General features: G+C 71.8%; 51 protein-coding genes and 4 pseudogenes. 26 read left to right on the top strand and 29 right to left on the bottom strand.

The features are described from left to right. A pseudogene (locus FF36_RS35485) lies at nt 1-477 on the top strand (hypothetical protein); the annotation flags it as partial. A gap of 38 nt (nt 478-515) precedes the next feature. Here FF36_RS35485 and FF36_RS16745 read toward each other — a convergent pair. Further along, a partial coding sequence (locus tag FF36_RS16745) for a winged helix-turn-helix transcriptional regulator (RefSeq protein WP_206778461.1) occupies nt 516-889 on the bottom strand: 374 nt, incomplete at its 3' end. Between the two features lie 95 nt (nt 890-984). Between FF36_RS16745 and FF36_RS16740 the strand changes: the two genes are divergently transcribed. Beyond that, nucleotides 985-1,662, top strand: a complete 678-nt coding sequence (locus tag FF36_RS16740) for an NADPH-dependent F420 reductase (protein WP_044886013.1) — start codon at nt 985-987, stop codon at nt 1,660-1,662. Here the strand turns inward: FF36_RS16740 and FF36_RS38215 are convergent. Both FF36_RS38215 and FF36_RS38210 read right to left on the bottom strand, forming a co-directional pair. Beyond that, nucleotides 1,633-2,635: pseudogene (locus FF36_RS38215) on the bottom strand (MFS transporter); the annotation flags it as partial. The gene FF36_RS16740 and the pseudogene FF36_RS38215 sit on opposite strands and share 30 nt — an antisense overlap. Before the next feature lies 1 nt (nt 2,636). Next, nucleotides 2,637-3,000 (bottom strand): MFS transporter (locus FF36_RS38210; RefSeq protein WP_242422565.1); only part of this gene is annotated, 364 nt, incomplete at its 3' end. Between the two features lie 37 nt (nt 3,001-3,037). Between FF36_RS38210 and FF36_RS38205 the strand changes: the two genes are divergently transcribed. Further along, nucleotides 3,038-3,205 carry a hypothetical protein gene (locus FF36_RS38205; RefSeq protein WP_242418779.1) on the top strand — a complete coding sequence of 56 codons (168 nt, stop codon included), beginning with the start codon at nt 3,038-3,040 and terminating at the stop codon, nt 3,203-3,205. A gap of 15 nt (nt 3,206-3,220) precedes the next feature. On the opposite strand, the gene FF36_RS16730 is transcribed toward FF36_RS38205, so the two are convergent. Both FF36_RS16730 and FF36_RS16725 read right to left on the bottom strand, forming a co-directional pair. Next, complete coding sequence (locus FF36_RS16730; RefSeq protein ID WP_044886012.1) at nt 3,221-4,045, bottom strand: alpha/beta fold hydrolase; 825 nt, start codon at nt 4,043-4,045, stop codon at nt 3,221-3,223. Nucleotides 4,046-4,150: 105 nt separating this feature from the next. Beyond that, nucleotides 4,151-4,615, bottom strand: a complete 465-nt coding sequence (locus tag FF36_RS16725; RefSeq protein ID WP_044886011.1) for a cupin domain-containing protein — start codon at nt 4,613-4,615, stop codon at nt 4,151-4,153. Nucleotides 4,616-4,736: 121 nt separating this feature from the next. Here FF36_RS16725 and FF36_RS16720 point away from each other — a divergent pair, with 121 nt between their 5' ends. Both FF36_RS16720 and FF36_RS16715 read left to right on the top strand, forming a co-directional pair. After that, nucleotides 4,737-5,351 carry a TetR/AcrR family transcriptional regulator gene (locus tag FF36_RS16720; RefSeq protein WP_044886010.1) on the top strand — a complete coding sequence of 205 codons (615 nt, stop codon included), beginning with the start codon at nt 4,737-4,739 and terminating at the stop codon, nt 5,349-5,351. 101 nt (nt 5,352-5,452) lie between these two features. Beyond that, the gene (locus FF36_RS16715; protein ID WP_206778460.1) at nt 5,453-5,899 is read left to right on the top strand and encodes a GNAT family N-acetyltransferase; all 447 of its coding nucleotides are present in this window, start codon (nt 5,453-5,455) and stop codon (nt 5,897-5,899) included. Nucleotides 5,900-6,057: 158 nt separating this feature from the next. On the opposite strand, the gene FF36_RS16710 is transcribed toward FF36_RS16715, so the two are convergent. Together FF36_RS16710 and FF36_RS16705 are read right to left on the bottom strand one after the other, a co-directional pair. After that, nucleotides 6,058-6,834, bottom strand: coding sequence for an SDR family NAD(P)-dependent oxidoreductase (locus FF36_RS16710; RefSeq protein WP_044886008.1), 777 nt, complete (start codon nt 6,832-6,834; stop codon nt 6,058-6,060). Between the two features lie 177 nt (nt 6,835-7,011). Continuing rightward, nucleotides 7,012-7,932, bottom strand: coding sequence for an LLM class F420-dependent oxidoreductase (locus FF36_RS16705; RefSeq protein ID WP_044886007.1), 921 nt, complete (start codon nt 7,930-7,932; stop codon nt 7,012-7,014). A 90-nt stretch (nt 7,933-8,022) separates the two neighbouring features. Here FF36_RS16705 and FF36_RS40415 point away from each other — a divergent pair, with 90 nt between their 5' ends. From FF36_RS40415 to FF36_RS16690, 4 genes are all read left to right on the top strand, one after another. Then, on the top strand, nt 8,023-8,277 hold the full coding sequence (locus tag FF36_RS40415; RefSeq protein ID WP_339325609.1) for a toll/interleukin-1 receptor domain-containing protein: 255 nt from the start codon (nt 8,023-8,025) through the stop codon (nt 8,275-8,277). A 1,272-nt stretch (nt 8,278-9,549) separates the two neighbouring features. Then, complete coding sequence (locus FF36_RS16700; protein ID WP_052681173.1) at nt 9,550-10,737, top strand: hypothetical protein; 1,188 nt, start codon at nt 9,550-9,552, stop codon at nt 10,735-10,737. 427 nt (nt 10,738-11,164) lie between these two features. Continuing rightward, nucleotides 11,165-11,413, top strand: a complete 249-nt coding sequence (locus FF36_RS16695) for a type II toxin-antitoxin system Phd/YefM family antitoxin (RefSeq protein ID WP_044886005.1) — start codon at nt 11,165-11,167, stop codon at nt 11,411-11,413. Further along, nucleotides 11,410-11,793, top strand: a complete 384-nt coding sequence (locus FF36_RS16690; RefSeq protein WP_044886004.1) for a type II toxin-antitoxin system VapC family toxin — start codon at nt 11,410-11,412, stop codon at nt 11,791-11,793. The genes FF36_RS16695 and FF36_RS16690 overlap by 4 nt, the downstream gene beginning before the upstream one ends. Nucleotides 11,794-11,867: 74 nt before the next feature. Here the strand turns inward: FF36_RS16690 and FF36_RS16685 are convergent, their stop codons facing one another. The 14 genes and pseudogenes from FF36_RS16685 to FF36_RS40880 form a co-directional block, all read right to left on the bottom strand. After that, the gene (locus FF36_RS16685; protein ID WP_044886003.1) at nt 11,868-12,434 is read right to left on the bottom strand and encodes an HhH-GPD-type base excision DNA repair protein; all 567 of its coding nucleotides are present in this window, start codon (nt 12,432-12,434) and stop codon (nt 11,868-11,870) included. A 480-nt stretch (nt 12,435-12,914) separates the two neighbouring features. After that, nucleotides 12,915-13,111, bottom strand: a pseudogene (locus FF36_RS40030) (AAA family ATPase); the annotation flags it as partial. Nucleotide 13,112: 1 nt separating this feature from the next. Beyond that, nucleotides 13,113-14,183, bottom strand: a 1,071-nt coding sequence (locus FF36_RS16680; protein WP_277912946.1) for an ATP-binding protein, incomplete at its 3' end; no start/stop codon positions are given. A gap of 512 nt (nt 14,184-14,695) precedes the next feature. After that, entirely contained in the window at nt 14,696-15,172 is a 477-nt protein-coding gene (locus tag FF36_RS32905; protein ID WP_236705885.1) for a nuclear transport factor 2 family protein, read from the bottom strand. Nucleotides 15,173-15,362: 190 nt separating this feature from the next. Further along, on the bottom strand, nt 15,363-16,904 hold the full coding sequence (locus FF36_RS16670) for a carboxylesterase/lipase family protein (protein ID WP_044886001.1): 1,542 nt from the start codon (nt 16,902-16,904) through the stop codon (nt 15,363-15,365). A gap of 209 nt (nt 16,905-17,113) precedes the next feature. Further along, nucleotides 17,114-18,019 (bottom strand): J domain-containing protein, encoded by a 906-nt coding sequence (locus tag FF36_RS40885; protein ID WP_082121973.1) that lies wholly within the window; start codon nt 18,017-18,019, stop codon nt 17,114-17,116. Further along, nucleotides 18,016-18,729 carry a hypothetical protein gene (locus FF36_RS16660; RefSeq protein ID WP_128423325.1) on the bottom strand — a complete coding sequence of 238 codons (714 nt, stop codon included), beginning with the start codon at nt 18,727-18,729 and terminating at the stop codon, nt 18,016-18,018. Before FF36_RS16660 ends, FF36_RS40885 begins: the two co-directional genes overlap by 4 nt. 716 nt (nt 18,730-19,445) lie before the next feature. Continuing rightward, the gene (locus tag FF36_RS16655) at nt 19,446-19,829 is read right to left on the bottom strand and encodes a hypothetical protein (RefSeq protein ID WP_044885998.1); all 384 of its coding nucleotides are present in this window, start codon (nt 19,827-19,829) and stop codon (nt 19,446-19,448) included. Further along, nucleotides 19,826-20,056: a hypothetical protein gene (locus FF36_RS16650; protein WP_128423324.1), complete on the bottom strand. Its 231-nt coding sequence runs from the start codon at nt 20,054-20,056 to the stop codon at nt 19,826-19,828. Before FF36_RS16650 ends, FF36_RS16655 begins: the two co-directional genes overlap by 4 nt. Before the next feature lie 186 nt (nt 20,057-20,242). After that, nucleotides 20,243-20,587, bottom strand: coding sequence for a hypothetical protein (locus tag FF36_RS38200; RefSeq protein ID WP_044885996.1), 345 nt, complete (start codon nt 20,585-20,587; stop codon nt 20,243-20,245). A gap of 306 nt (nt 20,588-20,893) precedes the next feature. Next, the gene (locus FF36_RS16640; protein WP_199865418.1) at nt 20,894-21,616 is read right to left on the bottom strand and encodes a hypothetical protein; all 723 of its coding nucleotides are present in this window, start codon (nt 21,614-21,616) and stop codon (nt 20,894-20,896) included. Between the two features lie 182 nt (nt 21,617-21,798). Then, nucleotides 21,799-22,203 (bottom strand): type II toxin-antitoxin system VapC family toxin, encoded by a 405-nt coding sequence (locus FF36_RS16635; protein WP_044885995.1) that lies wholly within the window; start codon nt 22,201-22,203, stop codon nt 21,799-21,801. Then, entirely contained in the window at nt 22,200-22,451 is a 252-nt protein-coding gene (locus FF36_RS16630; RefSeq protein WP_044885994.1) for a type II toxin-antitoxin system VapB family antitoxin, read from the bottom strand. The genes FF36_RS16635 and FF36_RS16630 overlap by 4 nt, the downstream gene beginning before the upstream one ends. Continuing rightward, nucleotides 22,348-22,980 (bottom strand): AMIN-like domain-containing (lipo)protein, encoded by a 633-nt coding sequence (locus FF36_RS40880; RefSeq protein ID WP_422615096.1) that lies wholly within the window; start codon nt 22,978-22,980, stop codon nt 22,348-22,350. Before FF36_RS40880 ends, FF36_RS16630 begins: the two co-directional genes overlap by 104 nt. Before the next feature lie 447 nt (nt 22,981-23,427). On the opposite strand from FF36_RS40880, the gene FF36_RS16625 reads away from it, so the two are divergent. From FF36_RS16625 to FF36_RS16595, 7 genes are all read left to right on the top strand, one after another. After that, nucleotides 23,428-23,811 carry a cupin domain-containing protein gene (locus FF36_RS16625; RefSeq protein WP_044885993.1) on the top strand — a complete coding sequence of 128 codons (384 nt, stop codon included), beginning with the start codon at nt 23,428-23,430 and terminating at the stop codon, nt 23,809-23,811. A 3-nt stretch (nt 23,812-23,814) separates the two neighbouring features. Continuing rightward, nucleotides 23,815-24,225, top strand: coding sequence for a hypothetical protein (locus tag FF36_RS16620; protein WP_044885992.1), 411 nt, complete (start codon nt 23,815-23,817; stop codon nt 24,223-24,225). A gap of 87 nt (nt 24,226-24,312) precedes the next feature. Continuing rightward, complete coding sequence (locus FF36_RS35480; RefSeq protein WP_206778459.1) at nt 24,313-26,352, top strand: hypothetical protein; 2,040 nt, start codon at nt 24,313-24,315, stop codon at nt 26,350-26,352. A 419-nt stretch (nt 26,353-26,771) separates the two neighbouring features. After that, a complete protein-coding gene (locus FF36_RS38195) occupies nt 26,772-27,113 on the top strand; it encodes a hypothetical protein (RefSeq protein WP_236705883.1) in 342 nt (113 codons plus the stop codon). Between the two features lie 405 nt (nt 27,114-27,518). Next, entirely contained in the window at nt 27,519-27,815 is a 297-nt protein-coding gene (locus FF36_RS16605) for a PadR family transcriptional regulator (RefSeq protein ID WP_242418773.1), read from the top strand. After that, nucleotides 27,812-28,171 carry a hypothetical protein gene (locus FF36_RS16600; RefSeq protein ID WP_044885988.1) on the top strand — a complete coding sequence of 120 codons (360 nt, stop codon included), beginning with the start codon at nt 27,812-27,814 and terminating at the stop codon, nt 28,169-28,171. The genes FF36_RS16605 and FF36_RS16600 overlap by 4 nt, the downstream gene beginning before the upstream one ends. After that, nucleotides 28,168-28,515 carry a hypothetical protein gene (locus FF36_RS16595; RefSeq protein WP_044885987.1) on the top strand — a complete coding sequence of 116 codons (348 nt, stop codon included), beginning with the start codon at nt 28,168-28,170 and terminating at the stop codon, nt 28,513-28,515. The genes FF36_RS16600 and FF36_RS16595 overlap by 4 nt, the downstream gene beginning before the upstream one ends. 50 nt (nt 28,516-28,565) lie before the next feature. Here FF36_RS16595 and FF36_RS16590 read toward each other — a convergent pair whose 3' ends face one another. Beyond that, entirely contained in the window at nt 28,566-29,654 is a 1,089-nt protein-coding gene (locus tag FF36_RS16590) for an epoxide hydrolase family protein (protein ID WP_044885986.1), read from the bottom strand. Between the two features lie 66 nt (nt 29,655-29,720). On the opposite strand from FF36_RS16590, the gene FF36_RS16585 reads away from it, so the two are divergent. The 3 genes from FF36_RS16585 (at nt 29,721) to FF36_RS16575 (ending at nt 30,981) form a co-directional block, all read left to right on the top strand. Next, the gene (locus tag FF36_RS16585; RefSeq protein WP_082121972.1) at nt 29,721-30,203 is read left to right on the top strand and encodes a MarR family winged helix-turn-helix transcriptional regulator; all 483 of its coding nucleotides are present in this window, start codon (nt 29,721-29,723) and stop codon (nt 30,201-30,203) included. A 65-nt stretch (nt 30,204-30,268) separates the two neighbouring features. Then, complete coding sequence (locus FF36_RS16580; RefSeq protein ID WP_052681171.1) at nt 30,269-30,565, top strand: type II toxin-antitoxin system Phd/YefM family antitoxin; 297 nt, start codon at nt 30,269-30,271, stop codon at nt 30,563-30,565. Next, complete coding sequence (locus tag FF36_RS16575) at nt 30,565-30,981, top strand: type II toxin-antitoxin system VapC family toxin (protein WP_044885984.1); 417 nt, start codon at nt 30,565-30,567, stop codon at nt 30,979-30,981. Before FF36_RS16580 ends, FF36_RS16575 begins: the two co-directional genes overlap by 1 nt. A gap of 246 nt (nt 30,982-31,227) precedes the next feature. Here the strand turns inward: FF36_RS16575 and FF36_RS16570 are convergent, their stop codons facing one another. The 3 genes from FF36_RS16570 to FF36_RS16560 are packed head-to-tail and all read right to left on the bottom strand — an operon-like array spanning nt 31,228 to nt 34,143. Next, nucleotides 31,228-32,034: an FAD:protein FMN transferase gene (locus FF36_RS16570; RefSeq protein ID WP_044885983.1), complete on the bottom strand. Its 807-nt coding sequence runs from the start codon at nt 32,032-32,034 to the stop codon at nt 31,228-31,230. A gap of 58 nt (nt 32,035-32,092) precedes the next feature. Next, the gene (locus FF36_RS35985; protein ID WP_173667275.1) at nt 32,093-32,722 is read right to left on the bottom strand and encodes an FMN-binding protein; all 630 of its coding nucleotides are present in this window, start codon (nt 32,720-32,722) and stop codon (nt 32,093-32,095) included. After that, nucleotides 32,719-34,143, bottom strand: coding sequence for a ferredoxin reductase family protein (locus tag FF36_RS16560; protein WP_236705882.1), 1,425 nt, complete (start codon nt 34,141-34,143; stop codon nt 32,719-32,721). The genes FF36_RS35985 and FF36_RS16560 overlap by 4 nt, the downstream gene beginning before the upstream one ends. Before the next feature lie 319 nt (nt 34,144-34,462). Between FF36_RS16560 and FF36_RS38190 the strand changes: the two are divergent. The 5 genes and pseudogenes from FF36_RS38190 to FF36_RS16540 form a co-directional block, all read left to right on the top strand. Then, a pseudogene (locus FF36_RS38190) lies at nt 34,463-35,234 on the top strand (SWIM zinc finger family protein); the annotation flags it as partial. 38 nt (nt 35,235-35,272) lie between these two features. Next, nucleotides 35,273-37,699 carry a DUF5691 domain-containing protein gene (locus FF36_RS40410; RefSeq protein WP_339325610.1) on the top strand — a complete coding sequence of 809 codons (2,427 nt, stop codon included), beginning with the start codon at nt 35,273-35,275 and terminating at the stop codon, nt 37,697-37,699. Continuing rightward, entirely contained in the window at nt 37,696-38,862 is a 1,167-nt protein-coding gene (locus FF36_RS16550; protein ID WP_044885981.1) for an ATP-binding protein, read from the top strand. Before FF36_RS40410 ends, FF36_RS16550 begins: the two co-directional genes overlap by 4 nt. Further along, nucleotides 38,862-41,465, top strand: a complete 2,604-nt coding sequence (locus FF36_RS16545) for a DUF5682 family protein (RefSeq protein WP_220386604.1) — start codon at nt 38,862-38,864, stop codon at nt 41,463-41,465. The genes FF36_RS16550 and FF36_RS16545 overlap by 1 nt, the downstream gene beginning before the upstream one ends. After that, complete coding sequence (locus tag FF36_RS16540) at nt 41,458-42,723, top strand: VWA domain-containing protein (RefSeq protein WP_044885980.1); 1,266 nt, start codon at nt 41,458-41,460, stop codon at nt 42,721-42,723. The genes FF36_RS16545 and FF36_RS16540 overlap by 8 nt, the downstream gene beginning before the upstream one ends. A gap of 96 nt (nt 42,724-42,819) precedes the next feature. Here FF36_RS16540 and FF36_RS16535 read toward each other — a convergent pair whose 3' ends face one another. After that, nucleotides 42,820-43,737, bottom strand: coding sequence for a helix-turn-helix transcriptional regulator (locus FF36_RS16535; RefSeq protein WP_313954338.1), 918 nt, complete (start codon nt 43,735-43,737; stop codon nt 42,820-42,822). Nucleotides 43,738-43,873: 136 nt separating this feature from the next. Here FF36_RS16535 and FF36_RS16530 point away from each other — a divergent pair, with 136 nt between their 5' ends. Next, the gene (locus tag FF36_RS16530; protein ID WP_044885979.1) at nt 43,874-44,632 is read left to right on the top strand and encodes an SDR family NAD(P)-dependent oxidoreductase; all 759 of its coding nucleotides are present in this window, start codon (nt 43,874-43,876) and stop codon (nt 44,630-44,632) included. A 34-nt stretch (nt 44,633-44,666) separates the two neighbouring features. On the opposite strand, the gene FF36_RS16525 is transcribed toward FF36_RS16530, so the two are convergent. Then, nucleotides 44,667-44,957: a helix-turn-helix transcriptional regulator gene (locus FF36_RS16525; RefSeq protein WP_236705879.1), complete on the bottom strand. Its 291-nt coding sequence runs from the start codon at nt 44,955-44,957 to the stop codon at nt 44,667-44,669. Between the two features lie 25 nt (nt 44,958-44,982). Between FF36_RS16525 and pip the strand changes: the two genes are divergently transcribed. Then, complete coding sequence (gene pip, locus FF36_RS16520; protein ID WP_044885977.1) at nt 44,983-45,984, top strand: prolyl aminopeptidase; 1,002 nt, start codon at nt 44,983-44,985, stop codon at nt 45,982-45,984. On the opposite strand, the gene FF36_RS16515 is transcribed toward pip, so the two are convergent. Both FF36_RS16515 and FF36_RS16510 read right to left on the bottom strand, forming a co-directional pair. Further along, nucleotides 45,954-46,751 (bottom strand): 2-phosphosulfolactate phosphatase, encoded by a 798-nt coding sequence (locus tag FF36_RS16515; RefSeq protein ID WP_044885976.1) that lies wholly within the window; start codon nt 46,749-46,751, stop codon nt 45,954-45,956. The two genes, pip and FF36_RS16515, sit on opposite strands and share 31 nt — an antisense overlap. Beyond that, nucleotides 46,748-47,131 carry a DUF427 domain-containing protein gene (locus FF36_RS16510; RefSeq protein WP_044885975.1) on the bottom strand — a complete coding sequence of 128 codons (384 nt, stop codon included), beginning with the start codon at nt 47,129-47,131 and terminating at the stop codon, nt 46,748-46,750. The genes FF36_RS16515 and FF36_RS16510 overlap by 4 nt, the downstream gene beginning before the upstream one ends. Nucleotides 47,132-47,139 lie beyond the last annotated feature (8 nt).

The following is a 47,139-nucleotide window of genomic DNA, read 5'->3' as shown; positions in this document are numbered from 1 at the left end:
GCGGCATCGGGGGCGGGGGCGGGGGCGGGGGCGGTCGGCGGCGAACGGCTCACCGGGACGAACCCGTCGACGAGCCCGGCCGTGACCGCGGGCGCGGCGGTGCCGGCCGGATACGTTGGCACCTGGCGTGGCGAGATCGCCACCCCGTCGGGCCTGGCGCAGAACGCCGTCGTCACGGTGCACCCGGGGCGGACCGGGCAGGCCGTGGCGCATTCCGAGATCACCGTCGACGGGCTGACCCAGCCCGACGGGCAGCTCATCCGCTGCACCGCCGATCTGCGGCTCGTGAGCGTCTCCGGCGGCCTGACCCTGCAGGACATCCCCGGTACGGGCTCGGACCCGAAGATCCTTGGCATCTCCGCGTGCTCCCACGGCGGCCGGATCTCGCTGCTCCTGCAGGCGGACGGCACGGTCCGCTTCGCCGCCGAGGCCCCCGGCACCGGCAACCCGACCGGCACCCTGACCCGAGACCGCTGACGGCTCCCGGCCGCCGTCAGCGACGGCGCAGCGCCGANGGCGGCGGCCCGGCCGCGTGTTCCTGGGCGTCGAGGAGTTCGTCGCCATGCTCACGCGTCCAGTCACCGAGCGCCTGCATCGGGCCCTCGACCAGGCTGTGCCCCAGCGAGGTCAGCGCGTACTCGACCCGGGGCGGGGCCTGCGCGAAGGCCCGGCGATCCACCAGACCGTGGGCGCACAGCCGGCGCAGCGCCTCGGTGAGGACCTTGTCGCTCAGGCCACCGATCGCTGCCCGCAGCTCGCGGCGCCGCCGAGGGCCAGGGCGAAGCGCCATCAGGACGACGGGATCCCAGGTATGGGCGAACAGGTCGGTCGTCGCCCGCAGGCGGCAGTCCGCGACCAGTTCGACGCAGGAGTCCTCGGCCTTGCTCATTCCCGCCATCGTCGCAGGTTCCCCACGCACCGATCGGTGCGTAACGAAATCTCTACCGTGGGCACCGAAGCGGTCGGCGACATGGGGAGGTACCAATGCGGATCGGGATTCTGGGCACCGGAGCCCTGGCCGAGGCACTGGGCACGGGCTGGGTCCGCGCCGGGCACGAGCTGGTGATCGGCGGTCGGTCGCGGGCGAAGGCGGAGGCGCTCGCCGGACGCCTGGGCGGCGGGACACGCGCCGACACTCCGCGGGAGGCGGTCACCGGGCAGGACGCCGTGCTGCTCGCGGTGCTGTGGAGCGGCGTCGCGGACGTGCTGCGCGACGTCGATGCGGCCGCCGGCACCCTGGCCGGGACCACCCTGATCGATCCGACGAACGCCGTGGAACATGGCGTCGGAGTGCTGCTCGCCGGGGCCGGGACATCCGCCGCCGGCCAGATCGCCGCCTGGGCACCCGGCTCCCACGTGGTGAAGGCGTTCCATCTGTTCCCCGCCGAGCAGTGGACGGCGCCGCCGCCCGGCGACGCTGCCGGCCCGGCACACGCGACGGTGGTGATCTGCGGCGACGACGCCGGCGCATTGCGGATCACCGGGGAGCTCATTCGCGCCGTCGGCGGGACGCCGGCCGTGCTGGGTCCGCTGGATCGCGCTCGTCAGCTTGAGGAGGCCGCAGGCTTCGTCATCGGCCTCGCCTTCGCTGGCGTCGACCCCAGCTCCGCCATCCCCCGCGTCCCGACCCAGTCACCGTCCCCGGACGGCTCGGTGGTCTGACCGCCGCGATGCGGCCGGACGGCCGGGAAGCAGGAGCGAGGCAACGGCCGCGGTGGCGGTGACGACTGCTGCGCCGAGCAGTGCGTGAGCATAGCCGTCGGCGAGGGCGGCGGCTACGGAGTGGGTTTGCAGGCGCGCGGCGGTGGTGGGGACGGCAACGGCGTGGGCAGCAGCGGTGGTGTGGGCGGCGAGGGTGGCCAGCGCGGCGAGGCCGAGCGCGCCGCCGACCTGCCGTGAGGTGTTGACCAGGCCGGCGGCCAGGCCGGAGTGCGCCCGGTCGATCCCCTGGGTGGCGGTGACGGTGACCGGGGTGATCGCCAGGCCCAGGCCGAGAGCGGTCAGCAGGAACGGTGCCAGCACGTCGGTGCTGTAGTCGCCGCTGACGCCGACCCGCGACAGCCACGCGAAGCCGGCCGTGCTCAGCACCATGCCGGTCGCGAGGAGGCGACGGGGGCCGAGCGTCGCGAGCAGGCGCACGGAGATCCGGGCCCCGACGATGAGGGCCAGGGTGCCGGGAAGGAGGCACAGCCCGGTGTGCACGGCGCCGAGGTGCAGGACCTGCTGCAGGTACAGCGACAGCAGGAACCACATCGGGAACAGCGCCCCGCCGATGAAGATCATGATGAGGTTCCCGCCGGCGAGGGTGCGGCGGCGCAGCATCGCCAGGGGGACCAGGGGTTGCGCGGCAGTGGACTCGATCACGACGAACCCGGCGAGCAGCAGCACCGCGGCGGCGAGGGGAACGGCGACCCGGGGGTCGGCCAGGCCGTGAGTCTCGGTGTTGACCACCCCGTAGACCAGCGCCGTCAACGCGGCGAAGACGGCTGCGGCCCCCGGCAGGTCCAGGCGGCGCAGGGCGTCCGCCGCGCGCCCGTCGGCGGCGGGGATGCGGCCGCCGGCCACGGCGAGGACGGCCGCGCCGGCCGGGACGTTGACGAACAGGACCCAGCGCCAGCCCAGGTACTGGGTGAGCNCCCCGCCCAGGACCGCGCCGGCGGCCCCGCCGGTGGTCGTCACGGTGCTCCAGGCGCCCACGGCCCGGGTGCGGGCCGTGGGCTCGGTGAACGTCGTGGTGATCAGAGTGAGGGTGGCCGGGGCGAGGAACGCGGCGCAGACTCCCTGGCCCGCCCGGGCGGCGATGAGCACGGCGCCGCTGGTCGCCAGACCGCCGGCCAGCGACGCCAGGGTGAACCCCGCCAGACCCGCCAGGAAGACACGCCGGACGCCGACGAGGTCCGCGACCCGACCGCCGAGCAGCAGCAGCCCGGCGAACCCGAGGGTGTAGGCGGTGACGATCCACTGCTGGCCCGCGGCGCTCAGGCCCAGGCCGTGCCGCATCGCGGGCAGCGCCACGTTCACGATGGACACGTCGAGAATGACCATGAACTGGGCCACGCAGGCGAGCGTCAGGATCGCGGCCTTCGAGAAGGTCGTCGAGGAGCTCGTCGAGGAGGTCGCCGCCGATGGGGCGGGGCGGGCGATCTCCTGTGGTCGAGCGGACATCGGCATGGACACGGCGCTGACCTCCCGGTCGGTCGGATGATCAGGACTTCGCCGGCTACTGTCCGTCCGTCGGCGTGCCGTCGACGAACTGCGCGAACTGCACGAGCAGGGTCAGCAGCGCCTCGGGGGCCTCGAGATGCGGCAGGTGTCCGGCTGCGGGCAGCAGGTGGAAGGCGGCGCCGGGGATGGCTGCGGCGTACTGCCGGCCGTAGGCCGGCACGGCCATCCGGTCCGCCTCGCCCCAGACCACGAGCGTGGGAACGGCGAGTCCGCCCAGCCGTCCGGCCAGGCTCGGGTCGGCCATCGTCGGGCCGCCGTAGGCCTGCAGGGCCGCCCGGTTGCCCGCGGCGACGGACTTCTGCGCGTCGGTCAGCGCGGCCAGGTTGATCCGGAACCTGTCCGGGTCGGCGTAGCTGAGGTTCACGACCTCGTCCAGCGTCAGGGCGAAGAAGTCGGCGACGGGGTGCTCGGCGCTGGTCGGGCCGACCGCGTTGAGCAGGACGAGGCGTCCGACCCGCCCGGGCGCGGCGAGGGCGAGTTCCGCGGCGGTCCAGCCGCCGATCGAGTTCCCCACGACGGTCACGTCGGTGAGGTCGAGCAGGTCCAGCAGGCCGCGGTAGACCTCGGCGAGCCGGCGGACGGAGTCGATGCCGTCGGGCCGGGGAGTACCGCCGAACCCGGGGTGCTTCGGGGTCAGGACCCGGGCCGGCCCGCGGGCGGCGAGCAGGTCGGCGAAGCCGGCGACCGAGTCAGGACCGGCGCCGCCGTGCAGCAGCAGGACGACCCGGCCCTGCCCGCGCTCGGTGACGGTGACGGGAACGGGGCCGGATGACGTGGGCACCTGGTGGACGGTCGTCGAGAGGTCCGTGGTGGTGGGCATGCGATCTCCTCGTGACAGAACGGGTGCCGCGCGGCGCCGCGCGAAGGGGCGGCGCACCGCGCGGGTTCGGCTGGGGGCGGCCGGGGCGGCCGGGTGCGGGGCCGATCAGTCGGCGTAGTCGGTGGCCACCTCGGTGGCGTACCGACTCATGACCTGTGCGGTCGCCTCGGGCGTCGCGGGGCCGGTCTGGGCGATCATCTCCCGCAGGTCGCGGAAGTACTGCACATACAGGTCCGGGGTGAAGGTGTTGAGCAGCACCAGTGGTTCGTCGCCGGGGTTGGCGAAGGTGTGCGGCGCGCCGGGCGGGATCATCGCGAGGGTGCCGGCCGGCGCGTCGTAGGTGGTGGTGCCGACGGTGAACCGGGCGGTCCCGGAGACGACGTAGAAGCCCTCGTCGTGCCGGCCGTGCCGATGTTGGGGCGGGCCGTCGGTGTGCGGGGCGAGGGTGATCTCGCCGATGCCGATGCGATGGCCGGTGGTGCTGCCGTCCTCCAGGATGCGCATCGTCGCCGGGCCGAGGTGCACGGCCTCTCCACCCCCGGGTCCGACGATCGAAGCCTTGGTGCCCATGGGATCTCCTCCACACTTCTTCGTGAGAGCTGACACGCATGAAGATAGCGAGCTCGCTTCACTGATGCAAGCGTACTCTCGCGAAGAGACATCGCCATCATGATGAGGAGGGGGACGTGAGATGGCCGTATCAGGCGCCACCGGCCGGACGAATCAGAAGGCCAGGACCCGCAAGGCCATCGTGGAGGCATGCCGTGAGCTGATCCGCTCGGGAGCCGAGGTCACGATGCCGCAGGTCGCGCAGCTCGCCCTGGTCTCCGAGGCCACCGCCTACCGCTACTTCCCCGACCTGGTCTCGCTGATCCAGGAGGCCCTGGGCGGACTGTGGCCGGAGCCGGCGCAGGCTCTCGCCCCGATCATCGGGTCGACCGATCCCGGGGAGCGCGTCGCCTTCGCCTGCGAGCACCTCCTGCGCCATGTGCTCGCCTACCAGGGCGCGGTGCGGGCGACGATCTCCCACACGATCACCGCACCGCTCCGGGCGCGGGACCGCCCCGGCCTTCGTTTCGGCCTGATCGACCACGCCCTCGCGCCGTTCCAGGACCCGGCCGGTCCGGCCTACCTCAGCCCCGCCGCGCTGGACCGCCTGAAGCTCGACCTGGCAATCACCGTCAGCGCCGAAGCCCTGTTCGTCCTGACCGACCTGTGCCGGCTGCCACCGGAGGAAGCGATCGCCAGCGCGGTATGTACGGCCACCACCCTCACCCGAGCCGCCTTCACCGACCCGCCCGCCTGACAGCGCAGGACAGGGTCAGCGCCGATAAATCGATGTACTTCCGTGGGCGCGAGATCCACAATGACCCGGTGACTGGGACTCGCACAATTCGGTCCGCGACGATGGCGGATGTGACCGCTCTCGGCGAGTTGAACGCCGACGTTCAGGAGTTGCATGTCCGTATGCAGCCAACCGATTTCCGTGCGCCTGACACAACCGCCGCCGCCGCCTACTTCCGGGAGCGGCTGACCGCACCGAACGTGCTGGTGCTGCTTGCCGACGAGGATGGCCAGGCACTTGGCTACCTGTACGCCGAGGAGCAACGCCTGGAAGCAGACGCCTTCCGGCAGTCATCCAACGTCCTGCATATCCATCACCTCTGCACTCACCCCGCCAGGCGGAGATCTGGCATCGGCCGCGCCCTGATGACCACGGCGGAACAGCACGCAGCCAGCCGATCCCTGGATACGCTGCGACTCAACACGGGAAGTTTCAACACGGACGCACAGCGGTTCTTCGGGCGACTCGGTTACGAGCCGTACAGGATTCGACTCATGCGACGTCCCTGAACTTTCGCCGGCTACCCTACTTGCAACCGTGCCGGGGCGGGCAGCTTGGAGTGCCTGGACACCTGTCGTGGACCGACTCCGTCAGCGAGCGTCGATCCCTCAACCTCGAGTGCACGCGGCGTTCCACTGAAATGCGCGAACTCTCACGCCAGGCCAGCTCAGGGCTGTGGGTGAGACGGCAGCGGCGCCGCGCCGTGGTGGGCGGTGAGCCCTCCGTCGGCGACCAGCGTCGTACCGGTGATGTAGGACGCCTCGGGCGAGGCCAGGAACCAGATGGCCGCCGCGTGCTCACGCGCCTGTCCCCAGCGCTGCATCGGGATCCGCCGGCCTACCGCCGCCGTGGACTCCGGCTCGGTCCGGTGCCGCGCCGTCAAGGGGGTCTCGCTGAGGCCCGGCGCCACCGCGTTGATCCGGATGCGCTGGGCCGCGTGATCGAGTGCCGCGGCGCGCACCATGTTGATCACCGCCGCCTTGGACGCGTTGTACGCCCAGTTCCCCGGCTCCCCCTGCAGCCCGGCACTGGACGCGGTCACGACGATCGCGCCGCCGCCGCCGGCGCGCATGGCCGGAACGACAGAACGTATCCCGATCGCGACGCCTCGCACATTGACGGCAAGGATCCGGTCAAGCCGATCGATCGCATCGGCGTCCTCCCACGGCAGGGTCCCGCCGATCCCTGCATTAAGGACCGCGACGTCCAGCCGCCCGAACCGATCGAGCGCGAGCTGCGCCATGGCCGTACCGGTCTCCTCGCGGGAGACGTCCCCGACGAGCGGCACGACCTGCTCCGATGCCGGCCGGCCGATCAGGGCGGACAGCCCGGCCTCGTCCAGGTCGACCGCGACGACCCCGAACCCCCGGGCGGCGAACAACTCCACGCACGCTCGCCCGATGCCGGACGCCGCTCCCGTGATGACGACCGACGAGGCGACCACGCTTCCTCCAGGGAGCTCGGGGAGACCACCGCGGCGGCGAATCCGGCTGGCGATGCCGACGTAAGCCTCACCCGTCGGAGTGAACGGGAATGTTCCACGTCATGACGCACAGGAGTCGAATCCCGGCCGGGCGCCCAAGCCCGATAGACGAGTCGGCCCGAAGGACGACCACCGGGCTCACCCGGCCAGGCCGCCGAGGGCTTGGAGGGTGCGATCGCGCTCGGCGGGAGTGGTGATCCCGGTGGTGTTGGCGATGAAGTTGGTGGCGCCGGCGTCGGCGAGGCGATGGAGCTGCGCTTCGAGGTGCCGCTCGTCGCCGATGATCGCGACGTCGGCGGGGTTGGTCGCGCCTTCGTGGTCGAGCATGGCCCGGTAGGAGGGCAGCTCGGCATAGCAGGCGAGGTGAGCGGCGGCGCGTCGGCGGGCCTCCTCGGGGTGGTCGGTGACGCAGACCGGCAGGCTGACCGCGACCTGCGGCGCCCCGGCGGCAGCGGCGGTGATGGCGGGCACGATGTGGTGCTCGATCGTCCGGGGCCCGGCCATCCAGGTCATGGCTCCGTCGGCGAGTTCGCCGGCGACGCGGAGCATGGCCGTGCCGAGCGCGGCGACAAGGACGACGGGCGGGGTGCTCCCGGCGACGTGACCGGCGAAACCGCTGGTGTCGGCGGTGATCATGTCTCCCTCGAAGACGACCGTGCCGTCGCGCAGCAGCGGCCGCAGGGCGCAGAGGTATTCGCGCATATACGTAGCGGGGCCGTCGAGATCGATGCCGAAGCGCCGCGCGACCGGCCGCCGGTGCAGCACGCCGAGGCCGAGAGTGAGCCGACCACCACTGGCCGCCTGAACGGTCTGCGCCTGGCTGGACATGGTGATCGGATGTCGGCTGTGGGTGACGGTGACGGCGGTGCCGAGCCCGATCCCGGGCACGTGGACGGCCAGCACGGCGAGGGCGGTGAGCGCGTCGAGGTCGTACTGCTGGCCCAGCCAGACCGAGCCGATGCCGGCCGCCGCGGCGTCTCTGACCTGGCCGACCAGCACATCGATGGCGTTCGACGCCTCGGGTCCGGGTGGCACGAGCGCGAGCCCGATCGGGATCATGCCGCCCACGCTAACCACGTCACCCCGAACTATCGAAACCACTTCAGTGGAATCCAGTGCCGGCGCCGAACCAGGGGCTACCGAAGAAGGTTGGGTCTCGCGGGCGAGGACGCCGCCAGTCCCACCTTGGTCAACCGGCTAGGTGATCCGTGGCGCGGCGGACGGACGCTTCCCCCGGACGCACTCGAGTCGCTGGTCGAACGATCCGCTCACACACTCGCCATACTCTCCGAATCGTTTCTCTCGACTGTACACGGAAAGGTAGAATGGCAGGCCGTCTACCGTGCCGACCCCCAGGGTTTCAGACGCCGCCTGGTGCCAGTCCGGATCGAGGACTGTCGTTGACCAAACCCGATTTCCCCGGCGGCAGACCGCTCGGACCGCATATTCCCAGGAACGCCGCCGATGCCGCCGCACTGTTTGGTGGCGTGCACCCAACCGGGCGGCGGCCTTCTACGGAACCACCCGATTTTCCGCGGACCCTGCGGCACCAACCACCGCGGACACGGGCAGCCGCGAGGCACATGACCGTGGCCGGAAACCCCGACCCCCGGTCGGTCGCCGTTGTAATCGGATGCGTGTTCTGGCCTGCAGATCGTTACAGGTGGATCGACCGCCAATGCCCGTCCGCGCGCGAATCTCGCGATTGTAAACCCGATTCACGAACCGCCCCACAAGAACAAGGATAAATCGGGCGAATATTCTTGCCGGTCGCACCGCGTTGCTCTAACTATCGGCGCCGCGATCACTCTGGTCGCTCCGGTAATCCTGGTCATGAACTCTCCTAGGTCGCCGTCAGGGCCGACAGCAACGGTTCCCGGTACGCCGACACCAACTTCACCCTAGATCCTAGAAGTGGAGTCCGTGGGAAACCTGGAGTCCGCGGGAAACCCGGCAAGGCCGGCGTCGAATATTCCCCGACGGGAACCCGTACCCTCGCCAGTGGAGCCGGTGAGTCCGCGGACGAATACCAGATTTTTTCCAGGGACGAGGAAGCCAGTCGAAGCGACAGGACTACATACCGTATATATGCCAGCGATCCCGGCGAGCAAAGAGACGTGACATTTTGGTTCAAAAATAACGAACTCTGTCCGCCAGACAGAGCGAATGGCGGCTTAATTTACCACATACTTCACGAGGGATAAGGGGCCGTCCTCGCCGAAGGGGGCACACGCCTCGTGCCAGCCGGGCAGCGCCACGCCGGCCGCCGGGAGAAACTCGCGCCCAGCTCGTCCGGGTCGAACGCCCCGAGCTCCGCCCGATCCCCGTCCTACTCCTCGGATCGGGGTCACGAACGAGGCGCCTTGGATCTCCGGCGACCTCCGAGGTCCACTCAGGCAAGTGCCAACCAGCGAAGGCTGGGAAGGGGTCCGAGCCGGCCGTAGAGCGATCATGCCGGACTTCGCCCGGCATGGCGACCGTCGTCGGCGAGGTCGACGCGCAGTGAACGGACTGATACATCCCCCTCCCCGGACGTGGTCCGGTCAGCCCGCGGCACGTGGCGGTTGTGTTGCTGTACAGGCGAGCGACACATAAAGGCCAGGTCGTAGTGCTGTGCAGCAGCTACGGTCCCCTGCTAGGTCCGACGGGGGTCGGACAGAGGGGACCTACCTGTAGATGCGTAGATCGCTGTTCGCCATGGGGGCCGCCGCCGTGCTCGTGGCGTTGACCGCACTTCCTGCCGCGGCCAGTCCGCCGGCCGATCCGGGTGCGCTCACGCTCGCTGTGTACGGCGACGAGCCGTATGGCACCACGCCGACGGACAACTCCGAGTTCCTCGCCACTCCGGCGTTCATCAACTCGATCAACTCGGACCCGGCCGTCGGCCTGGCCATGCACATCGGGGACATCCACTCGGGCAAGCAGTACTGCACCGCCCAGTACGACCAGTCGATCGCACAGCTCTGGCAGCAGTACCAGGTGCCGCTGGTCTACACCCCGGGCGACAACGAATGGACCGACTGCCACAAGGCGGGTGAGGGCGGCGGCACGTACGACCCGACCACAGGGAAGATCAAGTATGTGACCGACCCGGCCACCGGCCAGCCGGTCGACTACGCCGGCGGCGACCCGGTCGCGAACCTCGCGCTCCTGCGCTCGCTGTTCTTCCCCACGGCCGGGAAGACCCTCGGCAGCGGCAAGCTGCCCGTCCAGTCGCAGGCGAAGGAGTACGACCCGGCGTTCCCGTCGGACGCGCAGTACGTCGAGAACGTCATCTTCGAGCGGAAGGGCACGCTGTTCGTCACGCTGAATGTGCCGGGTGGCTCGAACAACGACGCCGACATCTGGTACGGCGCGCCGACGATGAGCACCGCGCAGGCGCGGGAGGCCGCGGAACGCACCGGTGCCGACCTGCGTTGGCTCGACCACGCGTTCGCCCAGGCCCGCCAGAACGGCGACACCTCGGTCGTCATCTCCACGCAGGCCGACATGTGGGACCTCGACGGCAAGACCGCGGCGCACCTGACCAACTACGAGCCGCTGGTCTCCAGCATCGCGTCACACACGACCGCGTTCGGCAAGCCCGTTCTGCTGATCAACGGTGACTCGCACGTCTACAGATCGGACAACCCGCTCTCGCCGACCGCTCCGTGCGTCACCGACTCCGCTGCCGGCGAGGTCAGCTGCGCAAACGAGTCCGCTGCGCACCCCGGGTACGACGTGGAGAACTTCCACCGGATCGTCGTGCACGGCAGTACGTTCCCGCTCGAATGGCTCAAGCTGACCGTGAAGCCCAGCGCGAACTACCCGGCGGGCGCCAACGCGTTCGGCCCGTTCGCCTGGCAGCGCCAGCCGCAGGCCTGACACGCCCCGCGGCGGGGCCGGTGGCTACCCGCCACCGGCCCCGCCTTCCTGAGACGCCGGCGAGGGGCAGCACACAACGGCCCCCGGCAACGTGTCCCGCGCACGCCACTATGCCTCCGAGGGGTTCGCGGCCGTCGCGATCGGCGCGCCCAACGGGGTGCTCTCGATCCGCGGCAGTCAACCCACCACCAGTCGCGTACCTCATACACACGACCTATCCGCAGAAGCATGCATCATGCACCTCTCGACCCCGCGGGTAAAAGCTCGTCAGCTCATACGGCGCCGCAAACGCCCGCTCCAACGGGATCTGCTAATCCCAGCAAGTTCGGTAAACAAGGAACGGACGGCCCCGACATCTAATGATCTTCATTGCCTCCCGGCGGTCCCCGCCGGCGGCAGCGGGTAGCACAAGTGCTATCATGAGGTCATGGACGAGATAGGGCTGCGTGAGGTGCGGCAGAACGCGAGCGAGCTGGTGCGGCGGGCCCAGGCCGGCGAGCGACTGACGATCACCGTCTCCGGTCGGCCGGCAGCCGTTCTCGGTCCAGTGACCCCGCGTGCATGGCGGCGTTGGGACGATTTCGCGGAGGTCTTCGCCCTGCCGGCCGTCGCCGACTGGTCCGGGGATCGCGACCTCGTCGACAACACCCTGACGGACCCCTGGGAAGATCGATGAATCGTGGCGTCCTCGACACCAGCGTGCTGGTCGCCACCGATGTCCTCCCGATCCCCGGCGAACTGGCGGTCAGCGTCATCAGCATCGCCGAACTCCAGTTCGGCATTCTCGTCGCTAAGACCCCCGAGGCCCGCGCGAACCGACTCGCCCGGCTCAGTGCGCTCCAACGACGATTCGACCCGCTACCGGTAGACGACGCCGTCGCCGACAGCTACGGACGACTGGCCGCCCGAGTGGTCGAAATCGGCCGCCAGCCACGGGCACGGACGATGGACCTGCTGATCGCGGCGACGGCGCACGCCCACGGGGCCAGCATCTACACCCGCAACGCCGCCGACCTTGCCGGCCTCGAAGATCTCATCACGATTGTGGCGATCTAGAAAAAGGCTGCCCCTCCGGACGTGACGTCGAAGACCAGTGACTCGGGATAGCGCGATATCGACGATCAGGGCGGCTACGCCTTGGCCGCCACCTTCATCGCCTTCTTGTAGTCCCGGACCTTGCTGCGGGACTCGGGGCTGCTGATGTCTGCGACGGAGCGGTAGCTGCCGTCCTCGCCGAACGGCGCACACGCCTCGCGCCAGCCGGGCGGGGTCACGCCGAGCTGCTTGCCGAGCAGGGCGACGAAAATCTTCGCCTTCTGCTCGCCGAAGCCGGGCAGCGCCGCGACCTGCCTGAGGAGCTGACGGCCATCGTCCGCCGTCGTCCACACCGCCGCCGCGTCACCACCGTAGGAGTCGAGCAGCAGCCGGCACAGCGACTGCACCCGCTTCGCCATCGAGCCCGGGAAACGATGCAACGCCGGCTGCCGGGAGAAGATCGCCCCCAGCTCGTCCGGATCGAACTCCGCGAGCTCCGCCGGATCCAGCGGCCGTCCCAGCCGCACTACCAGCTCGTACGGCGCGGCGAACGCCCGCTCCAACGGGATCTGCTGATCCAGCACCATCCCGATCAGCAGCGCCAACGGGTCGTTCGTCAGCAGCTCGTCCGCCTCGTCGATCTGGCTCAGGTGCAGTCCCACGGCATTACGGTAGCCGACCGCCTGACGCGGACCGCTACGGCGCCCGCCACCTGGAAGGGACCGGGACGGACAAATACGGACTGAGGCACGGGACGGATGAGCATCGAGCCTGGACGCGGGACGGCTGACACCGTTCCGGATCACCACACCGGACGACACACTGGAGCAGATCCGACGTAGTTCACCGCGATCGTCGACGGGGTCGAGGCGCGCCTTCTCCGCGAGCCCGTTCCGGAACCACGCCTCCGACGCTGCTGCTGCACGGATGGCCGACCTCGTTCGCGACGTTCCGCACGGTCATCACAGGCTCGCGCACCCGGAGACCGTCGGCGGCGATCCTCTGCTCGCAAGCCGTGGCTGGTTGGGCACCGGAACACCTCGATCGGACATCCGCATCTACCGCGGACAACGCGCGTCCCGCCGCTGCGGCTCGTCACCTTATGTGATCGCGACGCTCGCGGCCGTCGACGGTGCCGACGGTCACGGACCGAACAGCGCCAGCGGGACTACGCCGACATCATCACGTCGACGATAGGCGTGCTCCCCCGCGTAGATGACGAGGGCGTCGATCAGATCTGTCCCGATTCGGTCGCGTAGCCAGGTCAGGTGCCTGACGTCGGAATCCTCAACCCGGTCGGCCAACTTCACCTCGACCGCCAGCACGCGGCCGTCCGAGCNCTCGACTATCAGATCGACCTCATGGTCGTTGTTCTGGGTACGTAGGTGACCTACCCGGGCCTCGGCGGCCTCGGCGTAGGTATGGATGCTGAGCGCGGCGAGATGCTCGAACAGGGCCCCGAGTATCGTCCCCGCCGACAGGACGGTATTGCCCTGCTCGGCCCGCAGCAGCGCGGAGTTGTCGAGTCCGAGCAGCCGCGCGGCCAGCGCTGGATCCGCCAGATGATGCTTGGCGGACCGGCCGAGCCGGTCGAGATGGTTCCGGCTGGGAATCCACGGCGGGACCGCGTCGAGCAGCCACAGTGACGACAGAGCATCACGATAGGCAAGAGTGGTCTCCTTCGCTGGCTTGTTACCCAGGCCGGGAGTCGCCGCATCCAGAATTTTCGAGTAGGCCGTCGTCGTCGACGTGGCGGCAGCATAGGCGGCGAGCCAGGCGCGCAGTACCGTCGGGCGCCGGATCGGGTAACCCTGCTCGGGAAACTCCCGTTGAACGACATTGTCCAGGTACGCATCGAGTTCGGCTCGACGCACCCGCGGCGGCAGGCTGCGGATAGCGGGAAAGCCCGATGCCGTGATCTCCTCGACGTAGTCCGTCAACCGCACGGCGGTCGCACCCCCGACGTCGCCGTTTCCTTCGAGGAGCGCGGCGAGGCTCACAGTCGGCTCGTCGACGTCCCGCTCGGCCATGCTCAGCGGGCGCATTCGCAACGGCACGATACGCCCTGCGCCCGAGTGGACCACTGCCCCTCTGGGTACGGAACTGCCCGCCATGATGAAGTGACCGGCCGGCGAGCCAGCGTCGACCGCGCGCCGCACGTGGTCCCACACCTCGGGAAGGCGCTGCCACTCGTCGACCAGGACCGGCCCCGGCAGCCGGGTCAGGACGGTCGGATCGGCGGCCACGATCTCACGCTGGCCGGGAAGGCTGAGATCGATGATCGACTCTGCGCGCCGCATCGCGGTCGCGGTCTTGCCCACCGCCTTCGGCCCGTGGATCGACAGAGCGCGAAGATGCGGCTGAAGTGGGTCCAGTGTGTCGTCGAGGACACGACGCCGATAGTGGACCACATCCCTACTCTACCAACAGCAGATACTCTAGTCTTCCGATAGCAGGCCCGCAGGTCTGCCGATCCGACCTCGCAGGCAGCCCCGCCGCGGAGGGCAGCGGGGGTTACAAACGCGGTGCGGCGGACCAGAACCTGGCGCTACGTGTCAGGCGCTACGTGTCAGATGGGTGCGGACCGTCCCGTCCTGTTCCAGCCTGCCGATACTGGCTGGTCCAGCACCATCCCGATCAGCAGCGCCAACGGGCGTTGGTCAGCAGCTCGTCCGCCTCGGCGATCTGGCTCAGATGCAGTCCCGCGCCATCACCGTAGCTCCCGCCAACCCGGCCTCGACAGGCAACCGGCCGCGGGATGAGTTCGCCGGTGTTGCCGGTCAGCCCAGACCGGCAACACCGCACGGTCGTCGTCGGCGCTCAGGTCGATGACCTGCGTGCGCGAATCTGGTGCGGCCGCGTGCATCGAGCCATCGCTGTTTGACCGAGCCGGGTCCGCCGGTCCGTAGCGAGTGGCTGTTGCTCAGCAGGCGCTCCCCGAATCCTCGGGTGCGCGACCGGCTTCGTCGGCGAGCGCGCCCGCCAACAGTCCAAGCTGACCGAACGCCCGGGCCCGGCCTATGTGGTCGCCGTAGTCGCGGGACTCGACGATGTGCCCGTCGTGGACACGGACGACAAAGACGCACGGCAGTGTGAACTCGCCGCGGTCGCCCGTCCCGACGTACGTGAACTCGACGACGATCAGCTCGGGGTCCGCCGTCCGATGCACGACGATGTTCGTCGGCTCGAACCGTCGGATGCCGGCTGCCCCACCGGCCCCCGCCGCGAAGTGCTCCCGTAGCTCGGCACGGGTTCGCAACGGATGATCGCCGAGCGGTGCGAGCGGATGCCGCACATCCGTCCGTTCCGCATACAGACCGGCGAGTACGTCGAGCTGACGTTCTCGCTCGTCCGACGCTAGATCGTCGGCCATCAGCCGGCCCACGCCAGCGACAACCATGCGAATGACGTCACCTGGATCAGGTGCCGGCAGCATCGAACCGCCAAAACAAAGTCGCGACTCCGCAACGGTATCGAAGTCTGGACTCCACTTGCAAGCTTGGCTGGTCCGACCGGGAGGAGGTGGGCCATCCGGAGGAACGCCAGCCAGGGCGGTCCGCTCACGGCCAACCACGCCCGCCGGACGGTCGTCACATCGCACGGAGGAGGGGCGGAAAGGAGTGGTCCTGCCAGATCAGCCGGGATCGCTCCTCCGGGTAGGCGGTGACGAGCGAGGTGGAGTCGAAGACCTGGGTGAGGCGTCGGTCGCGATCGTAGGGCGGCCAGCCGGGGTCGCCCCGGGTGGCGAACGTGGTCCAGGCGGCCCGCATCCGCGCCGACAGCGCCATCGCCTCGGAGGTGGGGCGCTCGCCGATCAGCAGGGCAGGCTGGCCGCTGGTGAGGGTGCCGAACACAAGCGGAACGTCGAGGCCGTGGCAGGCGCCGAGGGCGCCGCCCAGGCCCGGGGCCGGCCAGGTCAACTCGTAGAGGTGCACCTGGCCGCCGCCCGCGACCTGCGCCTGCGCGAGGTGCAGGGTGGGCATCCGGAACAGCCAGTCCGAGTGCACCAGTTCGTACAACTCGTCGGGGCCCGCGTCCGGGTAGGCGTCACGGTAACGGCGGGCGCCGTCCGGGCCGGGGGCGAAGACCTGGAGCGCGGTCGCCGCCTGATCGGATGTCACCTGGCCGAGCAGGCCGGTGAGGGCGGTGAACAACCGCTGTTCGTCGCGGGTGTGGCCGGCGAGAAGGTCTACCTCCCGGCTGGAGCCGGCCGCCACAGCCTGCCACGGCGTGGCCGGCAGGACCTCGCCGTCGACGACGGGCGCGAACAGGATCGACCGGTGTGCGGCCTGGCCCCAGCGCTGCGCCCGGGCGGCCATCGTGGCGGCCACGGTGTCACCGGCGAGGGCCAGCAGAGCCGGGTCCACGCCTGCCAGGTCCGCGACGCAGGGACGCAGTCCCAGTTCGTCGGCGCAGGTGCTGGCGATGTCGGCGGCGAGCTGCGGCGAGAAGAAGGTGCCCGGCACGCTCTGGGCGACGGCTCGGCGGAACAGCCCGGCCGCCCGGGGCATGGCCAGCAGGGCGGCGACCGATCCGCCGCCGGCGGACTCGCCGAACACCGTGATCTCGTTCGGGTCGCCACCGAAGGCGGCGATGTTGTCGCGTACCCATTCCAGGGCGGCGACCTGGTCGAGCAGGCCGCGGTTGGGGGGCGCTCCGGCGATCTGGGCGAAGCCCTCCATCCCGAGGCGGTAGTTGAAGGTCACCACGACCACGCCGCCGTCCCGGGCCAGGTGACCGCCGTCGAACTCGGGCCGGCTGGACGCGCCGATCGCGTACGCACCGCCGTAGATCCAGACCATCACCGGAAGCGTCGCGGCCGGGCCGGGCTCAGGCGACCAGACGTTGACCGTCAGCCAGTCGTCGCCCGCCGCGCCCTGGGATGACGGGTCCCGGCCGAGCACCTCGGACTGCGGCGGTGGGGGGCCGTAGGACCGGGCCGCCCGCACTCCGTCCCAGCTCGCGGCCGGCCGCGGCGCGGCGAAGCGGAGCCCGCCGACCGGCGGCTCGGCGTAGGGGATGCCACGAAAGACCGCCACGCCCGACTCCAGGCTGCCGCGCAGCGCCCCGCCCGCCGCGCGGACCTCGGGCTGGGACGCGGCAGACGCCGGTCCGGCGACGGCGGTCGTCATGGTTCCTCCTGCGCGGACGCCGGGCACTCGATCGTGACCGCGGGCGGCAGCATCATCACGCAGGACCGGAAGCCTCGCCAACCATTTATCGGCGATCAATACGCGGGGAGGTGGCCAGAGGTGCACGCGTGCGAGCTGACCGGAGCGGGCGGTTGACGGTAGGGATCAATCCCCCGTCGAGGCGGAGGTTGACGCCCGTCCCGAGTCGCCTATGACGACGAGGGGTCGGAAAGTGCCCCAACTATGATCATCGCGCAGAGCAGGCCGACCACGACTCCGATCACGACCCAGATCCGGCTCCATTGCCATGCTCGGCGAGCAGCCTGGAGATCGTTCCGCGCGAGATCCCTCCTCCATCTTCTGCCATACCAGACGGCGAGCAGTCCGGCCGGCGGCATCAGGATTACCGCAAAGAAGACCATGATCTCGTAAATTTCGGTTGCCAGCAGCGATGGCGGCGACATCGCGGAATTGGGAAACACTCGCGGCTGGCCGGGAAAAGGCGAAGGGCGCCCCCGGGGCGGATAATTCCGCCACTCGTAGTGACCGGTTGGATAGTACCGGTTCGTCGGCCACTGGTAGGCACCCGGGTAAGACCCTCCGGTCGGCCACGAAGGTGGCGGAGGTGGCGGCGGAGGCGGAGGCGGTGGTGGAGGAGGTGGCGGCGGAGGCGGAGGCGGTGGTGGAGGAGGTGGCGGCGGAGGCGGAGGCGGTGGTGGAGGAGGTGGCGGAGGTGGCGGAGGTGGCGGACCTTGCGGTGAGGGCTGATCCCACAGGCTGGTCCGGCGTGGGTTCCTGGCGTTCTGGCTGGTCGATGCCGCGCGAGATTTTCGGGGGCCGCCGGCCGACCCGGCCACCGAGGCGGCCGAAACCGACCGCAGGTGGGCGTCATAGCCGTCCCGCCATCTTTTCAGGATCTCGTAGGCGAGGGTGATGAGCCGCATCCGGCGATCCGAATCCCGGTCTCTGCTGTCCGGATTATCGGGATGGTTTTCCCGGGCGCGGGCCCGGTACTGCCGGTGGATTTCCGCCTGACTGGCGGTGCTGGTCACCCCGAGTATGTCGTAGGCATTGTTGTCACCGAGATCGCGAATCAGTCGTCCGAGCGGGGTCATCGTCCGATCCGCTGGACGACGTCGCCGCGGTAGCAGGCCAGTGACCAGTGCGCCGTCGCGGCCGTGTGACCCGCCGGCACGATCATGCTTCCGGCCGCGACGGTCACCTGGGCTGGACCGGCCAGGACGAAGGTGTAGTTGGCGAGCTCGGAAGGCCAGCCGTTGTTGTCGTATCCCTCGTAGTGCCACTCGGTCCGCAGAATCTCCTGCCCGTCCAGGAAGGGCTCCTGCAGCAGGTGTTGCGCATACGCGGGAAGGTAGCCGAAGGCCCGCCGCGCCGGCGCACCGATCTTGATCGGCAGCGCCGCGCGGGAATCCGGCGGTGGCAGGTAGCGATTCTCCAACCCCGGCGTGGTGCCGACAGTCGGGCGGCTGCGGCCGGGGCCGGGCGGTGGCCGGTGCTCGATCGCCTTGCGCCGCAGAGACCCCTCGCGCAGCAGGTACGAGCTGAGCCGGTAGGTCGGCGAATGATCCGTACGGATCGCCGGTTCGGCGAGGCAGAGTCCCCTGGGCCCGAAGGCGACGCCCTTGACCCGCTGGTCGTCGCCCTGCACGATCGCCCACCAGGCGTAGATCGGTCCGGTCCGGGCCTCCATGCGGGCCTTCACCGCGCCATCGAGCTCACTCCAGCACTCGTCGCGCAGCTTCGCGCCCGACGAGAAGGGCAGCTCCTCCGCACGGAAAGTGGTCGACGTCCGCGCCTGGCCCACGACGGCCGGGGAACGTCCGGCCGGGGAACGTCCGGCCGGGGAACGCAGCACCACGTCACGACCGGGATGGGCGTTCCCCGGTGAGCCGACTGGTGACCACGGCTGCACGGGTCCGTGGCCTGAATCGGAAGGGGCATTTTCCCACTCGGAAGGCATCATCGAACCCATCCATCGTGTTGTCAGCCGACCACCTTTGGTGCGAATTCTACGTGATGGCCGGCCGTCTCCCGCGTTTCTCTCATCGCCCGGCTTCGCTTGGAGATATGGTTGCCGCCGAAGTGATCAGCACACCTGATCAAAGACGAGCGCTGCGGTCGTCACTGCCGGTCGTACGGAACCGCAGCTCATGCGGCTCCGGCCTCACCGGCGGCCTTCCTCTGCTTTTTGTCGCCGCGGACCTTGTCGCGATAGTGCTGATCGACGATGTCGGCCACCGAGAGGTAGCTCCCAGCCTCATCGAACGCAGTGGCGGCCTCCCCCAGCCCGGAGGATCGACACCGAGTTGCCGGCCAGCAGTGCAACGAAGATCTTCGCCTTCTGCGCGCCGGAACCCGGCAGTGCCGCGACCTATTTCAACAAGCACACGGCCGTCCGCCGCGCTCGTCCGGACCGCCGCCACGTCGCCGTCGTAGGAGTCCAGGATCAACCGGCAGAGCGACTGCACCCGCATCGTTCGTCAGCGGATCGTCCGCCGCGGGAAGCCGGCTGGTGGGTTGTCAGCAGCGCACCACCACGGCTGGTACGCCGCCCGCCTGAACGAGCCGGGTAATGTCCTTGGGGTCGCTGGTCAGGATGCGGTCGCCTGGGCGGACGAGCAGGGCGACCATCGCGTCAACCACATCGGAGGTACCGGTGCGGCCAAGTAGCACACCGGCATCGCGGCCGGTCCGGTCGTCAACGGTGCACACCTCCACCGCGCGTAGCAGGCGGGTCAGCGCGGCCTGCCGCCCGGCGTGATCCCGCCAGACCTGGGCAACGACGACGGCGTTGCTCCGTAGCCCGATGCCCCGCTGCTGCGCAACCCGGAGTCGGGCGACCATCTCCCGATCGCCGCGCTCGACAGCCAGAAGCGCGCCCGCGTCGAGAACGAGCGCGCTCACGCCGCCGACTGATCCGCGCGCAGGCCCAGCTCGCGCTCAGCCCGCGCCAGTTCCTCCGGCGTCAACGCCGGGTTTGCCGTCTCCCACGAGTCAAGGAACTCGGCGAGGGCATCGGCTCGAAGCTTCGCGGCAGCGGCGCCCGCGAGCCAGGCCGACAGCCCGACGCCAGCGCGCCGGGCGGCGTCCCGAACCGCGTCGCCCAGTTCGCCGTCGAACGAGACGCTCATCTTGTCGACCTTCACCGCTCCAGAATACCGGGGTAGCAACTACCGCGGTATGTCATCTCGGTGTGGCTCGTCCACGATGTCTGCCGGGCAGGAGGGATCAGGGGCGGCGGTGGGTAATCGGCGGCTCTGCCATCGCCGTGGGCGAGCCCGATCGCGGTCAGGACTGTCGCGCCCGCCGGACAGTCCTCACATCACGCGCAGGAGGAGGGGCGGAAAGGAGTGGTCCTGCCAGATCAGCCGGGATCGCTCCTCCGGGTAGGCGGTGACGAGCGAGGCGGTGTCGAAGACCTTGGTGAGGCGTCGGGCGGAATCGTGGGCCGGCCAGCCAGGGTCGCCCCGGGTGGCGAACGTGGTCCAGGCGGTCCGGCGACGGCGGCTCGGCCACCGATGGTCGGTGGCCAGCAGGTCATTCGCCAGCAGCTCGTCCGCGTCGTCGTCCCTCGCCCCTCGTCTCGCGATCGCCGGCGTCCGAGCAGTGACATCGCGGTCGCCGCGAGTCCGAGAGTTCAGGGCAGCTTCTCCTGCTGTCACTGAGCAACGGCACCAAACACGGTTACGCGATCGCCACGAATGTGTTGGAACAGACCGCGGCCGGTCTGACTGCGGCCCGCCGGTCCCCGCGCCCGCGCCGACGCCCTGACTCGCTCGGCCAGGGTGAGGAGGGCCCGGGCTGGAGGCGTGGGCGGTTAACGCCCGGCACGGCATTCGGCCGGTGCGTGGGTGGGTAGGCACGTCCATCGCTGCCGGTGAGCCGTCAGGCGGCCGGGCCTCCCACTGGCAGGCGCCGCCGCGAGTACAACCCACAGCGGCGCCGTGGCGGGCCGGTGCGCACGGCGATCAACTGATTACCAGTGCCGGGCACGCCCGGACCACCGCGATACCCCGGCTCGGGCTGCCCAGCCGGAAGCGGACCCGGTTGTACAGGACGGTCCCCGACACGGCGCGGCCCTTGACCATCGGCTCGCCGGGCAGAAGCGTGAAGGTCCAGTGTCCTGCCTGTTCGCAGTCGGGCAGCTGGGCGCCGCTCTGCAACACCCGGGCCCCCCAGATCTGCCGGACCATGAGACGGCGGGTGTCGACGCCCGCCACGGTGTACGCCGCCTCCGGGCCGTTCACGATGTCGTTGTAGCTGCCGAGGTGGATGCCTGCGGCGCCGGTGATCGTGGCGACCATCGTCCACGGGACCCCGGGTTCGACGGCCACCTCGCCCGCCGGCAGAGCACGGTCCACGACATCGCCGGCGTCCGAGCCGGTCTGATCCCGGCGGACAGCCGGGTCGAGCCCGCCGCGGGTGTCGAGCCGGCCGGGATCGGGCACCAGCAGGATGCCGTAGACGGCCGCGTCGGCGAACCGGGCGTCGGCAAAATGAGTGGACAGCGCGACCGTCGCGCGGCGTGCCCGATCCCACTGGTCCGGGGTGAAAGCGTCCCGCAGGTATTCCGCCGAGGGCACCGGAAGACCGGCTCTTTCGGTGCCCTCGCGTACGGACTCGCAGGTGTTCCAGCCGGAGCGGGCCAGTATCTCGATCTGCGCGCGCGCGAAAGCGGTGGTATCCGACACCGGGAACCTGTCCATGCTCAGATGCAGTCCCACCACGTCACCGTAGCCCGGACCGAGCGAATGTCCCACGACGGGGCGGTGCCGGCTCCCGCGGTGGCACGGCACCGAGGCCAGCCGGCTCCCGCCGGCATGCCGGAGCACAGTCGATCTGGTTCAGGGGAAGCCTCACCGCACAACCGCTGCTATCGGTTGGGAAGGTCGGCCGCCACCAGGTCGGTGTGGATGAAGTCCAGGCCCTTGAACAGCAGCGGCTCCCGCCGCGCGGCCGTGAGCGCATACGCAAAGCAGTCACCGAAGTTCAGCCGGGCAGGGCTACCGCTCCCCCGGCCAAAGTCCCGGTACGCCTGCCTGGCCAGAGCCGCGTGCTCCGCGGTGACCGCGACCACCTCTATGTCAGCCACCCTGACGAGTTCGTCAAACCGCCGACTGGCGACCGGGTCACGGACCGAATCGACGACGACCGCGGCCTCCACGTAATTCACGGCTGACATCGCCGGGCTGGCCGCGTTGGCCAGGGCAGCGGCATAACGAGGCGCCTCGGGCTCCGCTCGGATGATGGCGACGAGTGCGGAAGAGTCCACGATCATGCCGGCAAACCATAATCATCATAGAGGTCGTCGATGCTCATAGTAGAGGCGGAAACCGCCGACGCTATCTGGCGGCCAAGGTCCACGATGCGGGCGGCTCGCCGTTCACCCGACTCGCGATCAGCACGAATCCGGTCCAGACGTTCACGGATGGCCACGGTCACGGCCGTTGTGATGGTCTCCCCTGTCAACTCGGCCAACTCGCGGCTGAGCCGCTGCGCCTCCTCGTTCTTGATGTTCAGCGCCATCTCCGACCCCGTCCACCATGGAAGCTCCAAGTTCCACCATGCTACACCGACTGGCCGGATCGCCGCCCGCCGCGCGGACTTCGGGCCGGGAGCGGCTTCTCAGTTCGGGCCCACGTCGAAGGCGACGACCCACTGCTCCTGGCCGCGGACCATCGCGTGGATCTCCGTCACCCGCACGCCGGTCTGCGGATTCGACTCGTAGATCTCCCGAGATCTCCCGATGCACGCCGACCCCCACCGAGAAGTTGGGCGTCTCGGTGTCGGCCACCGCGTACTCGACGACATCGGCCAGGCCGGCGACGGAAGCACGCCGCGGCGCGGTGAGGTCGATGCTCGCGCGCAGGAACAGGATTCGCAGGACGTCGTCACCGGCTATCGGCACCACCCGACCGTCCGCCTGGGTGAGCTCGCTCCTGGCCACCCAGCGGAACTCGTAGGTGGGGAACGACGCCCCGCGGAAGGTGAAGGCGATCCGGTCGTAGCCGGCGGGCCGACCGTTCTGACGATGACCGATCGCGGCGATTCCCACCAGGTTCGGCGTCGGGCCGTCGTACGGGTGGGCGACCGACCCACCGTTCCCGGAAGCGTTGGGCCACTGCCACTGGTACGCGACCCGCGAGGAGATCACCCGGATCGTGGCCGGCGCGGTAGGCGTCGGACGCGGGCTGAGCCGTGCGCTCGGTGTTGCCCGCGGCGGGGTTTGCAGCGGGGTTTCTCCGGTCCCGGGAGCGCTGTTCGACGGCCTGGTCGCCGTGATGCCGGGGGACGCGCCGGTTCCGCCGGCCGACCCGCGCGGCCTGTACCGACCAGCCCGGGTTCCGGTTGCGGCCCGTCGACCAGTTGCGGGCACGGCGGGCCGCGCTGCGGGCCGCACGGTGGGCCGGGTGCGGCCGGGTCGTGCGGTCGCGGGTCACGATGTGACGCCGGGTTTCACGCCGGAGCAGGTGACGGCGTCGACGAACATGGGAGGTAGGTCATGCCGCGCACCTGTAAGGACGAAGCCCCGCTGCTGGTGGACTCGCCCGTCATCAAGGGTCGATACGTCGACCTTGACGGTTTCACGGTTGGATTCGAGACGTTCGAGGCGGATGCGGACGGGGCGCCGGTGTTCCGGGGCCTGCCCGACGACCGCTGCCAGTGCCAGCACTGGGGACTCGTGCTGTCCGGCCGGTTCGTGCTGCGTTACGCCGACCGGGAGGAGACCTACGTGGCGGGCGACGCCTACTATGCCCCGCCCGGTCACACCCCGGAGGTGACGGCCGGCACGCAGGTGGTCGAGTTCAGCCCGTCGGCCGAGATGCGGGCGACGATGGCCGTCGTGTCCGCGAACATGCAGGCACAGTCCGAGAGCGGTGAGTAGGCGATGACTCTCGACGAGGCGACGGCCCGGGAGCTGGCGGAGAAGCTCGTGGTCTTCCTGGAGACGAACACCCCGCCGGACGGCCTGTTCACGCCGGACGTGTTCTGTGATCTGAACGTGCCGCTGTGGCGGCTGCAGGCCGTCGGCCTTGAGGAGTCGGTCGCGCTGCGCAAGGCCGGGCATCCGGTGTCCGGCCGGGTGCCGCGATCCCGGTTCGACGTGACCGGCGGCGGCTTCCTCCTCGAGGTCGAGGAGGAATGGGAGCAGGGCGCGGAGACGTGGTACTGCCGTGAACTGATCCGAGCCGACGTCACCGACGGCGCGGTCTGCGCCCTCACGGTCTACTGCACCGGGGACTGGGACAGCGCGCTGGTGGCCCGGCATGCGGCCCAGGTGCGCCTGGCCCGGCCCTGACGGCATGCCTCGATCCTCACCCGGCGGCGGACGAGGTCCCGGCGGCGGATCAGCCGCCATACACTCTCAGCCGTGAACAGCCCGGCCGTGGACGGGGCGCGGACGGAGTCTGCCGCCGCGTCCACGGCCGAGGTGCCGTCCCCGGCGGACGCCGCCGCTGCCCGCAGCGAGGATCACGTCGACGCGAGGCGGGCGTCCTACGTCGAGGCGTTCGCGGCGGCGCGCGCGGCGGGTGACGTCGAGGCCATGGCCGCGGCGGCGCGCGCGGCGGGTGACGTCGAGGCCATGGCCGCGGCGGCGCTGGGGCTGCCGTCCACGCAGCGGTTCGGCAGTCATCCGGGGCAGGTGCCGGCGCTGCTGCACGAGGCGTATGCGGTGGCCGTCGCGCCCTCGACCCGCTGCCGGCTGGCCGCGGCGCTCGCCCGTGCCTGGGTCTACGGCGGCGATGCCGGCCGGGCCGGCGGCTTCGCCCGACAGGCCGAACGGCTCGCCACCGACATCGGGGACCCGGCCCTGCTCGCCGATGCGCTCGACGCGGCGCTGTCGGCGCGGTGGGGGCCCGACGACTACCGGGAGCGGACCAGGCTCGCGGCCAGGCTGGAGGACGCCGCCGCGCACCAGGCGGACCCGGGGGTGCGGCTCTCGGCGCACCTGTGGCGGCTGACCGCGGCCTGGGAGGCGCTGGACGTAATCGCGGTCCAGCGGCAGCTGCGGGCCCTGGAGCTCCTGGCGGCGGACTCAGCCTCGCCGCGCGATGCGTTCTTCGCCGTGTCCCGCCGAGCCATGCACGCCCTGGCCACCGCCGACCTGGCCCGCGCCGACGATCTCATCGCCCGGACTCGCGAGCTCGGCGCCGCGCTCGCCGAGCCGGACCGGGAGGCGGTGCTGCACAGCCTCGCCGCCGACCGTGCCCTGCAGGCCGGCGACCGGGAGGCGTTGCGGCAGGAGGCCGCGGGATTCGAGGCGTTCGGGACCGCCGAGGGCATCCCGTCGGTGACCGCCGAGGCGGCCGTGTTCTGGCTGGAAGCCGGCGAGCCCGATCGCGCCGAGCGGCTGGCCCTACAGCTGGCCGGACCCGGCCTGCACACGGTCGCCCGTGACGTCGACTTCCTGCTCACCGTCGGGTGCCTGGTGCAGGTCGCCGCGGCACTGCGACTGGACGATCTTTGCGATGAGGGTGTCGCGCTGCTGGAGCCGTACGCCGGCCGGGGTGTCCTCAACGCCGGGGCGGTGACTTTCCACGGCGTCGTCGACGACTATCTCCACCAGGCCTGTCGCCGGCTGGGCCGAGCCGACGCCGCCCGTTGGCGGCACAGCGCCCTGACGGCCTACCGGCGCGTCGGCGCCGCCTGGTGGGCCGGCCGCCTGGTGGAGTCCGGTCCCGCTGCCGGCGACAGGGACGTCGGCAGCCCGCGCGAGCCCGGTACCACGACATCCGGCCCCACGACGCCCGGCCCCACGACGCCCAGCCCCCCAACGCCCAGCACCACGACGCCCAGCACCACGACGCCCAGCACCACGACGCCCAGCACCACGACGCCCGCCGCCCCGGTTCTGGTGATCCATCTCCAGCCGGGCCCCGCGGACGTCTGGACCGTCGGCCCGCGCGACACGGCCGTCGCGATTCCGGGCGTCAAGGGGTTGCACTACCTGCGCCATCTCGTCGAGCGGCCCGGCCAGGACATCAGCGCGCTCGTCCTCTCCGACGCGGTCGCGGGTCATGCCGGCGCCGGCGTCGGGGATTCGGACGCCGGCGAGCTTCTCGACGCCCAGGCTCTCGCGGCGTACCGGCGCCGGTTGTCCGAGATCGACGCCGACCTGGCCGAGGCGGATGCCTGGGCCGACCCCGTACGGCTGGAGCGGGCGCGCCTCGAACGGCAGGCCCTGCTCGACGAACTGGCCGCCGCGACCGGGCTCGGCGGACGCCGCCGCCGTGCCGGCTCCACCCGGGAACGCGCCCGCGTCGCCGTTCGCAAGGCCATCGTCGCGGCCGTCGACCGGATCGACCGGATCGACCCCGCGGTCGCCAGGCTGCTGCGCGACACCGTGCGCACCGGCACCACCTGCCGCTACGACCCCGACCCGAGCCGCCCGGTCCGCTGGGTCACCGGCCGATCCTCGACCTGACGCCGACGCGGGAGGAGGTTCGTGCGGGGCCGGACCGCGCTCCCACAGCCGGGCCACCCTGGCCCGGCTACCGGGCCTGTGCTGGTCGTCCTCGCCACGGACAGGCCAGGAGTAAGTTCACCGTGTCTGTCCGGCGTGGGGGTGCGTCGGCGGGCGCCGACAAGTGGGGGATTCGGATGGCTCGTCCTGTGATGAATCGGATTCACGTCGCCGCCCGCGGAACACTGCCAGCGCTCGCGGTCCTCGTGGCGCTCGGCTTGTCCGGATGCGGCCCCTCGAATGGGGCTGCTGCGCCCTCGAGTGGGGACACTGCGCCTTCGCCCGCAGCCGGACACCAGGGCGCGGCGGCCACCGGGGCATCGAAGAGTGGGACACCAGCGACGCCGGCGGCCAGCGCGGCAGTGAACCCCTGCGCGATCGTGTCCAGACAGGAGGCCGAGCACCTTGCCGGCACGTCGCTCAACAGCCCCGTGTCGGTAGCGGAGAAGTGCACCTATTCAGCGCCACCCAGCGGTCCGACTACCCAGGTGGAAGTCTTCGTCGGGGAAACGGCAAAGGACTATCTCACCGCCGAGCGCGGCATCGGCCACGAGCTCCGACCGTTGTCGGGCATCGGCGACGAGGCTTATATCGAGGACTACGCGGTCTTCGTCAAGAAGGCCGACTTCTGGGTATCCATCGACCTGGTGCGTAGCAATGACCCGGCGGAAAACCGCGGGCCACTCGAGGGCCTGGCGCGCACGGTGGCCGACCGGATCTGACCGCCAGGCCACGTGGGTCAGGCCGCGAGTTGACGTGTTGGGCAACTCCGAACCCTGACCAGTCCGCTTCACTACCTTGACGGGTTCCGCGTGGCCGGTGACGGTCAGTGGTCCACTCCCGCCGCCTCGGCCACGCCCCGAATGGGAGCCCATCCGGGGTGCCAGCGTGGCCTGGAGCGCGGGCACGGGTCCGTCCCCGACGGGGAGACCAGCGCAACCGTTGCATCGCCGGTCGGGCCACCGCACGGTGGGCGTCGTCGCCCCTCGTCTCGCGATCGCCGGCGTCCGAGCAGTGACATCGCGGTCGCCGCGAGTCCGAGAGTTCAGGGCCGCTTCGCGCTTTGCCGCCCCCCACTACTANGCCATACGATGCATCGCATGGCGAGATTCCAACGAGATGAGGGCTTGGCACGCTTCGGCGAGCCGGGAGTTCTGGTCCTGCTGTCACTGAGCGACGGCGCCAAACACGGTTACGCGATCACCGCGGATGTGTTGGAGCAGACCGGGGTCCGGCTCGGTCCCGGCACCCTGTACGGCTCACTGACCAAGCTGGTGGAGCGCGGCCTGATCGCCGCACTGCCCAGCGACGATCGCCGCCGCCCCTACGAGATCACGGCGGCGGGGAGAGCGGCACTGGCCGCCCAGTTGGCGACCTGGTCCCGGGTCATCCAGACCGGGCAGTCACGGCTGGCCCAGGCATGAGGCGTCTCCTTCTCGCCCTGTATCCCAAGCCGTGGCGGGCGCGCTACGGCGACGAGTTCGCCGCGCTCCTCCAGGAGACTCCACTTACCTTGGCCGCCATCGTCGACGTCCTGCGCCACGCCGTCGGGCTCCGCCTCCGGGCCAGGCCACGCGTCGCCCAGATCGCGGGATCGGTACTCGCGACGGCCGCCGTCGAAGCCATGGCTTCGCGGGCAGGGCTGACCGACAACATCCTCTGGGCTCCGACCACCCCGCTCCGGGCGTTGGCGCTGGTGGCGGTTCTGGCACCGACAGCGCTGGTGACCGGCTCCGCGACCAGGCGGCGTCTCCGGCGCCGCGATCACGAACCGGCGTGACGGGCCTGCTCGTAGCGGCGCTGGTCGCGGCGGGCCTGATCACGCTGGGCCTGATCGTGGCACGCCGGCCCGCGCCACCGCCGGCCGGTGGCTGGGGCGCCCGACTACGGCGCGCGGCGGCTCGCCTTCTCCTCCTGGCGGCCGGTGCCTTCCTCGTCGCACGGGCCGGATACATCCTCGCCACCGAGCACCCCGGCCGTCCCGAGACCTACCGACGAGCCTGGGGCGGCCCTCACTACATTGGGTTCATCACCGTGCACGTCGGTCCCGCCGTCCTCGTCCTGTTCCTGACGGGCCTGTCGCTGTTCCGCTGGTTGAAGCGGAGACCCGACCAGCGAGCATGAGGCAGCCCTCGCGTCGTCAGACGGGCAATCGCACGCCGGGGCTGTCGGCCTCACAGGCTCTGGAAAAAGGCACGGATGTCGGCGGCGAGCAGCTCGGGTACCTCAAGCCCCGGGAAGTGCCCGCCACGGTCGGCCTCCGTCCACCGGGCGATCGGCATCCGCCGCTCGGCGTACGGACGGATCGGGCGGGTGATGTCCTCGGGCAGGACGAGGACGCCCACCGGTTGGACGGTCCGCCACGATGGCGGCCCGCCGGTCTCCCGGTGCAGGCGCGGTGCCGAGCCGGCGGTGCCAGTCAGCCAGAAGAGCGTCACGTTCGTGAGCACCCGGTCGGGGCTGATCGAGAAGTCCGGGGCCGCCCACATCGTCATCGGGTCGAGCAGCCAGGCGAGCAGCCCGACCGGCGAGTCGTTGAGGGCGTACGCCGGGGTCTGCGGCCGGGTGCCGTTGATCTTCCGAACCGCCGGCTGGTCGCGCAGGTAGGCCTCGGTCTGGGCGAGCCGCTCCTGGTCTCCCTGGGCCAGCCGGGCGCGGTCCGGGTCGCCGGGCAACGGTGGGGTCGGGAGATAGTTGAGGTGGATCCCGACGACGTGTTCGGCGTCGTGCTGCGACAGCGCCCGGGACACCGATGTCCCCCAGTCACCACCATGGGCGCCGTACCGCCGGTAGCCCAGGCCGCGCATCAGCTCCGCCCAGGCACGTGCCACGCGGTCGACATCCCAGCCGCGCTCGCGCGTCGGGCCGGAGAAGCCCCAGCCCGGGATCGACGGGACGACCAGGTGGAACTCGGCCGAGAGCGGCCCGATCACGTCAAGAAACTCCACCACCGATCCCGGCCAGCCGTGGGTCAGCACCAGCGGGAGCGCGTCCGGCCGCGGGCAGCGCACGTGGAGGAAGTGGATCCGCTGGCCGTCGATCTCGGTGATGAACTGCGGATGGCTGTTCAGCTCGGCCTCCGCCGCCCGCCAGTCGTAACGGCGGCGCCAGTGGTCGGCCAGCTCCCTGACCCTGGCCAGCGGCACGCCGAACTCGTCTCCGGCGCCGGGCAACTCGTCGGGCCAGCGGGTGCGGTCGAGGCGTGCGTGCAGGTCGTCGAGGTCGGCCTGCGGCACGTCGACGCGGAAGGGTTCGATCCTCATCGTTAGTCCTCCTAACGTTCGGAACACTAACGTAAATCGTTGGTGCGACAAACGCAAGGCGCTACGATGCGGTCCATGCCGGAACGCGGCCACCACGGGCCGACCGACCCCTCTGCCGTCCCCGCGCGCCTACGGTCGCTGGCTACCCGGCTCCTCGGCCGCGGCGCGGTGCACGCGGACCGGATCTCGCACGCCCGCCTCACCGCGGCGGGGGCGACGCGGTGGCAGTACGCGACGCTTGTCACGCTCCGCGACGGCGGTCCGGCGAGTCAGTCCGCACTCAGCGAGCGCACCGGCATCCACCGCAGCGACATGGTGGCCGTGCTGGGCGGCCTGACCGAGGCCGCGTACGTGGAACGCGCCCCCGACCCCACCGACCAGCGCCGCAACATCGTCACGCTGACCCCGGCCGGACGCTCCCGGCTGCGCACCCTGGACCGGCTCGTCGACCAGACCCAGGACGAACTGCTCGCCCCGCTGACCCCGACCGAACGTGCGGAACTGATCCGTCTCCTGCAACGCATAGACGATCATCACTCGGCACGCTGACACGGCTGGCGGGCAGACATGAGATCGCAGAGATACAACGCTGCTCATGTAGTAACGTGGAGCGCATGACAGCGTCGGCAGACGACGGTCAGCCTCGGGTGGGGATGCGCGAGCTCTCCCAGCGGACCGCCAGGGTCCTCGCGCTGGTCCGCGCGGGTGCGACGGTCGAGGTGACCGACCGAGGCAGAATCGTCGCGAGGATCGTTCCGGCGGAGGACGACCGCTACGAGCAGCTTGTCGCCGCCGGCCTGATCCGCCAGGCCACCGGTCCTTTCAACCTTGCGCATCTACCGGAGCCGGCGGCCAATCCGACCGGTCGTTCCACCGACGAATGGCTCGCCGACCTGCGCGGCGAAGGTTGATGCCGACGCGGATCTATCTCGACACCTCCGCCCTGGCGAAGATGTTCATCGCCGAGAAGGAGTCAGGTGACCTTCGTCAGTGGCTCGTCGAGCAGGAGCCGCCACTGCGCCTCGTCTCCTCGGCCCTGCTGGCAGTCGAACTGACCCGGCTCCTCAGACTGGTGAACCCAGCCATGCTCGACCTGGCGGAGTCCTTCCTTTCCAGCGATGTGGATCTCATGCAGATCACGCCACCGCTGCTCGCCGACGCGGCCCGCATACCTCCAGCCCGGTTGCGGACCCTCGACGCGATCCACCTGGCGACAGCACTCGAGCTCAGAGACTCCCTGGACGTCGTGCTCAGCTACGACAAGCTGTTCATCGAAGCCGTGAGCGCGTCCGGCCTGACGCTGGCGTCGCCCGGCTCGGGGACTTAGATCCCGTCGCCGCAGAGGACGACCACCTTTCCGCGGGTGTGCTCGCGCAGGAGATCGACACATGCCTGGGTACCGTCCGCAAGCCGGTACTGCCTACTGATCGTGGCAGGCAGCGCTCCCTTCAGCGCTTGTTCGGCCAGCGCATCCAGGTGTCCCGGACGCGCCGCCCGGGTCGGCCGCGGCCAGGCCGTACATCGGACGCCTCGGGACCGAGCGGGGCACGCCCGTCCCGAGGGAATCCACCCGCTACAGTGCCGGCGTTCCCGGCTCCTGTCTCAGGGCGGCCAGTTGGCCGGGAAAGGCCTTGCAGGCGCGGATCCGGCCGGTTGTCGTGACGGTAAGCCACGCCCAACCCGCCCGAGTGAGCTCGGCGAGCAGGCCGCCCGCCTCCGACCCGGCGGCGAGCGCCGCGGTCGCGTAGGCGTCCGCCAAGGTCAGGTCGGGCCCGACGACCGTCGCGGAGGCCAGACCGCTCGCGGGTGCGCCGGTCGACGGGTCGACGACGTGGCTGCCGCGCTCCGCGATACCGGACGTGGCCACGGCGAGATCGGTGCCTTCGACGATTGCGACCAGCCCGCCCCGATCGAACGGGTCGACGATGCCGATCCGCCAGGGCTTACCGGACCCCGATCCCTCAGCTGACGATCCCTCGGCTGACGATCCGGCCGCGCCGCGGATCCGCAGGTCGCCGGCCGCGTTGACGCAGTGGTCCGGGGCGCCGGCCTCGAGCAGAGCGGCGGAGGCCGCATCGGCGGCCCAGCCTTTCACCAGCCCGGTGGGGTCGAGAGTGCCGTCCTGCCGCCAGGCCGGGTCGAACCAGCCGCCGGTGGCGTCCCGGCAGCGCCCGGCCAGCCGATACACCTCGCGCACGTGCTGCGGGCAGTCGACGAGGTCGACCTCGCCCCGCCGCAGCCGCGACACCCAGGACTCCCGCCGGAACGTACTGAAGTCCTCGTCCGCCTGATGCAGGACGGCGACGGCCGTCTCGATCGCCGCGTCGAGAGCCGACGGCGGCAACGGGGTTCGCACGTCGATGCTGACGACCGTGCCCATCACCGGCTCGGGGTGAACCCGGCCGGTCCGGCCGGCTGGCCTCGGCGCGCTCGTCGGGCTAGGCACCGAGCTTGTCCAGTACCGACTGGACGGACCACGCATACCCGTAGCTGGTGAACGACGCGCCGGAGACAGAATCGATCTTCGCGCTCTGCGCATCGAGGACCTCCTGCCGCAGGAGCGGCACGGCGTACTCGTTGATCTGGCGGTCACGTGGATCCTGATCCGGCACCACCACCGGCACCACGTCGACGATCGTGCTGCCGGCCAGGACGACGTCGACCTGTACCGGCCCGAACCTGGTGTCGATCGCATCCCCTCGCACGGTCTGTCGGGCGCTGGAGCCGCCGGAGCCGGCCGCAGGCGATGGGCTTGTCGAACCGTCGGAGCCGGACGACCCCCCGGAACCGGATGCACCACCGGAACCAGACACACCACCGGAGCTGGACGAGACGGATGGGTCGGGCGCGGCGGATGGGTCGGACGCGGCGGACGGGGCGGCATCGGGTGAGGTCGAGGGGGCCGCGTCGGCTGCCGTGGCCCGGCCCGGCGGCGCGGACGCCAGCGCGGAGCTCGGTGCGGACCCGTCGCCGGAAATCGTCTTGACGCCGACGACGAGGACGACCGCGCTCGCCAGGGCGGCGAAGCCGAGTGGACCCCGGTAGCGGCGACTGCCGATGTCGTTCATCGCAGGCTGTACTCCTCCGTGTGGATCTGACCCGTCGGGACGCCGAGATCACGCAACCCGCGTGCGACAACCGCCGTCATCCCGGGGGGTCCACAGACAAAGACGTCACGCTGCGCGACGTCCGGTACGGAGACGGCGATGACGCCGGCTGCGAGCGGGTCGTAGCCGAGTTCCCGCCGGCTGCCGACGACCTGGTGGAACACGAGGCGCCCGTGCGCGGCGAGAAGCGACAGCTCGCCGCCGAGCGGCAGATCGTCCGGCCGGCTCGCCCGCTGCAGGACGATGACGTCCCGGCCCCGGTTGACGAGGTCCTCGGCCACCGCCCGGACGGGCCCGATGCCGCTGCCGCCGCCGATCAGCAGCGCCTTGCGGGCGTGGGCGTGGGCGGCGGTGAAGTGCCCGAACGGCCCTTCCGCGAGCACGCGGGTTCCGGGCCGGAGCCGGGCGAGGTCCCTGGACTGGTCGCCGAGATCCTTCACGGTGATCCGCAGCAGGTCCGGATGCGGGGGCATCGACAACGAGTAGGCGTGGGCGGACGCCCACTGCCCGCGGGCGAGGAACCGCCACAGCAGGAACTGCCCGGGAAGGGCGCCGAGCTGGTCCAGCCGCCGCCCCCGAATCCAGACGGACACGACCCCGGCTGCCTCCACCACCACCCGGTCGACGGTCATCCGGTGTCGCAGGACGGCCCGCACCGGCAGGACGATCCGCCAGACCACGAGGCAGGCCGCCACGGCCAGGTAGAGGGCCGTCCACAGCAGCCTGTTCCGGGGATGGCCGACGAAGTCCTCGCCGCTGGCGATCTGATGGAAGAAGGTGAGCGCGACTGCCGCGTAGACCGTCAGGTGGACCGCGTACCACGCCTCATACGAGATCCGGGCGCGCAACGACCGGGCGCTGCTGATCCCCACGGCGACGAACAGCAGTGCGCCGATGGTCGCCTCCCACTCGTCCGGGTACCGCGTGATCACCGTGACGAGTTCGGACAGCGGCTGCTCGTGCGCGCTCAGCCCGTAGCCCCACACCGTCAGCAGGACGTGCCCACCGATGAGGAGCACGATGTTCGTGCCCAGACCTCGATGCCAGGACGCGAGCCGGTCGAAGCCGATCGCCCGCTCGAGCGCCGGCACCCTGGCCATCAACATCAGCTCCACCAACACGAGATAGGCGGCCAGCAGGCCGGCCACCCGGCCGAGCGCGGTCATTGTGGCCGCCGCCGTCTGCACCCGGGACGAAGGCGTGTCCACCCACCACAGGGCGATGACGGCGACGCCGACCGCGGTGAGCCCGAGGCGCACCGCCAGCTCGGGGAGCCGATCCTCGGACAGCAGATCGCGCGACCACGCCGTGACGCGCGGCCGCCTGGGTTTCAGCCCGAGGCGAGCGCGCGGCTCGGGCGCCGGAGGAGGCATCCACGTCATGTGGCAACGTTGGGCGAAAAGGCTGAAAAGTGGCTGACCTCGGTCGATGTTGAACCTGAAAAACACCTGTGGACCAACTGGAGAATCCTCTGCGGTCCCCACCCGCCGCCCCTCGACGTCCCACCAGGTGACGTCCCACCAGGTGGAGTGGCTCGGGTGCAGTGTGAGAATTCGAACCCGCCTCCGGTTGAACCATGTGCCGTAGTCCCCGAAGGATGCAGGTCACCGCCGCCGGCCAGCGCCCCGGGCCGATCGAGGCCCCTCGTCCGCGAGTCCGTGCCAAAGGAAACTGTCGGAGGCTGGGGCCACACTCCATGGCATGTCGCTGACAGCCGTCTCGGCCCTGACCCGCGGAACCATCCACGCGCTGGCACCCGATCATGCTTCCGGCCGGTCGGGTGAACGGCTCGGCACCCCAGGAAGCTGGTCGGACCTGGGCATGACCGGCGAGACGCTGTGGGGGGCGTGCCGCGGAAGTGGGGCCACGCCGTACCGGGTGGTGGTGCTGGCCGGGGCCGAGTTCGCCTCCTCCTGCACCTGCCCGAGTCGCAAGTTCCCCTGCAAACACGCTCTCGGCCTGCTGTTCCTCGCCTGCGACACGCCGGCTGCGCTCACGACCGGTGACGACCCGCCGGACTGGGTGGCGCAATGGCTCGCGCGGCGGGCGGCCCGCGCCGCGCGAGCGGCCTCCCCTGACGCGGCCCCAGAACAGGTTGCGGGAACAGGCGAGGCTGGAGGCGCAGGGAAGGCGGGGGTGTCTCGAGCCGCCTCGTCGGCGCGCGCGCAGGCCCGCCGCGACGCCCGGGTCGACGCCGGAGTCGCGGAGCTGAGCCGCTGGCTGGTCGATCTCGCCCACGGCGGGCTCGGCGCCGCCCAGGTCCAGCCGGCCTCCTGGTGGGAGGCGACCGCGGCGCGGATGGTCGACGCGCAGGCGCCAGGGCTGGCCGAGGTCGTCCGCGACATGGCGCGCATCGCCGCGGTGGGCGGTCCCGACTGGCCCGCTCGGCTCACCGACCGGCTCGGCCGGCTGTACCTGCTCTGCCAGGGCTGGTCGAGGCGGGCTGAGATCTCACCGGCGCTCGTCGAGGTGGNGCGCGACCGGATCGGTTTCCCCCGGAGCACGGCGGACGTGCTCGGCGGTGAGCGGCTCACCGGGCCGATCGACGTCCTGGGCGAGCGCCTGTTCGCCACCGGAAAGCTGAAGGGGCGCCGGCAGTGGCTGCGAGTGCCCGGGTCCGAGCGGCTCGCGCTGCTCGTCACCTACGGCACCGGCAAGCAGCCGCCACCGCCGAGTCTCCCCGTCCTCACCCGCATCGACGCCGACGTCGCTCCGTACCCCGGGCGTCACCCGACCAGACTGGCGCTCGCCGCCACGCGCGCCGGCCCGGTGCCCCTCACCGAGTTGGCCGCCGCCGGTTCCGGCGACGCGGCGGGGAGCTGGCAGGAGGCGCTGGCTGCGCTCACCCCGGCCCTGACCGCGGATCCGTGGGCTGATCCCGTCGGGTTCGTCGTCCGGCAGATCACCGTGCTGCCACCCGCCATCGGCGCTGCGCGCGAGGCTCCAGCGGGCGCGGCGAGGAAAGGTCGGCGGGACGGCCCTTCCTCGGGTGACGGTGCGGGTTGGCTGCTGCGGGACCGGCTCGGGCAGGCCCTGCCGCTGGCGGCCGACACGGCCGCCGTGTGGGGCTGGCACCTGCTGGCCGTCGGCGGCGGCCACCCCCTCGACCTGGTCGTGGAGTGGGATGGGTTCGATGTGGTGCCGTTGGCGGCAGCTCCGTCCCGGCCGCAGCCCGGCACGGAGCTTCCCGCACCGATCAGCCCGCCGGTTCCTCACAGCGAGCCCCCCCAGCCGGCCGCCTGCCCGCGACCGACGCCAGGATGGTCCGGCCTGGTCGACGCGGCCGTCGTCGGGGCGACGCGGGCCACCGTGCCTGCCGTCCCGCATCTTGACGACATCCTGGCCGGCAGGGCGAACGGCGGGGCCTCGGCGGGCGGCGGCGGCGCCGAGGACGGGCCCTCGCGCGCCGTTGCCCTGCTGCGCGCCGCGGCCCTCGCGGCCTGCGCGCGGCGCGCCGGCCTGCTCGCCGCCGACGCCGGCGCGTTGCCGGCCCCCAGCCCCGCCTCGCCCGAGCGGGCGGCGGCGCTGGTGCCGCCGGCGGCGCGCATCGTCGAGGGCGCGCTGGCCGGCTCCGAACCGGAAGGGACTCGCGAGTACCTGGAGCTGGTGGCCGAAGCGGGATGGCGCGTCCCGGAGCTGCTCATTGCGGAGCTGCTCTCGCTGGGCCGACGGAATGTCGAGGTGCGGGCTCCGATCGTCGAGGTCCTCGGCGAGCGCGGGCGGTGGCTGGCCGGCCTGCACCCGGACGGCCGGTGGGTAGCGGGCACGGATCTGGCCGACTGGCCGACCGCGAGCGCCCTGGAACGGCGCACGCTGCTGCAGGAACTGCGGCAACGCGACCCGGCCGCCGCAATCACACTGTTGCGCGGCTCGGCGGACGGTCCCGCCTTCGCCGCCTTCGACGCGGCCAGCGCCGCGCAACGCCTCGCCTTCTGCGAGGCACTGCGCGTCGGTCTCGGTCCCTGGGACGTCGACCTGCTCGAACACGCCCTGGACGACCGGCGCCCCGACGTCCGGCAGGCTGCGATCGAGATCGCTCTGCTGCTGCCCGGCGCCGGCTTGCAGGCACGCGCCGAGGCGCGCACCGAAGGAATGATCACAGCACGGCGCGACGGCCTGAGCCGGCGCCACCATCTTGAGATCGTCCTGCCCGCAGAGTGCACCGACGAGATGCGGCGCGACGGCATCAGCGACACGGTTCCGGCCCACTCGCACCTCAGCACGGCGACGGCCGGCGAGATCATGTTCGTGGCCGAACTCGCCCGCGTCGATCCGACCGTGTGGACGCGCCGCACCGGGCTGACCCCCGAGGAGTTCCTCGACGCCGTGGCCGACCTGCCGGGCACGACCCGTCCAGTGAGCGAGCTGCTGAGCGACGGGCTGCTTCCCGCCGTCCTGCGCCATGGCGATCCCGGCTGGGTCGCGGCGTTCCTCCCCCGCGTCGGGCGGGTGGGTCAGGGGCAGCTCATCGCGTGCCTGGCCGAGCCCGCCCGCACGCAGGCCCTCACGCACACGCTGCGCGAGCTGAGGCTCGACTCCTACCACCCAGACGGGTCAGCCGCCCGAGACCGGGACGGGCGGTGGCGGGACACGCCGGTCGAGCGGATCACGACGCTGTTGACCGCGGTGCCCGGCCCGTGGTCCGAGCCGTTCTCCCGGGCGGTGTGGACCGCGCTCACCGCCCTGTCCGCCAGGGGCTACTCCGACGACTACCGCCTGCGTGAGCTCATCGGACCCATGGCCTGGGCGCTGCATCCCGACACCGATCTCGGCGATCCCGACCCGGATCGGCCGAAGTACCTGGATCTCGACGGACGCACCCGGCTGAGCACGATCCTCGGCGCCCGACGGCGGCTGCGCGCCGCGCTGACCAACCCACCCCCCGCCGGCACCGGGCCGGCCGGCCCGGTCCCTCTCCCCCAGGAAGGCCCCTCGTGACCCTGGCGCCCCCGTCCACCAGCCCCGCCGCGCCCGACACCGTTCCCCCGGCGGGCGGCGCGCCGCTGCTGCGTCCACACGCAGAGCAGGCGTACGCCGGCGAACTCGCCGCGCTCGCCGCTGCCGACACCAGGACGCGCCCGCCGTCCTGGCGGCTGTCGCCGTGGGCGGTCGTCACCTACCTACTCGGCGGCGTGCTCGACGACGGGACGGTCATTTCCCCGAAGTACATCGGCTCCCGGCGCCTCGTCGAGGTCGCGGTCGCCACCCTCGCCACCGACCGGGCGCTGCTGCTGCTCGGCAGCCCCGGCACCGCCAAGACCTGGCTGTCCGAACACCTCGCCGCGGCGGTCAGCGGCGATTCGACCCTCGTCGTGCAGGGCACCGCCGGCACCTCCGAGGACGCCGTCCGCTATGGCTGGAACTACGCCCGCCTGATCGCCGAGGGGCCCTCCCCCGACGCGCTGGTGCCCTCACCGGTGATGCGTGCGATGACCCGCGGATCGATCGCCCGGGTCGAGGAGCTCACCCGGATGGGCGCCGAGGTACAGGACGCACTCATCACCGTGCTGTCGGAGAAGACCCTGCCCGTTCCCGAGCTGGCCAGCGAGGTGCAGGCCGTCGCCGGGTTCGCCGTGATCGCCACCGCCAACGACCGTGACCGCGGCGTCAACGAGATGTCCTCGGCGCTGCGCCGCCGGTTCAACACCGTCGTGCTGCCGCTGCCCGCCAGCGAGGACGCCGAGGTGGAGATCGTCACCAAGCGGGTCGCCGACCTCGGCCGAGCGCTGGCGCTGCCGGACGAACCGCCGGCCGCGAGCGAGGTGCGCCGCGTCGTGAAGATCTTCCGGGAGCTGCGCGCCGGCGTCACCAGCGACGGGCGCACCACGCTGAAGATCCCGACCGCCACCCTGTCCACCGCCGAGGCGATCAGCGTGATCACCGGGGGAATGACGCTGGCCACCCACTTCGGCGACGGCCGGCTGCGGGCCGAGGACGTCGCCGCCGGGCTCATCGGCGCGGTGATCAAGGATCCCTCGGCGGACCCCGTGGCCTGGCGCGAGTACCTCGAAGGTGTGGTCCGGGACCGGAAGGGCTGGTCGGACCTGTACCGGGCCTGCCGTGACCTGGACGACGACACGAGCGTCTTCGGCGGCGCCTGATGCCCGTCACCGTTCTGGGAGTACGCCACCACGGCCCCGGTTCGGCGCGGGCGGTGCGGGCAGCGCTCGCCGAGCTCGATCCGGACCTCATCCTCGTCGAGGGACCGCCCGAGGGGGACAGCGCGCTCATCCACGTCGGCGCACTCACCCCACCCGTGGCGCTGACCGCCTACGCCGTCGACGAGCCGCGGGACGCCGCCTTCTGGCCCTTCGCCGAGTTCTCCCCCGAGTGGCAGGCCCTGCTGCACGGCCGTGCGGCGGGCGTGCCCACCCGGTTCATCGACCTGCCCTTCGGTCACGACCTGGCGCTGCGCCGGCGCGACGCCGAGACCGGCCCCTGCGATGACGCGGCGGGATCAGTCGACGCGGCGGAAGCAGGCGACGCGGCGGAAGCAGGCGACGCGGCGGTCCCGGAGCTGGCGGCCGACCCGCTCGGCTGGTTGGCGTTCGCCGCCGGCCACGACGACCCGGAACGGTTCTGGGAGGACCTCGTCGAGCACCGCCGACCGGCGAGCACGTCGGCGGCCGGCGCGGGCGGCCGTTCCCCGGCGCTGGAGCTGTTCGCCGCCGTGGCCGAGTCCATGGCGGCGCTGCGCGATCCCGAACACCAGTCCGGTTCGGACGCGCCTCGGGGGGCGCACGCTCGACGCGAGGAACTACGGGAGGCGCACATGCGCCTGGAGATCCGCGCGGCCAGCACCGGCGCCGACGCCGCCGCGCGGGTCGCCGTGCTCTGCGGTGCGTGGCACGTCCCGGCGCTGACCGGCCGGACGGGCCGGATCACCGTCGCGGCAGACCGTGAGCTGCTGCGCGGCGTCCGGCCGGTGCGCACCGCCACGACGTGGGTGCCGTGGACGCACGCGCTGCTGAGCGCCGAGGCCGGCTACGGCGCCGGCGTCACGTCACCGGGCTGGTACCACCACCTGTGGACCGCGCCCGATCAGGTCGGCGCCCGGTGGGTCGCCCGCGTCGCGGCGCTCCTGCGCGCCGCCGACCTGCCCGCCTCGACGGCCTCGGTGGTGGAGACCGTGCGGCTGGCCGAGGCCCTCGCCGCGGTGCGCGAGCGAGCCGTCCCAGGGCTTACCGAGCTGACCGACGCGGTGCTGGCCGGACTCTGCGCCGGTGACCCGGTGCCGCTGGCCGTCGTCCGCGAACAGCTCGTCGTCGGTGACATCGTCGGCGCCGTCGGCCCCGACGTGCCCACCGTGCCGCTGGCCGCCGACGTCGCCCGCGCGCAGAAAAGACTGCGGCTCGCGCCCACCACGGTGGAGAAGCCGCTGCGCCTGGACCTGCGCCGCGAGCTCGACCGGGAGCGCAGCGCCCTGCTGCACCGGCTGCGCCTGCTCGACGTCGACTGGGGTACCCCCACCGCGACCAGCAGCACCGGCACGTTCGCCGAGGGTTGGACACTCTGCTGGAAGCCGACGTTCGCGCTGGCGCTCGTCGCGGCCGCCAGGCACGGCGCGACCGTCGAGGACGCCGCGGGCGACGTCGTCGCCGGACGCACCCGGGACGCGCCCGACCTCGCCGCCATCACCCGGCTGTTCGAGCAGGTGGTCCTCGCGGACCTGCCCGCCGCGCTCGAGGCGGTGCGCGCGGGGCTGGAACAGCGCGCGGCCACGACCGGCGACGTCGCCCACCTGATGCTGGCGCTGGCGCCGCTGGCACGGGTCCACCGTTACGGCGACGTGCGCGGCACCGACACCGGCCTGGTCGTCGGGCTGACGACGAGCCTGATGATCCGCATCTGCGCGGGGTTGCCGCCGGCCTGCGCAAGCCTCGACGACGACGCCGCGGACGCCATGGTCGCCGCCATCGACACCGCGGACACCGCCTTCGGGCTCGTCGCCGACCCCGAACACATCGCCCGGTGGCACACGGCGGTGGGCGTCGCCGCCGCCACGGCCGGCGGTAACCCACTGGTCGCCGGGCGGTGTACCCGCATCCTGTCCGACGCCGGCGGACTTGCGGCCGCGGAGGTGGCGACCAGGCTGGCGCGGGCGCTGTCCACGGCCGGCGGCGCCCCCGCAGACGCCGCGCGCTGGCTCGCGGGCTTCCTCGGCCGGTCCGGCGCGGTGCTGGCCCGCGACCCCGCGATGCTGTCGCTCGTCGACACCTGGTTGGCCGACCTCGACGGGGACGCCTTCACGGTCGTGCTGGCGCCCCTGCGCCGCACGTTCGCCGACTTCACCGGTCCGGACCGTCGCCTGATCGGCGAACGGGTCCGCTCCGGTCTGCCCCGGCCGACCGCCGGCCCGCCGGGCGGCGCCGCGACAGACCAGGCGGACGCCGCGCGCCCGGGAGGCAGTCGGGCGGGGAACCCGGCCCGGGCCATCCCGCCGGCCGGCGCGGTCCCTGCCGGTGACGGCCCGGCCTGGGACCTCGACCGGGTCGCGGCCGTGTTGCCCGCCCTCACCGCCTTGCTCGGTCCTGCCGGCACGGCACCTGCCGCCGGCCTCACGCCGGCCGACACCACACCGGCCCGCACCACACCGGCCCGCACCCGATCTGACCGCACCCGATCTGACCGCACAGGGCCTGACGCCACAGGGCCTGCCCACACCGCGCCTGCCCGCGCGGAGGAGGAATTCTCCGATGCCTGACCACACGACCACAGCCGTCGACGGTCCGGGGCCGGCGCGGTCCGCCGGCGAGACGGCGGAGGAGGAACGGCTGCGGCGGTGGCGGCTGGTCCTGGGCGCCCCGGCGGCGCCCGCGTTCGACCCGGCGCGGACGCTGTCGACGCGGGACATGGACATCGACGCCGCCCTGGGCGCGCTCTACGACGCCGACGCCGACGCCGACGGCGACGGCGACGGCGGCAAGGCCGGTGGCGGTCGTGGGCGGCGGCGCTCGGCGGGGCTCGGCGGATCGGCGCCGACGGTGACCCGCTGGCTCGGCGACATCCGCGACTACTTCCCGTCGTCGGTGGTGCAGGTGCTCCAGCACGACGCCGTCCAACGGCTGGGGCTCGCTCGGCTGCTGATGGAGCCCGAGCTGCTGGCGGCGGCCGAACCGGATGTGCACCTGGTGGGCACGCTGCTGTCGTTGCGTTCGGCGCTGCCCGAGCGCACCCGGGAGACCGCGCGGATGGTGGTGCGCACGGTCGTCGAGGACATCGAGCGGCGGTTGGCGCAGTCGCTGCGCTCGGCGGTGTCCGGCGCGCTGAACCGCGGCGAACGCGCCCGCACCCCGCGGCTGCCCGACGTCGACTGGAACCGGACGATCCTCGCCAATCTGCGCAACTACCAGCCCGAGCAGCGCACCGTCATCGTCGACCGGTTGATCGGCTACCAGCGGGCCCGGCGCGTGGCGGCGCTGCGCGACGTCATCCTGCTCATCGACCAGAGCGGGTCGATGGCCTCGTCGGTCGTCTACGCCGGGGTGCTCGGCGCGTCGTTGGCCAGTATCAGGTCCCTGCGCACCCGGCTGGTCGTCTTCGACACGTCGGTGGTGGACCTGACCGACTCCCTCGACGACCCCGTCGACGTGCTCTTCGGGGTCCAGCTCGGCGGCGGCACCGACATCGACCGCGCGGTCGGCTACGGCGCGAGTCTCGTGCGCCGGCCCACCGACACCGTCCTCATCCTGATCAGCGATCTCATCGAGGGCGGCGACCAGTCGTCGTTGATCGCCCGGCTGCGTGGGCTCGTCGATTCCGGGGTGGCCGTCATCGTGCTGCTGGCGCTGTCCGACGACGGCGCCCCCGCCTACGACCACCAACTCGCGGCAACCTGCGCGCAGCTCGGCGCGCCGGCCTTCGCCTGCACCCCGGACAGATTCCCCGAGCTGCTGGCCACGGCGCTGCGCCGGGAGGAGGTCGGCCGGTGGGCGGCGCTGCACGGCCTCGTTCCGGCCTGACGGCGAGGACGCTGAGGGACTCGCGTCGGCTGCGGGGCGACATCTGCGGCCCGGAGCACCGGCGAGCCGTTGCGTCCCGGCGGGCGGGGCCGGAGGTCAGTGCGAACGGCTGGGTTCGAGGAAGGTCTGGGTGCCAAGGACGGCGAGCATCTCCAGGCGTTCACCCGCCCCCGAGCCGGGCTGCGGGCGGAACAGGACCAGCCGCTGGCCCGACGGCGGGCTGACCACCGCGTCGCACTCCAGCTCGAGCCGGCCGACCTCGGGATGGATCAGCACCTTACGGGTGGTCCGCCGCACCGCCACCTCCTGACGGGCCCACACCTCGCGGAACTCCGCGCTGGCCGCCGAGAGCTCGGCGACGAGGGAACGGACTGCTTCGTCCTCGTGCCGCCGGCCCAGCGTCACGCGCAGGTCGGCGACGTGCTCGCGGCCGAGGGTGTCGTGCTGGTCGGCCAGGTATCGTGCGCGCAGCTCACCGTCGGTGAACCAGCGCCACAGGAAGTTGCGTCCCCGGCCCGGCGCGCGGGCGATCGGGCCGAGCAGCGCGACGTTCAGCGGGTTCTGCGCCACGACGTTGGCGAGGTCATCCGAGATGAGCGCCGGCACGGTGGGCGCGAGTGCGTCCAGCACGCACATCAGGCCGGCGTCGGCGTAGCCGAGCGAGCAGTGCCGCGGCGGGGCTTCGTGGCCGGCCAGCAGGTAGATGTGGTCGCGCTCGTCCAGCGTGAGGCGCAGCGCCCGCGCGATCGCACCGAGCATCGACGGTGACGGCCGCGGCCCGCGGCCCTGCTCGATCCGCTCGTAGTAGTCCGTCGACATGTCTGCGAGCACGGCGACCTCGTCGCGGCGAAGCCCGGGCGCCCGTCGCCGACCGCCGGCGACCAGCCCGACATCCGACGGCCGCAGCAGCTCCCGCCGGTGACGAAGGAAGACACCCAGCTCCTGGCGCTGCACGGCGATCCCTCCGCGGTTCCATTCGACCGGCTTCCACGCGGCCGTGCGCCCACGGCCCATCAGACATCTCCATCATGACCGCGGGCGGCCGGACTATCCCCGGACTCGCGATCCGGGGATGACCGAGACGCCGCTGACAGCCGGCGGAGGTGTCAGGGTGAAATGCGAGCACCACTGGCGTGTCACGGGAGGAATCATGTCCGACAACAGAATCGCTCTGATCACCGGCGCGAGCCGCGGCCTCGGGCGCAGCATGGCCACGCACCTCGCCCGCGCCGGGGTAGGCGTCATCGGCACCTACAACAGCCGCAAGGACGAGGCCGATCGGCTCGTGGCGGAGCTCGAGGAGCAGGGGGTGCCCGCGGCGGCGCTGCAGCTCGACGTGGGCGACAGCGCCGGCTTCGCCCGGTTCGCGGCCGACGTCCGCACGACGCTCGCCGGCCTCGGCGCCGAGCGCATCGACTACCTCGTCAACAACGCCGGAATCGGCCTCTACGCGCCGTTCACGGAGACGACCGAGGAGCAGTTCGACGAGTTGTTCCGGATTCACGTGAAGGCGCCGTTCTTCCTGACGCAGACGCTGCTGCCGCTGCTGGCCGACGGCGGACGCATCCTCAACGTGTCCTCCGGCCTGGCCCGCTTCACCCATCCGGGCACCTCCGCCTACGCCGCCGCGAAGGGCGCGATCGAGGTCCTGACCAGGTACCAGGCCAAGGAGCTCGGCGAGCGGGGCATCCGAGTCAACGTGCTCGTGCCCGGGGCGATCGCCACCGACTTCGGCGGCGGCCGGCTCCGGGACAACGCCCGGCTCAACGAGGCGGTCGCGAGCGCCATTCCGCTGGGCCGCGTGGGCGAGGCCGAGGACATCGGCGCGGCCGTGCCACTGATCCTCGCCGACGGCTTCGGTTGGGCCAACGGCACCCGCATCGAACTGTCCGGCGGCCAGAACCTCTAGCGCACCGCTGGCCCACTGCCGGTCCGCCGCTGGATCAGGGGGCGAGGCTGTCCAGGGCGTCGGGGGTGACCGCGCCCGTGGCGGCCGAGCCGAGCAGGTCGGCGAGCTCCCGCCGGGGGGCCGCCTGCCCGGTCGGAGCGGCGCCGCGGATCCGGTCGAGCCGGAAACCGCGGGGGGCGCGCCGCAGGCGGCACCAGGCCACCAGGTACCAGCGGCCGCCGGCGGTGAGCAGGCCGGCCGGCTCCGCCTCCCGTTCCGATGTCCGCCCGCCGGCGTCCTGGTAGCCCAGCGGCAGCACCTCCCGCCTGGTCAGGGCACGCTCCACGTGACCAGTAGGTCAGGATCGGCTGATGGGACCGCAGTATCCGCCGATCGAGCCGTACGACGCCGGGATGCTCGACGTCGGCGACGGCAACCTCGTCTACTGGGAGGTCTGCGGCAACCCGGCCGGCAGGCCGGCGCTCGTCGTCCACGGCGGGCCGGGCTCGGGCTGCTCGCCGGGGGCGCGCCGCTGGTTCGACCCGGAGCGCTACCGGGTCGTCCTGTTCGATCAGCGCGGCTGCGGTCGCAGCACCCCGCATGCCGCCGACCATGACACCGACCTGCGGCACAACACCACCCACCATCTGCTGGCCGACATGGAGCTGCTCCGCGAGCACCTCGGGATCGACCGGTGGCTGCTGTACGGCGCCTCCTGGGGTTCGACGCTCGCCCTGGCCTACGCCGAGCGCCACCCGCACCGGGTGTCGGAGATCGTCCTCGCGGCCGTGACGATGACCCGCCGCCGCGACATCGACTGGCTCTACCGAGGCGTGGCCCGGTACTTCCCCGAGGAGTGGGAACGGTTCCGAAACGGGCTGCCGCCCGCCGACGGCGACGGCGACGGCGACGGCGACGGCATCGTCGCCGGCTACGCACGTCTGCTCGCGGACCCCGACCCGGCGGTGCGTCGGCGGGCCGCCGACGAGTGGTGCGCCTGGGAGGACGCGGTCATCTCACTGGAGTCGAACGGGCAGCCGGGCGCGTACGGCGGCCGCCCGCAGCGGGCGCGGCTCGCGCTGGCGCGGATCTGCTCGCACTACTTCGCGCACGGGGCCTGGCTGGACGAAGGCGTGCTGCTCCGCGACGCCGGTCGGCTCGCCGGCATCCCGGGTGTGCTGATCCACGGCCGCCACGACCTGGGCGGCCCGTTCCTCGTCGCCTGGGAGCTGGCCCGCGCCTGGCCGGACGCCGAACTCGTCCCGATCACCGACTCCGGCCACACCGGCAGCGACGCCCTGGGCCGCCGGCTGCGCAACGCACTCGACCGGTTCGCCCGAGGTCAGGAGGACAACTCGAGCGCGCCGGTGTAGGCGCCGTCGGCGTCGAGGACGGGAACGGCGGCGTCGGCGTCGAGGTCGGCCGCGCAGGCCACGTCGTCGTCCCAGCCCAACGCGAGCAGCTCCCGGCCGGACGCCGAGCAGCGCAGCTCGCCGGCCAGATCGGCCTCGGCGGCGCGGAACGCGGCGATGGCGGCGCGCGCCTCCGGGGCGACCGCCGCACGTTCCAGGGACCCCGCCTCGAGGATCCGGGCGAGGACCGCGCCGGCGCCGAGCAGATCCTCGACCGCCGGGCGGAGGGGGCCGGCGTGCGACGCCCCGGACGGATCGGGCCAGCGCTCGCCGGCCGCGATGACGGCCACGGTCCCGCCGTCGGCCAGCCGGTCGGCCGCCAGGCGGCCGACCGCGGCCGCGTTGCGCGGGCAGCCGGCGACAGGCGTCGCGGGACCGAGCGCGGCAGCCGCGGACAGGGCCGAGCCGTTGGGGGAGGGCAGGAGCAGCCGGGTGCCGGCGGGGATAGCCGCCAGGTCCGCCGGCGACAGCGACCAGTGGGCGGCGGGATCATCGCGGCCCGGCACGGCGAGAACCGCGCCCAGCTCGGCGGCCCGCCGCGCCGCGTCCTCATCGCGCCACCGGCACGGCCAGACCCGCGCGCCCCGACCGACCGCGACCGAGACCGCCGTCGAGAACCGCAGCACATCGACGATCACGACAATGCCGCCGGGGGCGGCGAGGACGTCGAGATCCTCCCGGCCCCAGCCGAAACGGAGCCGGAAGGGGTGCTGCGCCGCCGGGTTCACGCAGCGGCGTCGGGAACGGTGATCTCCGCGCGGTCGGCGTAGAAGGCGACCCGGCCGGCGATGTCGACGACGGCCGGGTAGGGGTTCTCGTAGGTCCAGATGACATCGCCGAGCGTCGTGCCGTCCGAGGTCTCGACGCTGTAGTAGCTCGCGTCGCCCTTGTACGGGCAGTAGCTGGTGGTCTCGCTGCGGCGCAGCACGCTCTGGTCGACGTCGGCGATCGGGATGTACTGCACCGGCGGGTAGCTGGCCTCGCGCAGGGTGCGGGAGTCGTGCGAGTCCGCGACCACCCGCCCGCCGATCCGGACGACCACCCGGCCGCGGGTCGGCTCGACGGTGATCGGATGGTCTGCGTTCGGCAGCAGGACCGTTCGCGACATCAGGCTTC

It is taken from the genome of Frankia torreyi, assembly GCF_000948395.1.
Lineage (GTDB): Bacteria > Actinomycetota > Actinomycetes > Frankiales > Frankiaceae > Frankia > Frankia torreyi.
The sequence above is the reverse complement of the archived record's forward strand: the minus strand, read 5'-3'. Positions and strand labels throughout refer to the sequence as shown.

Bases quoted from the DNA above. Each gene is read 5' to 3' on its own strand.
- FF36_RS16740 (WP_044886013.1), top strand. From the start codon at position 985: ATGCGGATCGGGATTCTGGGCACCGGAGCCCTGGCCGAGGCACTGGGC.
- FF36_RS38205 (WP_242418779.1), top strand. From the start codon at position 3,038: ATGACCATGAACTGGGCCACGCAGGCGAGCGTCAGGATCGCGGCCTTC.
- FF36_RS16730 (WP_044886012.1), bottom strand. From the start codon at position 4,045: ATGCCCACCACCACGGACCTCTCGACGACCGTCCACCAGGTGCCCACG.
- FF36_RS16725 (WP_044886011.1), bottom strand. From the start codon at position 4,615: ATGGGCACCAAGGCTTCGATCGTCGGACCCGGGGGTGGAGAGGCCGTG.
- FF36_RS16720 (WP_044886010.1), top strand. From the start codon at position 4,737: ATGGCCGTATCAGGCGCCACCGGCCGGACGAATCAGAAGGCCAGGACC.
- FF36_RS16715 (WP_206778460.1), top strand. From the start codon at position 5,453: ATGGCGGATGTGACCGCTCTCGGCGAGTTGAACGCCGACGTTCAGGAG.
- FF36_RS16705 (WP_044886007.1), bottom strand. From the start codon at position 7,932: ATGATCCCGATCGGGCTCGCGCTCGTGCCACCCGGACCCGAGGCGTCG.
- FF36_RS16700 (WP_052681173.1), top strand. From the start codon at position 9,550: ATGCGTAGATCGCTGTTCGCCATGGGGGCCGCCGCCGTGCTCGTGGCG.
- FF36_RS16695 (WP_044886005.1), top strand. From the start codon at position 11,165: ATGGACGAGATAGGGCTGCGTGAGGTGCGGCAGAACGCGAGCGAGCTG.
- FF36_RS16690 (WP_044886004.1), top strand. From the start codon at position 11,410: ATGAATCGTGGCGTCCTCGACACCAGCGTGCTGGTCGCCACCGATGTC.
- FF36_RS32905 (WP_236705885.1), bottom strand. From the start codon at position 15,172: ATGGTTGTCGCTGGCGTGGGCCGGCTGATGGCCGACGATCTAGCGTCG.
- FF36_RS16670 (WP_044886001.1), bottom strand. From the start codon at position 16,904: ATGACGACCGCCGTCGCCGGACCGGCGTCTGCCGCGTCCCAGCCCGAG.
- FF36_RS40885 (WP_082121973.1), bottom strand. From the start codon at position 18,019: ATGACCCCGCTCGGACGACTGATTCGCGATCTCGGTGACAACAATGCC.
- FF36_RS16650 (WP_128423324.1), bottom strand. From the start codon at position 20,056: ATGAGCGTCTCGTTCGACGGCGAACTGGGCGACGCGGTTCGGGACGCC.
- FF36_RS16635 (WP_044885995.1), bottom strand. From the start codon at position 22,203: ATGATCGTGGACTCTTCCGCACTCGTCGCCATCATCCGAGCGGAGCCC.
- FF36_RS16630 (WP_044885994.1), bottom strand. From the start codon at position 22,451: ATGGCGCTGAACATCAAGAACGAGGAGGCGCAGCGGCTCAGCCGCGAG.
- FF36_RS16625 (WP_044885993.1), top strand. From the start codon at position 23,428: ATGCCGCGCACCTGTAAGGACGAAGCCCCGCTGCTGGTGGACTCGCCC.
- FF36_RS16620 (WP_044885992.1), top strand. From the start codon at position 23,815: ATGACTCTCGACGAGGCGACGGCCCGGGAGCTGGCGGAGAAGCTCGTG.
- FF36_RS16600 (WP_044885988.1), top strand. From the start codon at position 27,812: ATGAGGCGTCTCCTTCTCGCCCTGTATCCCAAGCCGTGGCGGGCGCGC.
- FF36_RS16590 (WP_044885986.1), bottom strand. From the start codon at position 29,654: ATGAGGATCGAACCCTTCCGCGTCGACGTGCCGCAGGCCGACCTCGAC.
- FF36_RS16585 (WP_082121972.1), top strand. From the start codon at position 29,721: ATGCGGTCCATGCCGGAACGCGGCCACCACGGGCCGACCGACCCCTCT.
- FF36_RS16580 (WP_052681171.1), top strand. From the start codon at position 30,269: ATGACAGCGTCGGCAGACGACGGTCAGCCTCGGGTGGGGATGCGCGAG.
- FF36_RS16575 (WP_044885984.1), top strand. From the start codon at position 30,565: ATGCCGACGCGGATCTATCTCGACACCTCCGCCCTGGCGAAGATGTTC.
- FF36_RS16570 (WP_044885983.1), bottom strand. From the start codon at position 32,034: ATGGGCACGGTCGTCAGCATCGACGTGCGAACCCCGTTGCCGCCGTCG.
- FF36_RS35985 (WP_173667275.1), bottom strand. From the start codon at position 32,722: ATGAACGACATCGGCAGTCGCCGCTACCGGGGTCCACTCGGCTTCGCC.
- FF36_RS16560 (WP_236705882.1), bottom strand. From the start codon at position 34,143: ATGACGTGGATGCCTCCTCCGGCGCCCGAGCCGCGCGCTCGCCTCGGG.
- FF36_RS16545 (WP_220386604.1), top strand. From the start codon at position 38,862: ATGCCCGTCACCGTTCTGGGAGTACGCCACCACGGCCCCGGTTCGGCG.
- FF36_RS16540 (WP_044885980.1), top strand. From the start codon at position 41,458: ATGCCTGACCACACGACCACAGCCGTCGACGGTCCGGGGCCGGCGCGG.
- FF36_RS16535 (WP_313954338.1), bottom strand. From the start codon at position 43,737: ATGGGCCGTGGGCGCACGGCCGCGTGGAAGCCGGTCGAATGGAACCGC.
- FF36_RS16530 (WP_044885979.1), top strand. From the start codon at position 43,874: ATGTCCGACAACAGAATCGCTCTGATCACCGGCGCGAGCCGCGGCCTC.
- pip (WP_044885977.1), top strand. From the start codon at position 44,983: ATGGGACCGCAGTATCCGCCGATCGAGCCGTACGACGCCGGGATGCTC.
- FF36_RS16510 (WP_044885975.1), bottom strand. From the start codon at position 47,131: ATGTCGCGAACGGTCCTGCTGCCGAACGCAGACCATCCGATCACCGTC.